The organism is Zobellella taiwanensis (assembly GCF_003012795.1).
Taxonomy (GTDB): Bacteria; Pseudomonadota; Gammaproteobacteria; order Enterobacterales; family Aeromonadaceae; genus Oceanimonas; species Oceanimonas taiwanensis.
This window is the reverse complement of sequence record NZ_PXYH01000007.1, coordinates 1-55,311: the sequence shown is the minus strand read 5'-3', so window position 1 is coordinate 55,311 and position 55,311 is coordinate 1. Positions and strand designations below refer to the sequence as shown.

General features: G+C 64.7%; 59 protein-coding genes, 1 tRNA gene, 1 pseudogene and 1 other annotated feature (1 of these 62 only partly in view). Of the genes and pseudogenes, 52 read left to right on the top strand and 9 right to left on the bottom strand.

Features of this window, described 5'->3' with window-relative positions; all coding sequences use genetic code 11:
- From C7I36_RS06770 to C7I36_RS06565, 42 genes are all read left to right on the top strand, one after another.
- Positions 1–953 carry the 3' portion of a sigma-54 dependent transcriptional regulator gene (locus C7I36_RS06770; protein WP_106452964.1) on the top strand. It extends 490 nt beyond the left edge of the window, so only the last 953 of its 1,443 coding nucleotides appear in the window; the start codon falls outside the window, past its left edge; its stop codon occupies positions 951–953.
- Positions 954–1,057: 104 nt separating this feature from the next.
- Positions 1,058–2,083 carry a sensor histidine kinase gene (locus C7I36_RS06765; RefSeq protein ID WP_106452963.1) on the top strand — a complete coding sequence of 342 codons (1,026 nt, stop codon included), beginning with the start codon at positions 1,058–1,060 and terminating at the stop codon, positions 2,081–2,083.
- The gene (locus C7I36_RS06760; RefSeq protein ID WP_106452962.1) at positions 2,080–3,408 is read left to right on the top strand and encodes a sigma-54-dependent transcriptional regulator; all 1,329 of its coding nucleotides are present in this window, start codon (positions 2,080–2,082) and stop codon (positions 3,406–3,408) included. The genes C7I36_RS06765 and C7I36_RS06760 overlap by 4 nt, the downstream gene beginning before the upstream one ends.
- 79 nt (positions 3,409–3,487) lie before the next feature.
- On the top strand, positions 3,488–3,805 hold the full coding sequence (gene fliE, locus C7I36_RS06755; protein ID WP_106452961.1) for a flagellar hook-basal body complex protein FliE: 318 nt from the start codon (positions 3,488–3,490) through the stop codon (positions 3,803–3,805).
- Positions 3,806–3,813: 8 nt separating this feature from the next.
- A complete protein-coding gene (fliF, locus tag C7I36_RS06750; protein ID WP_106452960.1) occupies positions 3,814–5,514 on the top strand; it encodes a flagellar basal-body MS-ring/collar protein FliF in 1,701 nt (566 codons plus the stop codon).
- A complete protein-coding gene (gene fliG, locus C7I36_RS06745) occupies positions 5,504–6,547 on the top strand; it encodes a flagellar motor switch protein FliG (protein ID WP_106452959.1) in 1,044 nt (347 codons plus the stop codon). The genes fliF and fliG overlap by 11 nt, the downstream gene beginning before the upstream one ends.
- Positions 6,544–7,350, top strand: a complete 807-nt coding sequence (gene fliH, locus C7I36_RS06740; protein WP_106452958.1) for a flagellar assembly protein FliH — start codon at positions 6,544–6,546, stop codon at positions 7,348–7,350. Before fliG ends, fliH begins: the two co-directional genes overlap by 4 nt.
- A complete protein-coding gene (gene fliI, locus C7I36_RS06735) occupies positions 7,337–8,671 on the top strand; it encodes a flagellar protein export ATPase FliI (RefSeq protein ID WP_106452957.1) in 1,335 nt (444 codons plus the stop codon). The genes fliH and fliI overlap by 14 nt, the downstream gene beginning before the upstream one ends.
- A complete protein-coding gene (fliJ, locus tag C7I36_RS06730) occupies positions 8,668–9,111 on the top strand; it encodes a flagellar export protein FliJ (RefSeq protein WP_106452956.1) in 444 nt (147 codons plus the stop codon). The genes fliI and fliJ overlap by 4 nt, the downstream gene beginning before the upstream one ends.
- A 60-nt stretch (positions 9,112–9,171) precedes the next feature.
- Positions 9,172–10,518, top strand: coding sequence for a flagellar hook-length control protein FliK (locus C7I36_RS06725; protein WP_106452955.1), 1,347 nt, complete (start codon positions 9,172–9,174; stop codon positions 10,516–10,518).
- Between the two features lie 55 nt (positions 10,519–10,573).
- On the top strand, positions 10,574–11,038 hold the full coding sequence (locus tag C7I36_RS06720; RefSeq protein WP_245880056.1) for a flagellar basal body-associated FliL family protein: 465 nt from the start codon (positions 10,574–10,576) through the stop codon (positions 11,036–11,038).
- 8 nt (positions 11,039–11,046) lie between these two features.
- Entirely contained in the window at positions 11,047–12,108 is a 1,062-nt protein-coding gene (fliM, locus tag C7I36_RS06715; protein ID WP_106452953.1) for a flagellar motor switch protein FliM, read from the top strand.
- Positions 12,105–12,512: a flagellar motor switch protein FliN gene (gene fliN, locus C7I36_RS06710; protein ID WP_106452952.1), complete on the top strand. Its 408-nt coding sequence runs from the start codon at positions 12,105–12,107 to the stop codon at positions 12,510–12,512. The genes fliM and fliN overlap by 4 nt, the downstream gene beginning before the upstream one ends.
- Before the next feature lie 3 nt (positions 12,513–12,515).
- The gene (gene fliO, locus C7I36_RS06705; protein ID WP_106452951.1) at positions 12,516–12,869 is read left to right on the top strand and encodes a flagellar biosynthetic protein FliO; all 354 of its coding nucleotides are present in this window, start codon (positions 12,516–12,518) and stop codon (positions 12,867–12,869) included.
- Complete coding sequence (gene fliP / locus C7I36_RS06700; RefSeq protein WP_181256312.1) at positions 12,856–13,599, top strand: flagellar type III secretion system pore protein FliP; 744 nt, start codon at positions 12,856–12,858, stop codon at positions 13,597–13,599. Before fliO ends, fliP begins: the two co-directional genes overlap by 14 nt.
- Positions 13,599–13,868 carry a flagellar biosynthesis protein FliQ gene (fliQ, locus tag C7I36_RS06695; protein ID WP_106452949.1) on the top strand — a complete coding sequence of 90 codons (270 nt, stop codon included), beginning with the start codon at positions 13,599–13,601 and terminating at the stop codon, positions 13,866–13,868. Before fliP ends, fliQ begins: the two co-directional genes overlap by 1 nt.
- A gap of 39 nt (positions 13,869–13,907) precedes the next feature.
- Positions 13,908–14,696: a flagellar biosynthetic protein FliR gene (gene fliR, locus C7I36_RS06690; RefSeq protein ID WP_106452948.1), complete on the top strand. Its 789-nt coding sequence runs from the start codon at positions 13,908–13,910 to the stop codon at positions 14,694–14,696.
- Position 14,697: 1 nt separating this feature from the next.
- Positions 14,698–15,831: a flagellar biosynthesis protein FlhB gene (flhB, locus tag C7I36_RS06685; RefSeq protein ID WP_106452947.1), complete on the top strand. Its 1,134-nt coding sequence runs from the start codon at positions 14,698–14,700 to the stop codon at positions 15,829–15,831.
- Positions 15,832–15,903: 72 nt separating this feature from the next.
- Complete coding sequence (gene flhA, locus C7I36_RS06680) at positions 15,904–18,000, top strand: flagellar biosynthesis protein FlhA (RefSeq protein WP_106453054.1); 2,097 nt, start codon at positions 15,904–15,906, stop codon at positions 17,998–18,000.
- 16 nt (positions 18,001–18,016) lie between these two features.
- Positions 18,017–19,402: a flagellar biosynthesis GTPase FlhF gene (flhF, locus tag C7I36_RS06675; RefSeq protein ID WP_106452946.1), complete on the top strand. Its 1,386-nt coding sequence runs from the start codon at positions 18,017–18,019 to the stop codon at positions 19,400–19,402.
- Positions 19,395–20,282 carry a MinD/ParA family protein gene (locus tag C7I36_RS06670; protein WP_106452945.1) on the top strand — a complete coding sequence of 296 codons (888 nt, stop codon included), beginning with the start codon at positions 19,395–19,397 and terminating at the stop codon, positions 20,280–20,282. Before flhF ends, C7I36_RS06670 begins: the two co-directional genes overlap by 8 nt.
- Positions 20,266–20,991: an RNA polymerase sigma factor FliA gene (locus tag C7I36_RS06665; RefSeq protein WP_106452944.1), complete on the top strand. Its 726-nt coding sequence runs from the start codon at positions 20,266–20,268 to the stop codon at positions 20,989–20,991. The genes C7I36_RS06670 and C7I36_RS06665 overlap by 17 nt, the downstream gene beginning before the upstream one ends.
- A 140-nt stretch (positions 20,992–21,131) precedes the next feature.
- Positions 21,132–21,503, top strand: coding sequence for a chemotaxis response regulator CheY (gene cheY / locus C7I36_RS06660; protein ID WP_425445035.1), 372 nt, complete (start codon positions 21,132–21,134; stop codon positions 21,501–21,503).
- 12 nt (positions 21,504–21,515) lie between these two features.
- Entirely contained in the window at positions 21,516–22,265 is a 750-nt protein-coding gene (locus tag C7I36_RS06655) for a protein phosphatase CheZ (protein WP_106452942.1), read from the top strand.
- Positions 22,266–22,274: 9 nt separating this feature from the next.
- Positions 22,275–24,284: a chemotaxis protein CheA gene (locus C7I36_RS06650; protein WP_106452941.1), complete on the top strand. Its 2,010-nt coding sequence runs from the start codon at positions 22,275–22,277 to the stop codon at positions 24,282–24,284.
- 28 nt (positions 24,285–24,312) lie between these two features.
- Positions 24,313–25,446, top strand: a complete 1,134-nt coding sequence (locus C7I36_RS06645; RefSeq protein WP_106452940.1) for a protein-glutamate methylesterase/protein-glutamine glutaminase — start codon at positions 24,313–24,315, stop codon at positions 25,444–25,446.
- Position 25,447: 1 nt separating this feature from the next.
- Entirely contained in the window at positions 25,448–26,191 is a 744-nt protein-coding gene (locus C7I36_RS06640; RefSeq protein ID WP_106452939.1) for a flagellar motor protein, read from the top strand.
- Complete coding sequence (locus C7I36_RS06635; RefSeq protein WP_106452938.1) at positions 26,188–27,054, top strand: OmpA family protein; 867 nt, start codon at positions 26,188–26,190, stop codon at positions 27,052–27,054. The genes C7I36_RS06640 and C7I36_RS06635 overlap by 4 nt, the downstream gene beginning before the upstream one ends.
- Entirely contained in the window at positions 27,051–27,836 is a 786-nt protein-coding gene (locus tag C7I36_RS06630; RefSeq protein WP_106452937.1) for a ParA family protein, read from the top strand. Before C7I36_RS06635 ends, C7I36_RS06630 begins: the two co-directional genes overlap by 4 nt.
- Entirely contained in the window at positions 27,833–28,570 is a 738-nt protein-coding gene (locus C7I36_RS06625) for a chemotaxis protein CheW (protein WP_106452936.1), read from the top strand. The genes C7I36_RS06630 and C7I36_RS06625 overlap by 4 nt, the downstream gene beginning before the upstream one ends.
- Positions 28,571–28,590: 20 nt before the next feature.
- A complete protein-coding gene (locus tag C7I36_RS06620) occupies positions 28,591–29,079 on the top strand; it encodes a chemotaxis protein CheW (protein ID WP_106452935.1) in 489 nt (162 codons plus the stop codon).
- Positions 29,079–29,486 carry a DUF2802 domain-containing protein gene (locus C7I36_RS06615; RefSeq protein WP_106452934.1) on the top strand — a complete coding sequence of 136 codons (408 nt, stop codon included), beginning with the start codon at positions 29,079–29,081 and terminating at the stop codon, positions 29,484–29,486. The genes C7I36_RS06620 and C7I36_RS06615 overlap by 1 nt, the downstream gene beginning before the upstream one ends.
- Before the next feature lie 134 nt (positions 29,487–29,620).
- A complete protein-coding gene (gene ccmA / locus C7I36_RS06610; protein WP_106452933.1) occupies positions 29,621–30,253 on the top strand; it encodes a cytochrome c biogenesis heme-transporting ATPase CcmA in 633 nt (210 codons plus the stop codon).
- Positions 30,250–30,918 carry a heme exporter protein CcmB gene (gene ccmB / locus C7I36_RS06605; RefSeq protein ID WP_106452932.1) on the top strand — a complete coding sequence of 223 codons (669 nt, stop codon included), beginning with the start codon at positions 30,250–30,252 and terminating at the stop codon, positions 30,916–30,918. The genes ccmA and ccmB overlap by 4 nt, the downstream gene beginning before the upstream one ends.
- Positions 30,919–31,005: 87 nt before the next feature.
- Complete coding sequence (locus tag C7I36_RS06600; RefSeq protein WP_106452931.1) at positions 31,006–31,752, top strand: heme ABC transporter permease; 747 nt, start codon at positions 31,006–31,008, stop codon at positions 31,750–31,752.
- Entirely contained in the window at positions 31,742–31,948 is a 207-nt protein-coding gene (gene ccmD / locus C7I36_RS06595; protein WP_106452930.1) for a heme exporter protein CcmD, read from the top strand. Before C7I36_RS06600 ends, ccmD begins: the two co-directional genes overlap by 11 nt.
- Positions 31,945–32,439: a cytochrome c maturation protein CcmE gene (ccmE, locus tag C7I36_RS06590; protein WP_106452929.1), complete on the top strand. Its 495-nt coding sequence runs from the start codon at positions 31,945–31,947 to the stop codon at positions 32,437–32,439. The genes ccmD and ccmE overlap by 4 nt, the downstream gene beginning before the upstream one ends.
- The gene (locus C7I36_RS06585) at positions 32,436–34,394 is read left to right on the top strand and encodes a heme lyase CcmF/NrfE family subunit (RefSeq protein ID WP_106452928.1); all 1,959 of its coding nucleotides are present in this window, start codon (positions 32,436–32,438) and stop codon (positions 34,392–34,394) included. The genes ccmE and C7I36_RS06585 overlap by 4 nt, the downstream gene beginning before the upstream one ends.
- Positions 34,391–34,924 (top strand): DsbE family thiol:disulfide interchange protein, encoded by a 534-nt coding sequence (locus C7I36_RS06580; RefSeq protein ID WP_106452927.1) that lies wholly within the window; start codon positions 34,391–34,393, stop codon positions 34,922–34,924. Before C7I36_RS06585 ends, C7I36_RS06580 begins: the two co-directional genes overlap by 4 nt.
- A 3-nt stretch (positions 34,925–34,927) precedes the next feature.
- Complete coding sequence (locus C7I36_RS06575) at positions 34,928–35,392, top strand: cytochrome c-type biogenesis protein (protein ID WP_425445034.1); 465 nt, start codon at positions 34,928–34,930, stop codon at positions 35,390–35,392.
- 1 nt (position 35,393) lies between these two features.
- Positions 35,394–36,611, top strand: a complete 1,218-nt coding sequence (ccmI, locus tag C7I36_RS06570) for a c-type cytochrome biogenesis protein CcmI (protein WP_106452926.1) — start codon at positions 35,394–35,396, stop codon at positions 36,609–36,611.
- A gap of 75 nt (positions 36,612–36,686) precedes the next feature.
- Positions 36,687–37,475 (top strand): MlaA family lipoprotein, encoded by a 789-nt coding sequence (locus C7I36_RS06565; RefSeq protein WP_281258133.1) that lies wholly within the window; start codon positions 36,687–36,689, stop codon positions 37,473–37,475.
- Positions 37,476–37,538: 63 nt separating this feature from the next.
- On the opposite strand, the gene C7I36_RS06560 is transcribed toward C7I36_RS06565, so the two are convergent.
- Both C7I36_RS06560 and C7I36_RS06555 read right to left on the bottom strand, forming a co-directional pair.
- Positions 37,539–38,135, bottom strand: coding sequence for a DUF502 domain-containing protein (locus tag C7I36_RS06560; protein ID WP_106452924.1), 597 nt, complete (start codon positions 38,133–38,135; stop codon positions 37,539–37,541).
- A 76-nt stretch (positions 38,136–38,211) separates the two neighbouring features.
- Entirely contained in the window at positions 38,212–38,505 is a 294-nt protein-coding gene (locus C7I36_RS06555) for a hypothetical protein (protein ID WP_106452923.1), read from the bottom strand.
- A 238-nt stretch (positions 38,506–38,743) separates the two neighbouring features.
- On the opposite strand from C7I36_RS06555, the gene C7I36_RS06550 reads away from it, so the two are divergent.
- Together C7I36_RS06550 and tyrA are read left to right on the top strand one after the other, a co-directional pair.
- The gene (locus C7I36_RS06550; protein WP_106452922.1) at positions 38,744–39,814 is read left to right on the top strand and encodes a 3-deoxy-7-phosphoheptulonate synthase; all 1,071 of its coding nucleotides are present in this window, start codon (positions 38,744–38,746) and stop codon (positions 39,812–39,814) included.
- Between the two features lie 121 nt (positions 39,815–39,935).
- Complete coding sequence (gene tyrA / locus C7I36_RS06545; protein ID WP_106452921.1) at positions 39,936–41,066, top strand: bifunctional chorismate mutase/prephenate dehydrogenase; 1,131 nt, start codon at positions 39,936–39,938, stop codon at positions 41,064–41,066.
- Between the two features lie 772 nt (positions 41,067–41,838).
- Here the strand turns inward: tyrA and C7I36_RS17725 are convergent.
- Both C7I36_RS17725 and hpf read right to left on the bottom strand, forming a co-directional pair.
- A pseudogene (locus C7I36_RS17725) lies at positions 41,839–43,002 on the bottom strand (chorismate mutase); the annotation flags it as partial.
- A 36-nt stretch (positions 43,003–43,038) separates the two neighbouring features.
- Positions 43,039–43,159: a sequence feature (Phe leader region), on the bottom strand.
- Positions 43,160–43,292: 133 nt separating this feature from the next.
- Positions 43,293–43,622: a ribosome hibernation-promoting factor, HPF/YfiA family gene (hpf, locus tag C7I36_RS06535; RefSeq protein ID WP_106452919.1), complete on the bottom strand. Its 330-nt coding sequence runs from the start codon at positions 43,620–43,622 to the stop codon at positions 43,293–43,295.
- A gap of 313 nt (positions 43,623–43,935) precedes the next feature.
- Here hpf and C7I36_RS06530 point away from each other — a divergent pair, with 313 nt between their 5' ends.
- Both C7I36_RS06530 and C7I36_RS06525 read left to right on the top strand, forming a co-directional pair.
- The gene (locus tag C7I36_RS06530; RefSeq protein ID WP_245880053.1) at positions 43,936–45,843 is read left to right on the top strand and encodes a transglycosylase SLT domain-containing protein; all 1,908 of its coding nucleotides are present in this window, start codon (positions 43,936–43,938) and stop codon (positions 45,841–45,843) included.
- Positions 45,833–46,642, top strand: a complete 810-nt coding sequence (locus C7I36_RS06525; RefSeq protein ID WP_106452918.1) for a Rossmann-fold NAD(P)-binding domain-containing protein — start codon at positions 45,833–45,835, stop codon at positions 46,640–46,642. The genes C7I36_RS06530 and C7I36_RS06525 overlap by 11 nt, the downstream gene beginning before the upstream one ends.
- On the opposite strand, the gene yjjX is transcribed toward C7I36_RS06525, so the two are convergent.
- Positions 46,596–47,147: an inosine/xanthosine triphosphatase gene (gene yjjX, locus C7I36_RS06520; RefSeq protein WP_106452917.1), complete on the bottom strand. Its 552-nt coding sequence runs from the start codon at positions 47,145–47,147 to the stop codon at positions 46,596–46,598. The two genes, C7I36_RS06525 and yjjX, sit on opposite strands and share 47 nt — an antisense overlap.
- An 82-nt stretch (positions 47,148–47,229) precedes the next feature.
- On the opposite strand from yjjX, the gene yciA reads away from it, so the two are divergent.
- Positions 47,230–47,628: an acyl-CoA thioester hydrolase YciA gene (yciA, locus tag C7I36_RS06515; protein WP_106452916.1), complete on the top strand. Its 399-nt coding sequence runs from the start codon at positions 47,230–47,232 to the stop codon at positions 47,626–47,628.
- A complete protein-coding gene (locus C7I36_RS06510; protein ID WP_181256310.1) occupies positions 47,606–48,436 on the top strand; it encodes an endonuclease/exonuclease/phosphatase family protein in 831 nt (276 codons plus the stop codon). Before yciA ends, C7I36_RS06510 begins: the two co-directional genes overlap by 23 nt.
- 61 nt (positions 48,437–48,497) lie before the next feature.
- Here the strand turns inward: C7I36_RS06510 and C7I36_RS06505 are convergent, their stop codons facing one another.
- Together C7I36_RS06505 and gloB are read right to left on the bottom strand one after the other, a co-directional pair.
- Complete coding sequence (locus C7I36_RS06505; protein ID WP_106452914.1) at positions 48,498–49,901, bottom strand: LysM peptidoglycan-binding domain-containing protein; 1,404 nt, start codon at positions 49,899–49,901, stop codon at positions 48,498–48,500.
- A gap of 63 nt (positions 49,902–49,964) precedes the next feature.
- Entirely contained in the window at positions 49,965–50,735 is a 771-nt protein-coding gene (gloB, locus tag C7I36_RS06500; protein WP_106453051.1) for a hydroxyacylglutathione hydrolase, read from the bottom strand.
- 52 nt (positions 50,736–50,787) lie between these two features.
- Here gloB and C7I36_RS06495 point away from each other — a divergent pair, with 52 nt between their 5' ends.
- A complete protein-coding gene (locus C7I36_RS06495; RefSeq protein WP_106452913.1) occupies positions 50,788–51,480 on the top strand; it encodes a class I SAM-dependent methyltransferase in 693 nt (230 codons plus the stop codon).
- On the opposite strand, the gene rnhA is transcribed toward C7I36_RS06495, so the two are convergent.
- Positions 51,468–51,929 (bottom strand): ribonuclease HI, encoded by a 462-nt coding sequence (gene rnhA / locus C7I36_RS06490; protein WP_106452912.1) that lies wholly within the window; start codon positions 51,927–51,929, stop codon positions 51,468–51,470. The genes C7I36_RS06495 and rnhA overlap by 13 nt on opposite strands.
- A gap of 131 nt (positions 51,930–52,060) precedes the next feature.
- Here rnhA and dnaQ point away from each other — a divergent pair, with 131 nt between their 5' ends.
- From dnaQ to C7I36_RS06475, 3 genes are all read left to right on the top strand, one after another.
- On the top strand, positions 52,061–52,798 hold the full coding sequence (gene dnaQ, locus C7I36_RS06485) for a DNA polymerase III subunit epsilon (protein ID WP_106452911.1): 738 nt from the start codon (positions 52,061–52,063) through the stop codon (positions 52,796–52,798).
- Positions 52,783–53,913: a hypothetical protein gene (locus tag C7I36_RS06480; protein WP_106452910.1), complete on the top strand. Its 1,131-nt coding sequence runs from the start codon at positions 52,783–52,785 to the stop codon at positions 53,911–53,913. Before dnaQ ends, C7I36_RS06480 begins: the two co-directional genes overlap by 16 nt.
- A gap of 126 nt (positions 53,914–54,039) precedes the next feature.
- Positions 54,040–54,116, top strand: a tRNA-Asp gene (locus tag C7I36_RS06475).
- A gap of 522 nt (positions 54,117–54,638) precedes the next feature.
- On the opposite strand, the gene C7I36_RS06470 is transcribed toward C7I36_RS06475, so the two are convergent.
- A partial coding sequence (locus C7I36_RS06470) for an ISAs1 family transposase (protein ID WP_146137314.1) occupies positions 54,639–55,311 on the bottom strand: 673 nt, incomplete at its 5' end.

Here is a 55,311-nt window from a genome sequence, read left to right as displayed (position 1 = left end):
TGCTGTCGCAGCAGGCCGAGGGGCCCTTTGTGCCCATCAATTGCGGCGCCATTCCCGCCGAGCTGCTCGAAAGCGAGCTGTTCGGCCACGAAAAGGGCGCCTTTACCGGGGCGGTGTCGAGCCGCAAGGGGCGGTTTGAGCTGGCCGAGGGCGGCACTCTGTTTCTCGATGAAATCGGCGACATGCCGTTGCCCATGCAGGTCAAGCTGCTGCGGGTGCTGCAGGAGCGCACCTTTGAGCGGGTGGGCGGCACCCGGCCCATCCAGGCCAATGTGCGGGTGATTGCCGCCACCCACCGGGACCTGGAACAGATGATCCGCGAGCAGCGTTTTCGGGAAGATCTTTATTACCGGCTCAATGTGTTTCCCATCCAGGTGCCGCCCCTGCGCGAGCGGCGCGAAGACATTCCGCTGCTGCTGGCGGAGCTGGTGCAGCGCCACCGGGAAGGCCAGGGCGCCGACTTGTCGTTTACCCCGGCGGCGGTGGCCTCGCTGCAGCAGTACCCCTGGCCGGGCAATGTGCGCGAGCTGTCCAACCTGGTGGAGCGGATGTTTATTCTGTGCCCCAACCAGCGGGTGGACCTGGCCGACCTGCCGCCCCGCTACCGCTGCCTCAACGGCGAGTGCGAGGCGCCCGCCAGCGAGGAGCAGGACGAGCGCGAAGCCCTGGCCGCCATGTTCGGCGGTGCCGACGACGACGCCTTTGCCGAAGAAAACCGGGTGTTTTTCGAGTTTGGCGACGAGGCCGAAGAGGCGGACGAGCTGCGCCTGCCCCGGCTGACCGCCGAGGGCATCAACCTCAAGGAGATGCTGGCGAGCATCGAGATCGATCTGATCACCCAGGCGCTGGACGCCAGCGACGGCGTGGTGGCGCGGGCGGCGGAGCAACTGGGCATGCGCCGCACTACCCTGGTGGAAAAAATGAAGAAATACGGCATTGGCCGGGACTTCTGAGCCGGCGGTGTTAAATAACGGTGCCGAAGGGGAGGCCAGGGCCGGTCGAGGCAGCCCTATCAGGAACGGTTATTTAATGGCACGGTTTTTGAATAACTGGGTGTATGAATGACACCGAAACCGATGCCCGCTGGCTGTCGCTGCTGGAAGCGGAGCAGCTGGAGCAGCTGATTTTATCGATGCCGAGCGGCCTGTTGTGGCTGGACGGCCACGGCGTGGTGACCCGCGCCAACCCGGCCGCCCGCGCCCTGCTGGGCGAGCCCCTGCAGGGGCGGCCCTGGGTGGAGGTGATCGCCCGCGCCTTTGCGCCCCGCCCCGACGACGGTTTTCAGGTGTCGCTGCACAATGGCCGGCGGGTGCAGCTGGCCATTGCCGACCTGGCCGGCCGGCCGGGGCAGCTGATCCAGCTGACCGACATAACGCCCACCCGCGCCTGGGCCGAGCAGCAGGGCCATGCCCAGCGGCTGGCGGCCCTGGGCAAGATGGCGGCCACCCTGGCCCACCAAATCCGCACTCCCCTGTCGGCGGCCATGCTGTATGGCGCCAACCTGGCCAATCCGGCGCTGGCGCCGCGCCAGCACGCCCATTTTTGCCAGCGGCTGCAGCAGCGGCTGGCGGACATTGAACGTCAAATTAGTGACATCCTGCTGTTCGCCCGCCAACAGCAGGCGCCCCTGGCGGGCCCCCTTTGCCTGGACGAGCTGCTGGCGCGGGTGGTCGACACCGCCCGTGCCCTGCCCGAGGCGGCCGGGGCCGACATTGTGCCGGCCGTGCCGGCCGGGGCGCGTGTGCTGGGCAATGCCAACAGCCTGCAAAGCGCCCTGCTCAACCTGGTGGAAAACGCCCTGCAGGCGGGCGCCGGCCGGGTTGAGCTGGCCGTGGCGGCGGAAGACGCGCACTGGCGGCTTGAGGTGCGGGACAACGGCCCGGGCATGGACCCGGCGTTGCAGGCCCGGGCCTTTGAACCCTTTTTTACCACCCGCGGCCAGGGCACCGGCCTGGGGCTGGCGGCGGTGCAGTCGGTGGTGCAGGCGCACCAGGGGCGGGTGGAGCTGGAATCGGCGCCGGGCCGGGGGTGCTGCTTTCGCCTCTGCCTGCCGATGCTGAACAACAACGAGGCTGACGGATGACGGCAACCCTGCTGATAGTGGAAGACGATCTCGGCCTGCGCCAGGCGCTGGAAGATACCCTGATGCTGGCGGGCTACCATTGCCTGGCCGCGGCCAGCGCCGAACAGGCGATGGCGCTGCTCAACGAACAGGCGGTGCACATGGTGCTGACCGACGTGCAAATGGCGGGCATGGACGGCCTGGCCCTGCTGCGCTGGATCAACGGCCGCTTTCCCGGCCTGCCGGTGCTGGTGATGACCGCCCATGCCCAGGTGGCGGGGGCGGTGAGCGCCATGCGCGAGGGGGCGGTGGATTACCTGGCCAAGCCCTTTGTGCCCGATACCCTGCTGGCCCGGGTGGCCCGCCATGTGGGCGACAGCGCCCGGGACGAGGGCGACCCCGTGGTGGCCGACGCCCGCAGCCTGCAATTGCTGCAACTGGCCGAACGGGTGGCCCGCTCGGCGGCCAGCGTGATGATCACCGGCCCCAGCGGCACCGGCAAGGAGGTGCTGGCGCGCTTTATCCATCGCCGCTCGGGCCGCGCCGACGGGCCCTTTGTGGCCATCAACTGCGCCGCCATTCCCGACAATATGCTGGAGGCGACCCTGTTCGGCTATGAAAAGGGCGCTTTTACCGGCGCCCTGCAGGCCTGCCCGGGCAAGTTCGAGCAGGCCCAGGGCGGCACCCTGCTGCTGGACGAAATCACCGAAATGGAGCTGTCGCTGCAGGCCAAGCTGCTGCGGGTGCTGCAGGAGCGGGAGGTGGAGCGGCTGGGCGGGCGCAAGACCCTCAACCTGGACGTGCGGGTGCTGGCCACCAGCAACCGGGATCTGCGGGCGGCGGTGGCCGAGGGGCGGTTTCGGGAAGATCTTTATTACCGGCTCAATGTGTTTCCGCTGGCCTGGCCGGCCCTGGCCGAGCGGCCCGACGACATACTGCCCCTGGCCCGCTTTTTGCTGGCGCGCCACGGCCAGAGCCTGGGGCGCAGCGGGGTGGAGCTGGGGGAAGACGCCTGCCGGCGGCTGCGCGGCCACTCCTGGCCGGGCAATGTGCGCGAGCTGGACAACGTGATCCAGCGCGCCCTGATTCTGGCGCCGGGCCAGTGCATCGGCGCCGATGACATCCTGCTGGATACGGCCATGGCGCCCGCCCCGGCCCCGGTGGAGGAAGACCTGGGCCGGGAGCTGGAAAGCCAGGAGCACCAGATTATTCTGCAGGCGCTGCGGGCCTGCGCCGGCAGCCGCCAGCAGGTGGCGGAGCGGCTGGGCATCAGCCCGCGCACCCTGCGCTACAAGCTGGCCCGCATGCGCGAGGCGGGCATACAGGTTCCGGGCCAGGGCGTGTAATGATTCGCCCTGGCCTGCTAATTGCCTTATCATCCGCAACGTCAACTTTACGGTTACAACAGCTTCGGGAGCCATGCACATGGACATTAACGCCAGCGGTTTGCTGACAGAAATGCAGTCTCTGCAAGGAGAAATGCGGACTTCCTCCCCCCAGGTACAGGCCGGCGGCCTGCACGAGGATTTTTCGGCCCTGCTCGGCAAGGCCATCAACAACGTCAACGGCCTGCAAAAAAGCACCGATGATCTGCGTACCCGCTTTGAGCTGGGCGACGAGGCGGTGAGCCTGGAGCAGGTGATGCTGGCGGCGCAAAAATCGGGCATTGCCTTCGAGGCCACGGTGCAGGTGCGCAACAAGGTGGTCGACGCCTATAAAACCATCATGAACATGCCGGTGTGAGGTAACAGGTGGCCGATAATCCGCTGGTGGATGCCGACAAAAACGTTCTGGCGAACGGAGACAATGGAACACTGGACGCCGAAGAACAGAAAAGCACGCCCCTTGCCATCCTGAGCCATTCCGACATCCTGCGCCAGATCATGCTGGTGCTGGCGCTGGCCATTGTGCTGGCGATTGCGGTGTTTGTGCTGCTGTGGGGCAAGGAGCCGGAAATGCGGCCGCTCGGCATTTACGACAATGCCGAGCTGATAGAAACCCTGGATTATCTGGACGCCAACAAGCTGGAATACAAGGTGGACGGCAGCACTGTGATGGTGCGCGCCGATCAGTTTGCCGATATCCAGCTCGGCATGCGCCGCTCGGGGCTGAGCGAAAGCCTGCCCCAGGGCGACGCCATTCTGCTGTCGGACCCCGGTTTTGGCATCAGCCAGCGGCTGGAGCGGGAGCGGCTCAACCTGAGCCGCGAGCGCCAGCTGGCGCGGGTGATTGAGCAATACAACAGCGTGGCCCAGGCCCAGGTGCTGCTGGCCATTCCCCGGGAAAACGTCTTTGTGCGCGACCGCCGCCAGCCCAGCGCCACCGTGGTGCTCAACCTGCGCCGGGGCAGCACCCTGCGCCAGGAGGAGGTGGACGCCATTGTCGACACCGTGGCTTCCGCCGTGTCCGACCTGACCCCGGGGCGGGTGACGGTGACCGACCAGAACGGCCGCCTGCTCAACTCCGGCTCCCAGGATCCGCTGGCGGCCCGCACCCGGCGCGAATTTGAACTGCAGCAAAAGCAGGAAGACGACTACCGCCAGAAAATCGACGCCATCCTGAGCCCGGTGCTGGGGCTTGGCAACTATACCGCCGAGGTGGACGTCAGCCTCGACTTCACCCGCCAGGAGCAGACCACCAAGACCTTCAACCCCGACATGCCGGCGGTGCGCTCGGAAATGGTGATGGAAGACAACACCCTGGGCCTGGGCCCGGTGGGCATTCCGGGCGCGCTTACCAACCAGCCGCCGATGGAGTCGGAGATCCCGGAAGAGGCCGAGGGCCTGGCCCAGGAGAAGGCCCGCAACGAGCGCAACCGGCGCGAGGCGACCCGCAACTTCGAGCTGGACACCACCATCAGCCGCACCGAAACGGCGGTGGGCGACATTCGCCGGCTAACGGTGTCGGTGGCGGTGGATTACCAGTCGGTGCCCGACGGCGAGGGCGGCCTGGTGCGCCAGCCCCTCGGTGCCGAGGAGCTGGCCAAGGTGGAGCGCTTGCTGCGCGGCGGCCTGGGCTTTGACGTGAGCCGGGGCGATGCCATCGAGGTGGTGGCGGTGCCCTTTAACCGGCCCGATTTCGACGCCATGGCGGCGGAACCCTTCTATGAGCAGCCCTGGTTCTGGCACCTGATGCGTATTTTGGGCGCCGTGGTGGTGCTGGTGGTGCTGCTGGTGACCCTGGTGCGGCCCATGGTGATGCGGCTGCTGCACGGCGACAAGGTGACGGAGTCCGACCCGGATGCCCAGAACGCCTTTATGGGCTCCGACGAGCTGAGCCTGCTGGCCCAGCAGGCGGAAGACGACCTGTTCCGCATCGAGGACGGCCAGCTCAAGCTGCCCGATCTGCACAAGGAAGAAGATCTGCTGCGCGTTGTGCGGGCGCTGGCGGGCAATGAACCCGACCTGACCGCCCAGGTGATCAAATACTGGATAAAGAGCGATGAGCGCTAACGAAATCGATATTTCCGACGAGCAGCGGGTGCTGCTGAGCCGCATGAGCGGCGTCGAGAAGGCGGCCCTGCTGATGCTGAGCCTGAAGGAGGACGACGCGGCGCAGATTTTCCGCCACCTCGATCCCAAGCATGTGCAGCGGCTGGGGGTGATGATGTCGTCCGCCAGCGATTTCAGCCCCGACAAGGTGGGCGCCGTGCACCGGCTGTTTGTGGAAGATATCCAGCGTTTCACCAATATCGGCGTGGGCGTGCAGGACTTTGTGCGCAATGCGCTGGTGGCGGCGCTGGGCGAGGACAAGGCCAGCCGGCTGGTGGACCAGATTGCCGCCGGTGCCGGTGCCCGCGGCCTGGATTCGCTCAAGTGGATGGATGCCCGCCAGGTGGCGAGCCTGATCCAGAACGAACACCCGCAAATCCAGACCATAGTGCTGGCCTACCTGGAGCCCGAGCAATCGGCGGAAATCCTGCACCAGTTCCCGGAGCCGGTGCGGCTGGATTTGATCATGCGCGTGGCCGAGCTGGAGGAAGTCCAGCCGGCGGCGCTGCAGGAACTGAACGATATCATGGAAAAGCAGTTTGCCGGCCAGAGCGGGGTGCAGTCGGCCAAGATGGGCGGCCTGAAGGCCGCGGCCAGCATCATGAACTACCTGGACACGGCGGTGGAAGGGGCGCTGATGGACGCCATCCGCGATCAGGACGAGGAAATGAGCATGAAGATCCAGGATCTGATGTTTGTGTTCGAAAACCTGATCGACCTGGACGACAAGGGCATCCAGCTGTTGCTGCGCGAGGTCACCAACGATGTGCTGCAGCGCGCCCTCAAGGGGGCCGACGACATGCTGAAGGACAAGTTTTTCCGCAATATGTCCAAGCGTGCCGCCGAAATGCTGCAGGAAGACATGGAGGTCATGGGGCCGGTGCGGGTCAGCGAAGTGGAAGTGGCGCAGAAGGAAATCCTGGCCATTGCCCGGCGCCTGGCGGATGAGGGTGAGCTTTCCCTGTCCAAGGGGCCCGGTGACGATTACGTATGAGCAAGGACAAACTCAGGCAATACCTGCGCCCGGACGGCGAGCCGGTGCGCCACTGGTCCTGGCCGGACATGGGCGAGGCCAAGGCCAGCGCCGAGCCCAGGGGCAATGCCCTGGGCTACCGTTTTCCCGAGCCGGAGCCCGAGCCGGTGGTGGAGCTGGAAGCCGAGCCGGAGCCCGAGCCGCTCACCGCCGAGGCGCTGGAGGCAATCCGCCAGGCCGCCTACGACGAGGGCATTGCCGAGGGCCGCGCCAAGGGCTTTGAGCAGGGCCGGGAGGAAGGCCGGCTCAAGGGCCAGCAGGAAGGCCACGCCGCCGGCCTGGAACAGGGGCTGGAGCAGGGCCTGGCCGAGGGCCGGGAGCGCATTGACGCCCTTTGCGGCCAGTGGCAACAGCTGGTGGATCAGCTGGTTGCCCCGCTGGCCCGGGTCGACCACAGGGTGGAGCAAAGCCTGGTGACCCTGGCCATGGAGCTGGCCCGCAACCTGCTGAAGGCGGAAGCCCGCACTTCGCCCCGGCTGCTGCTGGCCACGGTGCAGGAGGCGGTGGCCGCCCTGCCGGGCCATGAACCCCGCATTACCTTTTTTCTGCATGGCCAGGATCTGACCCTGCTGCGCGAGCAGTTCGACGACGACAGCCTGGCCCGGCGCGGCTGGGAGCTGGTGGAAGATCCCCTGCTCGAACCGGGCCGGCTGCGCCTGAAAACCGCCATGTCGGAGCTGGAAACCGACCTGCACCAGCGTATCGACGCCCTGATGACCAATTTTATGAAGGCCAACTGGAATCGCTTCCATGACCCTGAGTGAACGCCTGCTCGGCTACCAGGCCAGCGGCCTGGCGCCGGCCATGGTGGCCAGCGGCAAGCTGACCCGGGTGGTGGGGCTGACCCTGGAGGCGGTGGGCTGCACCGCGGCGGTGGGCAGCCAGTGCCGTATCCAGACCCTGTTCGGCGAGATGGATGCCGAGGTGGTGGGCTTTTCCGAAGACCGGCTGTATTTGATGCCGAGCGAGTCCCTCAAGGGGGTGATCCCCGGCGCCCGGGTGACGCCGGTCGGCGCCGGGGCCGGGGTGCCGGTGGGCATGGAGCTGCTGGGCCGGGTGATCGACGGCATTGGCCATCCCCTGGACGGCCGGGGCCCGCTGGTGACGGCGGCCACCGCCGACTTTACCGCCCGCCGGCTCAATCCCATGGCGCGCAAGCCCATCGAACAACCGATGGACGTGGGCGTGCGCGCCATCAACTCGGTGCTCACCGTGGGCCAGGGCCAGCGCATGGGGCTGTTTGCCGGCTCGGGAGTGGGCAAGAGCGTGCTGCTCGGCATGATGACCCGGGGCGCCAGGGCCGATGTGGTGGTGGTCGGGCTTATCGGCGAACGGGGCCGGGAAGTGAAGGAATTTATCGACGTTATCCTGGGCGAGGAAGGCCGGGCCCGTTCCGTGGTGGTGGCGGCGCCGGCCGATGCCTCGCCGCTGATGCGGCTCAAGGGGTGCGAGACGGCGCTGACCCTGGCGGAGTATTTCCGCGACCAGGGACTCAATGTGCTGTTGCTGATGGACTCCCTGACCCGCTATGCCCAGGCCCAGCGGGAAATTGCCCTGGCGGTGGGCGAGCCGCCCGCCAGCAAGGGCTATCCGCCTTCGGTGTTTGCCAAGCTGCCGGCGCTGGTGGAGCGGGCCGGCAACGGCGCCGAGGGGCAGGGCAGCATTACCGCCTTTTTTACCGTGCTGACCGAGGGCGACGATCTGCAGGATCCCATCGCCGACGCGGCCCGGGCCATTCTCGACGGCCACATAGTGCTGTCGCGCCAGCTGGCCGACAGCGGCCATTATCCGGCCATCGACATTGAAAAATCGATCAGCCGGGTAATGACGGCGGTGACCACGGAGGCGCACCAGCGCAGCGCCCGGGCGGCCAAGCAGGCCTATGCCCTGTACCAGCAGAACCACGACCTGATCAACCTCGGCGCCTACCAGCAGGGGGCCGATCCCCGGCTGGATCTGGCCATCAATATCCGGCCCCGGCTGGATCGCTTTTTGACCCAGGGCATGAAGGAGGTGATCAACCTGGAGGCCAGCATCAACGAGCTTGAGATCCTGACCCGGCCGCTGATGAGGGCGGGCGCATGAGCTCCCGCGCCCTGCACCTGCTGCTGGACAAGCTCGACGGCGAAGAGCGCCAGGCGGCGGCGTTGCTCAATTCGGCCCAGCGTCAGCTGCAGATGCTGCAGCAGCAGCAGCAGACCCTCAGCCAGTACCAGCGCCACTACAGCCAGGAATTCCATCACCGGGGCCGGGAAGGGCTAAGCTCCCACCAATACGGCCATTTCCAGGGCTTTATCGACAAGCTGGAAGTGGCCCAGCGCCAGCAGCTTGACGGCATCCGCCAGGCCCGGGAGCAGGTGGACAAGGCGAGCCAGTCCTGGATGCAGGTAAAAACCCGCCGCCAGGCCATTGCCCAGCTGCTGGAGCGCGACCGGCAGCGGCAGCAACTGGAGGCGGCCCGCAACGAACAGAAGATGCTCGACAACCTGGCCATCTACCGCTTCCATAAAAAGCAGCCCAGGTAGGCGGCACATAAATTGCATAATTTCGCCGACAAGACGGATTCAGCCGACTGAAGGTACTCCATGAGCATGATGATTCTTCCGGTGGCCCCCGCCGCGCCTGCTGCACCGGCCGGTGCCGGTGCCGGTGGCGCCGCGGCCCGGGGCGGCGGCGAGGGCAACTTTGCCGAGACCCTGCGCCAGAGCACGGCCGGGCGGGACGCGCCCGGCAAGGCGCCGGCAAACGCCGCCGGGGACGGCAAGGCCGCGCCGGAGGAAGAGATGGTCCGCAACGGTGAGGCCGCCTTTGCCGAAACGCCGGAGCAGCCTGAGCTGGACGAGGCGGCCCAGGCTCTGCCGCCGGCACCAGGGGCCGACACTGAGCCCAAGGCAGACGCCTTGCCTGCCACTGCCTTGCCGGCGCACGGCACCCGGGTGCCCGGTGAAAGCGGTGCCTTGCCCCTGTCAGGGGCAGTGGCGACCGAGCCGGCCACCAAGGCCGACGAGCCGGCGCCCAGCGACGAAATCCCGGAGCCGCGGCCCTTCCTGTCGCGGCAGGGACAAACTGAGCGGCCGGTTGCCGCCGGCGAACAGCCGGTGGCGGCCCGGCCCGGCGCCGAGCCGTTGGTTCATGGCTCAGGGGGCGGCGAAGAGGATGCCGAAGCCTGGGCGCCGGGCGCCGACAAACCGGCCCGTGGCCTGGCCATGGCCGCGGTAGCGGCGCAGGCGGACGGGGACAAGCCCGAGTGGCTGGCGCAAATCGAGCTGGGCCAGCGCTGGCGGCCGGAAAAAAACGTCGGCGATACCGGCAAGGTGTTGCCGTCCGCCCTGCAGGCGCAGGCCGCCGGCCATATCGAGGGCGGCGAGCGGGGCGAATTGCCGCCGGCCGAGTCCCCGCAGTCCGGGGCCGAGGGCATGGCCCCGGTTCAGGGCAGCGGCCAGCCCCAGGGAACACAACCGGCGGTGGAGCGGCCCCTGGTGCCGGAGCGCGCCCTCAGCCTGAATGGCTCTGCCGAGCAAAACGCCAAACAGTTGACGCAACAGGTGCAGGTGATGGTCAACCAGAACCTGCAGGAGGCGGATATCCGCCTCAATCCCTCCGAGCTGGGCGGCGTGCGTATCCAGCTGCGGCTGGATCAGGGCGAGGTGAATATCCAGTTTACCGCCCACAATGCCCAGGCCCGGGAACTGCTGGAGCAGGCGATGCCGCGCCTGCGCGACATGCTGGGCCAGCAGGGCCTGGCCATGGGCCAGGGCGAAGTGGGCGGCTCGTCGCCCCAAGAGCGGCAACTGGCGGGCGAGGGCGGTAACGGCGGCGGTTCCGGCTCCGGTGCGGGCCAGGCCGGCGCCGGGGACGACGGCGACTGGCAGGCGGTGGAGCCGGGCCGGGTACTGGATCTGGCCAATGGCCGTATCGATTATTTTGCATAAGGGTTGACGACGGATGGCCTTGGGCGCGAGACGCAAAGACAATAACGAACTGGTGATGCCACGAAAGCCGATGTGGAAACGGCTGTCCACCTGGCTCAGCCTGCTGGGGCTTATCGTGCTGCTGGGCGGGGCCGGCGCCGGCTGGTGGTATTTTGCCGGCCAGCAGCCCCAGGCGCCGGCGGTGGCCGAGGTGGCGGACAACCAGGCCCTCTATGTGGGGATGAGCAAGCCCTTTATTTTCAGCGTGCGCGGCGACAACCGCGACCGGCTGGTGCAGGTGGAAGTGGAGTTGCTGGTGCGGGGCGAGGCCGATGAAGCCGAGGCCAAGCGCCACCTGCCGCTGCTGGAGAGTGCCCTGCTGACGGTGCTCAGCAGCCAGACCGCCGCCAGTTTCCTGACCGCCGATAACAAGAATGTGGTGAGGGAGGAAGCGCGCGATGCCCTCAATCTGGCCCTGACCGACGTGGTCGGCAGGGCGCTGGTGGAACGGGTGCTGTTTACCAGTGTTGTAGTGCAATAGGTGGTGCTGTGAGCGATCTGTTATCTCAGGATGAAATCGATGCCCTGTTGCATGGGGTGGATGAAGTAGAGGAAGAGGACGCGGGCAGCGGCCGCACCGGCATTGCCGCCTTCGATTTTTCTTCCCAGGACCGTATTGTCCGGGGCCGGATGCCGACCCTGGAGATGGTGAACGAGCGTTTTGCCCGGCATATGCGCATCAGCCTGTTCAATATGATGCGCCGCACCGCCGAGGTGTCCATCAACGGGGTGCAGATGATGAAGTTCGGGGAATATGTGCATTCCCTGTTTCTGCCCACCAGCCTCAACATGGTGCGCTTTAGGCCGCTCAAGGGCATTGCCCTGCTCACCATGGAAGCCCGGCTGGTGTTTATCCTGGTGGACAACTTCTTTGGCGGCGACGGCCGCTACGCCAAGATCGAGGGGCGGGAATTCACCCCCACCGAGCGGCGGGTGATCCAGTTGCTGCTCAAGCTGGTGTTCGAGGACTACAAGGACGCCTGGGCCCCGGTGATGGACACCAAGTTCGAATACCTGGACTCGGAGGTGAACCCCACCATGGCCAACATCGTCAGTCCGACCGAGGTGGTGGTGGTCAGCTCCTTCCATATCGAGCTGGACGGCGGCGGCGGCGATTTTCATGTGACCATGCCCTATTCGATGCTGGAGCCCATCCGCGAGCTGCTGGACGCCGGTGTGCAGAGCGACAAGGGCGACAACGATCTGCGCTGGGGCAAGGCGCTGCGCGACGAAATCCTCGACGTCAACGTGGGCATGTCGGTCAAGCTGCTGGACAAGGAGCTGACCCTGAGGGACATCTTCGAGCTCAAGCAGGGCGATATCATCCCGGTGGACATGCCCGAACACCTGCTGGTGTCGGTGGAGGAGCTGCCCACCTTCCGGGCCCAGCTGGGCCGCTCCGGCGAGCAGATGGCGGTGCGGATCACCGAAAAACTCAAGCGGCCCGAGTCGTTCAAGACCGAACTGCACGAAGTCACCCGTCGCGGGGTGCGGATAGACGGCGAGGCCGAGCTGGAAGAACTGGAAAGAACCATTGAGGATGCGCAATGAGCGAGAATGAGCACAACGAGTCTAACGAGCTGGACCAGGCCTGGGCCGAGGCCATGGCGGAGGAAGGCGGCGAGGCGGTGAAAAGGGCCGAGCTTGAAGACTTTTCCAGCGCCGACGGCAACCGGCCGATCAATCAGGAAGAACGGCGCAAGCTGGACACCATCCTCGATATTCCGGTGACCATTTCGATGGAGGTGGGGCGCAGCCAGATCAGCATCCGCAACCTGCTGCAGCTCAACCAGGGCTCGGTGGTGGAGCTGGACCGGGTGGCCGGCGAGCCGCTCGACGTCATGGTCAACGGGGTGCTGATCGCCCACGGCGAGGTGGTGGTGGTGAACGACAAGTTCGGTATCCGCCTGACCGACGTGATCAGCCAGACCGAACGCATCAAGAAGCTGAAGTAAGCCATGCCGCTGCTGTTTGCCCTGCTCTGCCTGCCGTGGCCGCTGCTGGCCCAGGGCCCGGAGATCGACTGGGGTTCCTGGGGCCTGTCGTCGGCGCTGGTGGTGGGCCTGGTGCTGGCCCTGGGCTGGCTGCTGCGCAAGACCCGTTTCGGCAACGGCCTGGGCGGCCACCGCCAGCTGCGGGTGGTGGCCACCCTGGCGCTGGGCAGCCGGGAGCGGCTGCTGGTGGTGCAGGTGGGGGAGGAACAGTGGCTGCTGGGCGTGACTGCCCAGCAGGTCAGCTCCCTCGGCAAGCTCGAACGGCCGCTTTCCCTTCCTTCTTCACATGACGCGACGAAGACTCATGATAAAAGCTAGCTGGCTGTGGCCGCTGCTGCTGCTGGCCGGCCCCCTGGCCGCCCAGGAAGGCATGTCGGCGGTCACGGTGACCACCAATCCGGACGGCAGCCAGGAATACAGCCTGACCCTGCAGGTGCTGGCGCTGATGACGGCGCTGTCCTTCCTGCCGGCCATGGTCATCATGATGACCTCCTTCACCCGCATCATAGTGGTGCTGTCGATACTGCGTCAGGCCCTGGGCCTGCAGCAAAGCCCCTCCAACCAGGTGCTGATCGGCATCAGCCTGTTTTTGTCCTTTTTCATCATGTCGCCGGTGCTCGACCGGGTGAACGGCGAGGCGCTGCAGCCCTACCTGGCGGAGGAGATCGGCTCGCGCGAGGCCCTGGCCCGGGCCGAGCTGCCGGTGCGCGACTTTATGCTGGCCCAGACCCGGGTCAAGGATCTGGATACCTTTTTAACCATTGCCGGTATCGAGGTCGACGGCGAGGAGCAGGTGCCGCTGCGGGTGCTGATCCCCGCCTTTGTCACCAGCGAGCTGAAAACCGCTTTCCAGATCGGCTTTATGCTGTTTTTGCCGTTCCTGGTCATCGATCTGGTGGTGGCCAGTATACTGATGGCGATGGGGATGATGATGCTGTCGCCGATGCTGGTGTCGCTGCCGTTCAAGCTGATGCTGTTCGTGCTGGTCGACGGCTGGAATCTGATTATGGGCACACTGGCCAACAGCTTTGGCCTGGGAGCGGGATAATGAGCCCGGAAACCTTTGTCGACATCTTTCGCAGCGCCCTCTGGCTGGTCACCCTGCTGGTGTCGGCGGTGATACTGCCGAGCCTGGCCATCGGCCTGGTGGTGTCGGTATTCCAGGCGGCGACCTCGATCAACGAACAGACCCTCAGCTTTCTGCCCCGCCTGCTGGTGACCCTGGGCGCGCTGGCGGTGGGCGCCCACTGGGGGCTGGAAATGCTGATGGACTTCTTTTACGAGCTGGTTTACCAGATCCCCCAGGTGATCGGGTAACCCGGGTGTGAAGCCTGAAGCGGTAGCCGGAGTGGAGATGTGAACTACACCACCGAACAAATCCTGCTGTGGCTCGCCTCCTACCTTTGGCCCTTCTGCCGCATCGGCGGCATGATGATGACGGTGGTGATGTTCGGCGCCCAGCTGACGCCGGTACTGGTGCGCCTGCTGCTGGCGCTGGCGGTCACCCTGGCGGTGGCGCCGCTGTTGCCGCCCATGCCCGCCATTGCACTGTTTTCGGTTGAAGGCTTCCTGGTGACCGGCCAGCAGATCCTGATCGGCGCCAGCATGGGGCTGTTGTCCCAGTTCCTGGTGCAGACTTTCGTGACCGCCGGCCAGATTATCGCCATGCAGACCTCCCTGGGGTTCGCCACCATGGTCGACCCGCTCAACGGCCAGTCGGCGCCGGTGGTGGGCCAGTTTTACCTGATGCTGGGCACCTTGCTGTTCCTGGCCCTGGACGGACATCTGCTGATGATCCAGGCCATCGTCTACAGTTTCGATACCCTGCCGGTCTCGGCCGGCGGCTTTTCGGTGGCGGTGTGGGAACGGCTGGCGGGCCTGCTGACGCTGCTGTTCCAGGCGGCGGTATCGATGGCGCTGGCGGCCATAGTGGCGATGCTGCTGATCAACTTCAGTTTCGGGGTCATGACCCGGGCCGCACCCCAGCTCAATATTTTCAGCGTGGGCTTTGCGGTCAGCATGGTCTGCGGTTTGTTCATCATGTGGTTGTCGCTCGGCGGCTTCCTCGGCCATTTCGAAAACCAGTGGCTGCGGTTGCAGGCGGTGATGTGCGACAGCCTGGCGCTGCGCTGCGAGGAGGGCTGACATGGCGGAGTCCGACGGCCAGGAACGCACGGAACAGCCCACGGAGCAGCGATTAAAGCAGGCCCGTGAAAAAGGACAGATAGCCCGTTCCAAGGAGCTGGGCACGGCGGCGGTGCTGCTGGGCGCCATGGCCGGGATGCTGATGCTGAGCGGGGCCATCGGCGATGCCCTGTCGACGGTGTTCAAACGCAATTTCAGCCTGGAACGGCGACAAATCTTCGACACCACCACCATGATGGAGGGGCTCAAGGAGTCCACCCTCAGCCTGCTGCTGCCCATGCTGGCGCTGTTTGCCGTGGTGCTGGTGGCGGCCCTGGTGGGCAACATACTGCTGGGCGGCATCAATTTCAGCTCCGACGCCATGATGCCCAAGTTCAGCCGCATGAGTCCGCTCAAGGGGCTGAAGCGGATGTTCGGGGTGCAGGCGCTGGTGGAGCTGCTGAAGTCGGTGGCCAAGGTGGTGTTTATCGCCACCTTCGCCGTGTTGCTGCTGTGGAGCCAGTTCGACCATATCCTGTCCCTCAGCCAGGAAGTGCTGCCGGTGGCAATGCGCGATGCCCTGGAGCTGCTGCTGTGGATGGGCCTGGTGCTGTGCCTGGCGCTGCTGCCGATCGTGGCCATCGATGTGCCCTTCCAGATCTGGAACCACGGCCGCCAGCTGAAGATGACGCGCCAGGAGATCAAGGACGAGTTCAAGAACACCGAGGGCAAGCCCGAGGTCAAGGCGCGCATCCGCCGGCTGCAGCATGAAATGGCCAACCGCCGGATGATGGGCGAGGTGCCCTCCGCCGACGTGGTGGTGGTCAACCCCAGTCACTATTCGGTGGCGCTGCGCTACGACAAGGACAAGCCGGGCAGCGCCCCCGTGGTGGTGGCCAAGGGGCTGGACGAGATCGCCCTCAAGATCCGCGAAATCGCCCGGGAGTACGAGGTGCCCATTATCTCTTCCCCGGCCCTGGCCCGGGCCATTTACCATTCCACCAAGCTCGACCGGGAGATTCCCGATGGCCTGTTCGTGGCGGTGGCCCAGGTGCTGGCCTATGTGTTCCAGCTCAATGCCTGGCGCAAGGGGCGGGGCCGGCGTCCGGTGCCGCTCAAGGACGACTTGCCGATACCCGACGAGTACCGGGTCTGATGCCAGGGAACTGGCCTTTTGGCTTGATTTTTGCATATTACCGGCATCGATTTTTACGGCAGTCAGTGGGTAATGGAATTCAGGGCTAGGCTTTCTCAGGCAAAACAGTGGTCACGGTTTCACAAGGGCATGGGCACGCCGTTGCTGGTGCTGTCGGCGCTGGCGATGGTGGTGCTGCCGATCCCGCCCCTGCTGCTGGATGTGCTGTTCTCCTTCAATATCTCCCTTGCCCTGGTGGTGCTGCTGGTGGCGGTGTATACCCAGCGGCCGCTCGATTTCGCCGCCTTTCCGACGGTGCTGCTGGTGGCCACCCTGCTGCGGCTGGCGCTGAACGTGGCCTCGACCCGGGTGGTGCTGCTGGAAGGCCACAACGGCGGCAACGCGGCCGGCAACGTGATTGAAGCCTTCGGCTCCGTGGTGATCGGCGGCAACTACGCGGTGGGCCTTATCGTTTTCCTTATCCTGATGATCATCAACTTCGTGGTGGTCACCAAGGGGGCGGGACGGATTTCGGAAGTGAGCGCCCGCTTTACCCTGGATGCCATGCCGGGCAAGCAGATGGCCATCGACGCCGACCTCAACGCTGGCCTTATCAATCAGGAAGAGGCGCGTACCCGCCGGGACGAGGTGACCCGGGAGGCGGATTTCTACGGCTCCATGGACGGTGCCTCCAAGTTTGTCAAAGGCGATGCCATCGCCGGCATCATGATCCTGTTTATCAACATCATCGGCGGTTTTATCATCGGCATGGCCCAGCACGGCCTGCCCTTCGGCGAGGCGGCCCGGGTCTATACCCTGCTGACCATCGGCGATGGCCTGGTGGCGCAAATTCCTTCCCTGCTGCTGTCCATCGCCGCGGCCATTATCGTTACCCGGCAAAACACCCGGGAAGACATGGGCCAGGCCATGCTCGGCCAGTTGTTCGACAATCCCAAGTCACTGACCATTTCCGCCGGTATCCTGATCGCCATGGGCCTGGTGCCCGGCATGCCCCATTTTGCCTTTCTGCTGCTGGGCGGCCTGGCCGCCGCCGGCGCCTGGTGGCTGCACAAGCGGGGCCGCGAGCAGCAGGAGCAGGCGGCGGATCCGGCCCAGCAGCCGGTGCCGGCGCTGGGCCACGAGCAGCGGGATCTGAGCTGGGATGACGTCAGCCAGGTGGACACCATCGGCCTGGAAGTGGGTTACCGGCTGATAAGCCTGGTGGACCAGGCCCAGGGCGGTGAATTGCTGAGCCGGATCAAGGGCGTGCGCAGGAAACTGTCCCAGGAGCTGGGCTTTTTGATCCCCGCCGTGCACATTCGCGACAACCTGGAACTGGGGCCCAACCAGTACCGCATCAGCCTGATGGGGGTCAGCTCGGGGGAGGCGGACATCTATCCGGAGCGGGAGCTGGCCATCAACCCGGGCCAGGTGTTCGGCACCGTTACCGGCATCGACACCCGGGACCCGGCCTTTGGCCTGGAGGCGACCTGGATTGCCAAGGAGCAGATTGAGCAGGCCCAGAGCGTGGGCTACACAGTGGTGGACGCGGCCACCGTGGTGGCGACCCACCTCAGCCAGTTGCTGACCAACAATGCCTCCGTGCTGCTGGGCCATGAGGAAGTGCAGAACCTGATCGACCAGGTCGGCCGCACCCAGCCCAAGCTGGTGGAGGATCTGGTACCCAACACCATAGGGCTGGCGCTGGTGACCAAGGTGCTGCAAAGCCTGCTGCACGAGGGCGTAACCATCCGCGACATGCGCACCATATTGCAGACCCTGACCGAGTACGCGCCCAAGAGCCAGGATCCGGAGGTGCTGACCGCCGCCTGCCGTATCGCGCTGCGCCGATTTATGGTGCAGGAGATTGCCGGTACCGAGCGGGAGCTGCCGGTGATCACCCTGGCACCGGAACTGGAACAAATCTTGCAGAACTCGCTGCAGGCGGGGGGCGCCCAGGGCAGCGGTATCGAGCCGGGCCTGGCCGAGCGGATGCAGCAGTCCCTGGCCCAGGCCGCCGCCAACCAGGAGCTGGAGGGGCAGCCGGCGATTTTGCTGACATCCGGCATGCTCAGAACCACGCTGGCGCGTTTTGTGAAACATACTATTCCCAGTCTGCGGGTGTTGTCCTATCAGGAAGTGCCTGATGACCGTCAAATCCGCATTGTGGCGTCCATAGGCCAACAGTAGCAGGGGGGAGAACCGAATGAAGATTAAGCGTTTTTTTGCCAAGGACATGCGCGCGGCGCTGACCGAGGTGAAAGAAATACTGGGCCCCGACGCCGTCATCATGTCCAACAAAAAGGTCACCGGCGGCATCGAGATTGTGGCGGCGGTGGACGATGAAGATTTGGCGCCGGTGCCCGGCCGGCGCCATTTAACCGAAGACAGTGTCAATATCTCGTCGCATGCCCGCCAGCAGGCCATCCCCCTGGACGGCAAGGCCCAGGCCGAAAGCCTGCAGGCCTTGCTGATGCGCAGCGCTCCCCAGTTTGCCGGCGGCCAGGAAAAAAAGGCCGAGGGCGAACGGGTCGAGCCTTCCCTGGGCCAGCCGTCGCCCCTGTGGAGCCAGGCCGCCGAGGCGCCGGCTCCCGAGCAGTACGTGGGGCGGCGCGACAAACGGCGCGAAGGCCGCGACAAAGAGCGGGAAAAGGACAAGCAACTGGCCGACATGCGCCAGGAAGTGGCCAGCATCCGCCGCCTGCTCGAGCACCAGCTGTCCGGCCTGATGTGGCAGGAAGTGGAGCGCAGCGAGCCGGTACGGGCCATGGTGATCCGCCAGTTGCACGACCTGGGCTTTACCGACGGCCTGGCCGACCAGCTGGCGATGCGGGTCTTGCCCGGCTCGGCACCCTACGAGGCCTGGGAGCAGATTGAAGCGGCCCTGACCGAACAGCTGGTGGCGGGCGAGGACGATATCCTGCGCCAGGGCGGCGCCGTGGCCCTGCTCGGCCCCACCGGGGTGGGCAAGACCACCACCATTGCCAAGCTGGCGGCCCGTTTCGTGGGCCGTTACGGGGCCGAGCAGGTGGCCCTGATCACCACCGATCATTACCGCATCGGGGCCCATGAACAACTGCAGACCTATGGCCGCATCATGGGCGTGGCGGTCAAGCAGGCGCGCACCTACCAGGAGCTGGCCCAGGTACTTTACCAGTTGCGCCATCGCCGGCTGGTACTGATTGACACCGCCGGCATGGGGCAGCGGGACATGCGCCTGAACGAGCAGCTCGATACCCTGGTCGGCGACAACAAAATCAAGATCCGCAATTACCTGGTGCTGCCGGCGACCGCCCAGCGCCGGGTGCTGCAGGAGGCGGTGGATCACTTCCGGCGGATCCCCCTGGCCGGCTGTATTTTGACCAAGCTGGACGAAAGCCTGTCCCTGGGCGATGTGATCGATGTAAGTATTCAGAACAGCCTGCCGGTAAGCTACATCACGGACGGGCAGAGGGTGCCGGAAGACTTGCGATTGGCGGATCCTGCCGGACTGGTACGACAGGCGCTGGGCACCATAGAGCAGCGCCGGGAAGATCCCTATTTCTGGGACACTTTCGAACCGGATCAGGAGGATGCGAATTTTTATGAATAATTGGTATCAGGACCAGGCGAGCGGGCTGCGGCTTATGCATCAATCAGACAATAAAGTGCAGGTTATCGCGGTCACCGGCGGCAAGGGCGGTGTCGGCAAAACCAATATCACCCTCAACATGGCCCTGGCCATGACGGCGCTGGGGAAAAGGGTCATGGTGCTCGACGGCGACCTGGGGCTGGCCAACGTGGACGTGCTGCTCGGCATTCGCGTCAACCGCAACCTGTCCCATGTGCTGCGCGGCGAGTGCAGCCTGGACGAGGTGTTGGTGGAGGGGCCCCAGGGCATCAAGATAGTGCCGGCCACCTCGGGCAACCAGTCGATGACCGAGCTGTCGCCGCTGGAGCACGTCAGCCTGATCCGCGCCTTCAGCGAAATGAAGACGCCGCTCGACGTGCTGCTGGTGGACACCGCCGCCGGTATTTCCGACATGGTGCTCAGTTTCTCCCGGGCGGCCCAGGAGGTGATGATGGTGGTGTGCGACGAGCCGACCTCCATTACCGACGCCTACGCCCTGATCAAGATATTGTCCCGGGACTTCGGGGTGTACCGGTTCAAAATCGTGGCCAACATGGTGCGCAGCCAGCGGGAAGGCCAGGAGCTGTTCGCCAGGCTGACCAAGGTCACCGACCGCTTCCTCGACGCCAACCTGGAGCTGGTGGCCTGCATTCCCTTCGATGGCAATGTCCGCCTGGCGGTGCGCCGCCAGGCGCTGGTGGTCAGCCAGTATCCCCAGTCGCCGGCGTCGGTGGCGATCCGGGCCCTGGCGGCCCGGGCGCTGACCTGGCCGGTGCCCCAGCAGGCCGGTGGCCACCTGCAATTCTTTATCGAAAAACTGTTGAGCCGTCCGATCGTGGAGCAGGATGTCCGGAGTCAATAAAGCCCTGGCCTATGCCAGGCAGCAAGGTCCCCAGGTACTGGTGGAACGGCATGCGGGACTGGTGCGGCGCATTGCCCAGCACCTGCTGGCGCGGCTGCCCGACTGTGTGCTGCTCGACGACCTGGTGCAGTCCGGCATGATCGGGCTGCTGGAGGCGGCGCGCAATTTCGATGCCGGCAAGGGGGCGAGTTTCGAAACCTTTGCCGGTATCCGCATCCGCGGTGCCATGCTCGACGAGATCCGCCGCGGCGACTGGGTGCCCCGTTCGGTGCACCGCAACAGCCGCCAGATCACCGATGCCATGGCGGCGGTGCAGCGGCGCGAGGGACGCCCGGCCACCGACCGGGAAGTGGCCGAGGAAATGGGCGTCGGCATCGAGGAATACCACGCCATGCTGGCCGACGTCAGCAACGGCAAGATCCTCGGCATTGAAGAATTCGAGTCCGGTATCGATGTTCATATCGAGAAGGACCAGCGTCCGGGCAGCCCGTTCGAGGGCATGGTGCGGGAGCGTTTTCAGCGCGCGCTGGCGGCGGGCATCAAGACCCTGCCCGAGCGCGAGGCGCTGGTATTGTCCCTGTACTACGACGAAGAACTCAACCTCAAGGAAATCGGCCAGATCCTCGAGGTTTCCGAGTCCAGGGTCAGCCAGATCCACAGTCAGGCCATGCACCGCCTTAAATCCCGCCTCAGGGATTGGCAAAATTGAGGCCTGACAATAGGTTAATTATCGCGTGATAGTATATCCTGCTCCCTTGCCGGTCGTTTCCGGACCGGCAAGGCGAAGAATACCTGTCATGTTCAGCGGCTGTTGGTTCGGCTTATAGGAGGAAAAGGTTGGACAAGAACATGAAAATCCTCATCGTGGATGATTTTTCCACCATGCGCAGGATTATTAAGAACCTGCTCAGGGATCTGGGCTTCAATAACACTCATGAAGCCGACGATGGCCTTACCGCCCTGCCCATGCTCAAGAATGGCGACTTCGATTTCGTGGTCACCGACTGGAACATGCCGGGGATGCAGGGCATCGACCTGCTGCGGGCCATTCGTGCCGACGACAAACTCAAGCACCTGCCGGTGCTGATGGTTACCGCCGAAGCCAAGCGCGAGCAGATCATCACCGCCGCCCAGGCCGGCGTAAACGGCTATGTGGTCAAGCCCTTTACCGCCGCCACCCTCAAGGAAAAGCTCGAGAAGGTTTTCGAGAGAATCGGATAATAAGGCGTCGTCATGGCAGAACAACAAGGTTTAATCAGCCTGGAGCAGGCCAGAGAGCTGGTTGCCATGCTCGAGCGTGGCGAACAGGAGCAAGCCGATCGTTATCTTGCCGATGTATGCATGCCGCAGGCGCGCAGCCTGCTCGATCAGGTCGGGCAACTGACCCGCCAGCTGCACGATTCCCTGCAGGAATTTCGCAACGATCCCCGCCTGCCCGAGCTGGCGGAAAGCGAAATCCCGGATGCCAAGGAGCGGCTCAATTACGTCATCGACATGACCGACAAGGCCGCCAACCGCACCATGGACGCGGTGGAAGCCAGCCTGCCCATTGCCGACCGGCTCAACGACCGCATCCAGCAGGTGATGCCGGGCTGGCAGGGGCTGATGCAGCGCCAGCTGGAACTGAACAAGTTCAAGGAGCTGTGCTTCCAGCTCAACGACTTCCTGCTTGACTCCGAGCAGGACGCCGAGCGCTTGCGCCAGCTGCTGACCGAGATCCTGATGGCCCAGGACTATCAGGACCTGACCGGCCAGATGATCCGGCGGGTGATCAACCTGGTGCAGGAAGTGGAAGCCAAGCTGGTGGAAATACTGTCGGTCTTCGGCCGGCTGCCGGGGATGGAAGACATCAAGCCGGAGCAGCAAAAGGTCGCCAAATCGGCCATTACCGCCGAGGGGCCGATCATCAATAAAGAACATCGTGACGATGTGGTCTCTGATCAGGACGGGGTCGACGACCTGTTGTCCAGTTTGGGATTCTAAGGAGAGAGCATGGGCTTTGAGGTAGACGAGGATATTCTGCAGGATTTTCTGGTTGAAGCATCGGAGATCCTGGAGCAGCTGTCGGAACAGTTGGTGACCCTGGAAAGGCAGCCCGACGACAAGGACCTGCTCAATGCGATATTTAGGGGGTTCCACACCGTCAAGGGCGGTGCCGGCTTCCTGTCCCTGACGGCGCTGGTGGATACCTGCCACAAAGCCGAAAACGTGTTCGATATCCTGCGTACCGGCCAGCGCCGGGTGACCTCGGAGCTGATGGACGTGATCCTGCGGGCGCTGGATACGGTCAACAGCATGTTCGCCGAGATCCAGAGCCGCCGGGAACCGACCCCGGCGGATCCCCGCCTGCTGGAGGAGCTGGGCTTTTATTGCACGCCCGAGCAGGACGGGGAAGTGGCTCCGGGCGCGGCCGCCGTGCCCGCCGAGGCGGAGCCGGCGAGGGAGGATTCCATCGCCGCCCTCAGCGAGCAGGAATACCGGCAAATGCTCGACGAGCTGGGGCCGGACGCCCCCGCCGATGCCGCCAGCCAGAGCGACGACATTACCGACGACGAATTCGAAGCCCTGCTCGATCAACTGCACGGCGCCGGCAAGCACGGCGGTGTGCCCCAGCAGGAGCCTGAGGCGCAGGCCGGCCCGGTATCGGCCGGCGGCGACGACCTGATTGACGACAGCGAGTTCGAAGCCCTGCTCGACCAGCTGCACGGCGCCGGCAAGGGGCCTTCCGCCGCCGCCCAGGAGCCCTCTCCGGCCCCGGCGCCCGCGCCGGCGGCCCGCCCCGAAGCGCCCGCCGCCGCGCCGGCCCGGCCCAGCGCGCCCCAGCCCGCCCAGGCCGACACCACGGTGCGGGTCGATACCCGCACCCTCGACAGCATCATGAACATGGTCGGCGAGCTGGTGCTGGTGCGCAACCGCCTGTTGAGCCTGCAGTCCGGCCATGAGAACGAGGAAATCACCAAGGCGGTGACCAACCTGGACGCGGTCACCGGCGACCTGCAGGGGGCCGTGATGAAAACCCGGATGCAGCCCATCAAGAAGGTGTTTGGCCGCTTTCCCCGGGTGGTGCGCGATCTGGCGCGCAGCATGAACAAGGAAATCGAGCTGGAAATGTCGGGGGAAGACACGGATCTCGACAAGAACCTGGTGGAAGCCCTGGCCGATCCCCTGGTGCACCTGGTGCGCAATTCCTGTGACCACGGCGTCGAGCCGCCCGCGGTGCGCGAGGCCGCCGGCAAGCCGCGCAAGGGCGTGATCCGCCTGACCGCTTCCCAGGAAGGGGACCATATCCTGCTCGGCATCGAGGACGACGGCGCCGGCATGGATCCGGAAAAACTCAAGGGCATCGCCATCAAGCGGGGCATCCTCGACGCCGACGGCGCCGCCCGCATGAGCGACAACGAAGCCTACAACCTGATTTTTGCCCCCGGCTTTTCCACCAAGACCGAAATCACCGACGTCTCCGGGCGCGGCGTGGGCATGGACGTGGTCAAGACCGGCATCAGTTCGGTCAACGGCTCCATTTTCATCGACTCGGAAAAGGGCAAGGGCACCCGGCTGCAGATCAAGGTGCCGCTGACCCTGGCCATCTTGCCGACCCTGATGGTGCTGGTGGGCGAACAGACCTTCGCCTTGCCGCTGACCAACGTCAACGAGATTTTCCACCTGGACCTGACCCGCACCAGCATGGTCGACGGCCAGCTCACCATAGTGGTGCGCAACCGGGCCATTCCGCTGTTTTACCTGCAGGACTGGCTGCTGCGCGGCTCCAGGCGCCAGCGCAAGGAGCAGGGCCATGTGGTGATCGTCATGATCGGCAACCAGCAGGTGGGCTTTGTGGTGGACGGCCTTATCGGCCAGGAAGAAGTGGTGATCAAGCCCCTCGACCAGCTGCTGCACGGCACCCCGGGCATGGCCGGCGCCACCATTACCAGCGACGGCGGCATTGCCCTGATCCTGGACATCGCCGGCCTGATCAAGGCGTACGCCCGCCGCTACGCCTGAATAACAACAAGGGAGCACGATAATAAAAATGGCTATTCGGGTATTGGTGGTTGACGATTCGAGCTTTTTTCGCCGCCGGGTGAGTGAAATCCTGGAGCAGGATCCCCTGCTGACGGTGGTGGATACCGCCGCCAACGGCCAGGAGGCGGTGGAGAAGGCGAAAACGCTGCGCCCCGACGTCATCACCATGGACATCGAAATGCCGGTGATGGACGGCATTACGGCGGTACGCGCCATCATGAAGGCCACGCCGACTCCGGTGCTGATGTTTTCCTCACTGACCCACGACGGCGCCCGGGCGACCCTGGACGCGCTGGATGCGGGAGCCATGGACTTCCTGCCCAAGCGCTTCGAGGACATTGCCCGCAGCAAGGAAGAGGCGGTGCAACTGCTGCAGCAGCGGGTAAAAGCCATTGCCCGCCGCCGCACCCTGCTGCCCCGCTCGCCGGCCCCGGCAACCTCTGCCGGCGCGTCCCGGCCGCTGTCGTCCCTGCGCGGGCGCAGCCCGCTCGAGTCCCGCACGACCGTGGCCACCCCGGCCCCGGCGGCGCCCGCCGAGCGACGCAGCCTGCCCCGGCGCAGCGGCAAGAGCTACCAGCTGCTGGCCATCGGCACCTCCACCGGCGGACCCGTGGCGCTGCAGACGGTGCTGACCCGGCTGCCGGCCAATTTCCCCCATCCCATTGTGCTGATCCAGCATATGCCGGGTACCTTTACCACCGCCTTCGCGGCCCGGCTCGACGGCCTGTGCCAGATCCGGGTGAAGGAAGCGGAGGACGGCGACGTGCTGCGTCCCGGCCATGCCTACCTGGCGCCCGGCGGCCGGCAGATGATGTTTGAAGGCCGCCCCGGGGCGGCCCGGATCCGCATCCTGGATGGCAACGACAAGGTCAACTACAAGCCCTGTGTCGATATCACCTTTGCCTCCGCCGCCAAGATTTACGGCGGCAATGTGCTGGCGGTGGTGCTGACCGGCATGGGCGCCGATGGCCGGGAAGGGGCCCGCCTGCTCAAGGAGCAGGGGGCCAGTATCTGGGCCCAGGATGAGGAAAGCTGCGTGGTCTACGGCATGCCCCAGGCGGTGGCCAAGGCCGGCATCGCCAGCGAATCCCTGCCGCTGCCGCTGATTGGCGAGGCCATCGTCAACGAAATGGTATCCTGAGATGGCGCTGGCCGGCCTGCTGCTCGCCCTGTTCTGTATCGCCTTGGCCCAGTGGTGGCACGGCGGCAGCCTGTGGGGACTGGTGGACGGGCCGGCCTTTTTGATCGTGGCGGGAGGCACCCTGGGGGCGGTGGCGCTGCAAACGCCCTGGCCCCAGTGCCGGGCCGCCGGGCTGGCACTGGGGCGGTTGTGGCGCGAGCCCGACTGGCCCTTTCATGAGCAGGCCGCCCGCCTGCTGCGCTGGTCCGGCGAGGCCCGCCAGCAGGGCTTTCTCAGCCTGGAAGCCCGGCTCGACGACGACAGCCTCGACACCTTTACCCGCCAGGGCCTGCAATGGCTGGTGGACGGCACCGAGCCCCAGGCGCTGGAGCGGCTGTTCGATCATGAGCTGGACCGGCTGGAAGAGCAGCGCGAGCAGGAAGCCAGGGTATACGAGGCCATGGGCGGCTACAGCCCGACCATCGGCATTATCGGCGCCGTGCTGGGACTGATCCAGGCGATGTCGCACCTGGACGATCCGGCCCGGCTCGGCGCCGGTATCGCGGTGGCCTTTGTCGCCACCCTGTACGGGGTGGGGCTGGCCAACCTGCTGCTGCTGCCGGTGGCCAACCGGCTGCGCGCCCTCCATCGCCGGGAGCTGCGCTACCGGGAGCTGACCTGTGTCGGCCTGCTGGCCATTGCCCGGGGCGAAAACAGCCTGACGGTGAGCCGCCAGCTGGGCCAGTACCGGGAGCCGCACTCATGAGGCGGCGCGGCCTGCCGGCCCCGGCGCGACACGGCGAGCTGGAGCGCTGGCTGGTGTCCTATGCCGACTACATGACCCTGGTGTTCGCCCTGTTCGTGGTGCTGTATGCGCTGCACGTCAGCCGCGGCGAAGGCCGCCAGCAGCTCTCCGAGGGCATGCAGCAGGCGGTGCAGCGGCTGGCGGGGGAGCCGGCGGGCAACCTGGGCCACCAGCAGGGACTGGCGGTGATCGGCCTGGGTGGCGAACCGTCCACGCCGACGCCGGGCCAGCCGGGCGAGGCCCCGCTGGATCCCGAATTTCTTGCCCTGCTGGAGGCCCGGCTGTCGGAACGGCTGCAGCCGCTGGTGGACCAGCGCCTGATCAGCTTTACCCGGGAGGAGGACTGGCTGGTGCTGGAGCTGGACGGCGCCCTGCTGTTCGCCAGCGGCAGTGCCCTGCTGCGCCCGGCCAGCGAGGCGCTGTTGTCGGCCCTGGCGCCGGTGCTGCAACAGGGCAACCACTATATCCGGGTGCGCGGCTACGCCGACACCCTGCCGGTGAGCAACGAGCTGTACCAGTCCAACTGGCAGCTGTCGGCGGAGCGGGCAAGGGCGGTGCTGGAGTGGCTCGGCCACAACGGCATCGAACCGGCCCGGCTGGCGCTGGAAGCCTTCGGCAGCACCCGGCCCCTGGATCTGGGGCGCGGCGAGGCCCGGCGGGCGACCAACCGGCGGGTGGAAATCGCGGTATCCAACCGGGAGTGGCAGGCGCCGGCCGCACTGCCATCCCGCCCCCTGGCCACGGATCAGGACGACGGTGCGCTCGGGGTATTCGAATTGCCTTCCGGGGGCATCCGCATCAGCACAAGGCAGGACGAATCGTGATTGTATGGACGGTAGCAAATCAGAAGGGTGGCGTCGGCAAGACCACAACGGTGGTCTCGCTGGCGGGCCTGTTGGCCCAGCGCAACAAGCGGGTGCTGTTGATCGACACCGATCCGCACGGCTCGCTGACCGCCTACCTGGACTATGACTCGGACACCCTGCCGCACACCCTGTTCGATCTCTTCCTGGCGCCCCGGGTGGGGCGGGCGGAGTTCGAGCAGGTGGCGCTGCAGACCCGGTTCGAGGGTCTCACCCTGTTGCCGGCGTCCATCTCCCTGGCGACCCTGGAGCGCACATCCAGCAGCCGCGAAGGCATGGGGCTGGTGCTCAAACGGCTGCTGGCACAGGTACAGGACGACTTTGACGTGGCCATCATCGACTGCCCGCCGGTGTTGGGGGTGATGATGGTCAATGCCCTGGCGGCCTGCGATCGCATCCTGGTGCCGGTACAGACCGAGTTCCTGGCGCTCAAGGGCCTGGAGCGCATGGTCAGCACCTTCAACCTGATGCACAAGGCGAGAAAGGGCGGTTTTAATTACACCGTGGTGCCGACCATGTATGATCAGCGCACCAAGGCCTCGGTGCAGAGCCTGGAAAGCCTGAAACAGCGTTACGGCGATCATGTGTGGAGTTCGGTGATCCCGGTGGACACCAAGTTCCGCGATGCCAGCCTGCGCCATGAGCCACCTTCTTATTTTGCCAAGGGCTGCCGTGGGGTGTATGCCTACCAGACCCTGCTGCGTTACCTGTGGCGGCTCGAGGGCGTGGAACAACCGCTATGAACAAACGTCAGTTTGACGCGCTGGACGATTATTTCGACGCGCTGCTGGAAGAACAGTCCCCATCGCCGGCCCCCGAACGGGCCGCCCCGGCCTATGCGGATCCGGCCGAGGAAGAACAGCGCCTGGCGCTGGAGATGCTGCTGGCCCGGGTGGCCGAGCTGAAGGAAGAGGAAGCGGCGGCCGAGCCGGCATCGGCACCGGCACCCGAGCCCGTCCCCGAGCCGGTGTGTGAGCCCGATCCGGTATTGCAGACCCCGTCCGGACCGCCGCCCGGCAACTGGCGTAACATGGAAACCGAAAACAGTTTCCAGGCGCTGTTCTTCGAGGTGGCGGGGATGACCTTTGCGGTGCCGCTGACGCACCTGGGGGGGATTTATCAGGTCTCGCGCCTGACCAGCCTGTTCGGCAAGCCGGACTGGTTCGCCGGGGTGATGACCGAGCGCCAGCGCCAGCTCTATGTGGTGGACACCGCCCGCTGGGCCATGCCCGGGCACAGGGCCGAGGAAGAATATCAATACCTGGTGACGCTGGGGGAGAGCAACTGGGGGCTGGCCTGCCACCAGCTCAAGGGCACCGCCCTGCTGCACCGGGATCAGGTAAAGTGGCGCTCCCAGCCGGGCACTCGTCCCTGGCTGGCGGGCATGGTAAAAGAGAAAATGTGTGCCCTGCTGCATGTGGATGCGCTGATTGAGCTGCTGGAGCAGGGCAAGAACATCGACGGACAACAAGTCTGAGTAGACATAAGGGTGGGTCTATGAGTAGTCATCGCAATGTAGCGGAAAATCTGGCCGAGGGGGAAGTGCTGCAATGGGTCACTTTCCGCCTGGATAACGAAACCTACGGCATCAATGTGATGCAGGTGCAGGAAGTGCTGCGTTACAGCGATATCGCACCCGTGCCCGGCGCCCCCGACTATGTGCTGGGTATCATCAACCTGCGCGGGAACGTGGTTACCGTGCTCGACACCCGGCTGCGCTTCGGGCTGCCGCCGGCCGAAGTGACCGACAACACCCGCATCGTGATCATCGAGGCGGAAAAGCAGGTGATCGGCATCCTGGTCGACAGCGTGGCCGAGGTGGTCTACCTCAAGTCCTCGGAAATCGAAAGCGCGCCCAATGTGGGCACCAGTGAAAGTGCCCGCTTCATCCAGGGCGTGTGCAACCGCGAACAGGAGCTGCTGATCCTGGTGGATCTGGACAAGCTGCTGTCGGATGACGAATGGGACGAGCTGGGTCAGCTGTAATGTGGCTCGATCCCGCATTCCTGCTGGCACTGACGGCGCTGGCGCTGGCCATGTTCGCCTTGCTGGTGGCCTGGTCCATGTGGCGGGTCAGCCAGCGCAAGCTGGAGGCCATGAGCCGGCTGATGCGCGAGCTGACCCGCAGCCGGGACAGCTATCGCAAGGAGCTGGAGGAGCTGCAGGCGGGCAGCATCGGCATGGGCAAGAAGCTGACCGAGCTGGCCGCCATCCTGGGCCGGCTGAGCGAGCAGCAGCAGGAGCTGGCGCTCAAGGATCCCCAGAGCAAGCTGTACAGCCGTGCCGCGCGCATGGTGCAGCTGGGCGCCGACATCGAGGAGATCATGGCCGAATGCGAGATGCCGAGGGCGGAGGCGGAATTGATGCTTTCCCTGCATAAAATCAAGGACTAACGCGAGGACGGCCCCGATTGTTGCGCCAGCGCAATAAAGGGCGAGAATTTCCTGTCCCGGCGGGTTAATTTAAGGCCATCATGGGCGCCATGTGCTAGACTGGCGCCCATTTTTCATGGCCTGAACACCGATTTATGCTTGAAGCCCGCGCCCTGACCTGTGTCCGCGAAGAACGCACCCTGTTCAGCGAGTTGTCGTTAACCGTCGCGCCCGGCGATCTGGTGCAGGTGGCCGGTCCCAACGGGGTCGGCAAGACCAGCCTGCTGCGGCTGTTGGCCGGCCTGTCCCGCCCCTATGCCGGCGAGGTACGCTGGTCCGGCGAAAATATCGAGCAGTGCCGGGACAGCTACCATCAGCAACTGTTCTACCTGGGGCACCAGGCGGGCATCAAACACGAACTGACCGCCTTTGAAAACCTCGCCTTTTTCCGCCGCATGCACCATGCGGGCAGCAAGGCCAACCTGTGGCAGGTGCTGGCCCGGGTCGGCCTGGCCGGGCTGGAAGATCAGCCCGCTGGGCAGTTGTCGGCGGGCCAGAAGCGGCGGGTGGCCCTGGCCCGGCTGTGGCTGGGCGGGCCCGCCCTGTGGATCCTCGACGAACCTTTCACCGCCATCGACAAGCACGGGGTCAAGGTGCTGGAGCGGCTGCTGCTGGAGCACACCGACGCCGGCGGCATGGTGCTGATCACCACCCACCAGGACCTCAACCTGTGCGCGGACCGGGCGCGCACCCTGCATTTGACCCCTGGCGCGGAGGAGACCCCATGATCAGCATGTTTGGCGGCGTGGTCCGCCGCGAACTGGTGTCGGCCCTGCGCCGGCGCGCCGATATCCTCAATCCCCTGTGGTTTTTCGTGATTGTCATCACCCTGTTTCCCCTCGGCGTGGGTCCCGAGCCGGCCCTGCTGGCGCGTATCGCCCCCGGTATCGTGTGGGTGGCGGCGCTGCTGTCGTCGCTGCTGGCGCTGGAGCGGCTGTTCCGGGACGATTATATCGACGGTACCCTGGAACAATTAATGCTTATGCCCTGTCCTTTGGGGGTACTGGTGCTGGCCAAGGTGCTGGCCCACTGGCTGCTGACCGGCCTGCCGCTGTTGCTGCTGTCGCCGCTGGTGGCGGTGCTGTTGAGCCTGGACCTGGCCGGATTCTGGGGCATGTTCTGGACCCTGTTGCTGGGTACGCCCATCCTCAGCCTGCTGGGGGCCATAGGGGTGGCGCTGACGGTGGGCATCGGCAAGGGCGGCGTGCTGCTCAGCCTGCTGACCCTGCCGCTGTATATTCCGGTGCTGATTTTCGCCACCTCGGCAATAGAGGCCGCCACCCTGAGCGTGCCCTACAACGGCCAGCTGGCGATACTGGGCGCCATGCTGGCGGGCAGCGTGACCCTGGCGCCCTTTGCCATTGCGGCGGCGCTCAGGGTGAGCGTGAACTAGGCCGGGCAAAGGTTTTTCGGGCGGCGGATTTGGGGTATCTTAGGTCCGCCTAACTCATCCGTAGTATAAAAAAGGTCTGTGAGCAAGATGTGGAAATGGTTACACCCTTATGCCAAGCCTGAGCAGGCTTACCGGCTGGCCGGGCTCTGGTTGCCCTGGTTCGCGGTTTTCAGCGTGGTTTCCTTCGCCGTCGGCCTGGTGTGGGGCCTGGCCTTCGCCCCCGCCGATTATCAGCAGGGCGATGCCTTTCGCATCATCTATATCCACGTGCCCTCCGCCATCATGTCCATGGGCGCCTATTCCTCTATGGCGGTGGCTGCCTTTATCGGCCTGGTGTGGCAGATCAAGACCGCCGACATGGCGGTGGCCGCCATTGCGCCGGTGGGCGCGGTGTTTACCTTTATTGCGCTTTTTACCGGCGCCGCCTGGGGCAAGCCCATGTGGGGCGCCTGGTGGGTGTGGGACGCCCGCCTGACCTCGGAGCTGATCCTGCTGTTTCTCTACCTGGGCGTGATTGCCCTGTACAACGCCATTTCCGACAAGGTGCTGGCGGGGCGTGCCGCCGGCATACTGGCGCTGGTGGGGGTCATCAACCTGCCCATCATCCACTACTCGGTGGAGTGGTGGAACACCCTGCACCAGGGCGCCACCATCACCAAGTTCGCCAAGCCGTCCATTTCCAACGACATGCTCTGGCCTTTGCTTGTCATGATTTTTGCCTTCATCTGTTTCCTGGGCGCGGTCACCCTGATGCGGCTGCGCAATGAGTTGATCCGGCGCGAATCGCACCGGCCCTGGGTTCTGAACATGGCGGAGAAACAGGATGAAATTTGATAGCTGGTCTGCATTCTGGGCCATGGGCGGTTACGGCTTTTATGTCTGGCTGTCCTTTGCCGTGACCCTGCTGGCCCTGATCGGGCTGGTGGTGGCCACCATAACAACGAAGAAACGCTTGCTGCGCGAGGTCAAACAGAAACAAGCCAGGGCCGCCCGTCGCAAGGCCGCCCAACAGTTGGAGAACACCTTATGAACCCAAGACGTAAGAAGCGAATGACCTTGCTGATCGCCGTTGTGGTGGGCCTGTCGGTGATGACCGGCCTGGTACTTTACGCCCTGCAGCAGAATATCGACCTGTTCTACACCCCCACCGAGCTGGTACAGGGCAAGGGCAAGGACAAGATCAAGCCCGAGGTGGGCCAGCGCCTGCGCATCGGCGGCCTGGTGGTGCCGGGCTCGGTGTCGCGGGATCAGCAGAGCCTCAGGGTGAGCTTCGATCTGGTGGACGCGGGCGGCGAGAAGGTGACCGTACAGTTTGAGGGCATATTGCCGGATCTGTTCCGGGAAGGGCAGGGCATAGTGGCCCAGGGTACCCTGGAGAACGCCCGCACCATCAATGCCTTCGAAGTGCTCGCCAAGCACGACGAGGAATACATGCCGCCGGAGGTGGCGGAAGCGCTCAAGGGGATGGAGCACTTCAAGCCCGAGTACACGGAAGAGCAACTGAAAGGGAGCCGTTCATGATCCCCGAGATAGGCCAATTTACCCTGATCCTGGCCCTGGCGGCGACCGTGGTGCTCAGCATCTATCCGCTGCTCGGCGCCGCCCGGGGCAATGTGCGGATGATGCTGCTGGCCCGGCCCCTGGCCTATGCCCAGTTCGGTTTTTTGCTGGTGTCCTTCCTTTGCCTGACCTGGGCCTTTATCGATCACGATTTCACCGTGCTTTATGTGGCCTCCAACTCCAACAGCCTGCTGCCCCTGGAATACCGGATTTCGGCGGTGTGGGGCGCCCATGAGGGTTCGCTGCTGCTGTGGGTGTTGATCCTGGCGGGCTGGACCGCCGCCGTGGCCCGCTTCAGCCGCGCCCTGCCGCTGGATGCGGTGGCCCGGGTGCTGAGCGTGATGGGCATGGTGGGTATCGGCTTTCTGCTGTTCGTACTGCTGACTTCCAACCCCTTTGAACGCACCTTGCCCTATTTTCCGGTGGACGGCCGCGACCTCAACCCGCTGCTGCAGGATCCGGGGCTGATTTTCCATCCGCCCATGCTGTACATGGGTTATGTAGGTTTTTCCGTGGCCTTCGCCTTCGCCATCGCCTCGCTGATGACCGGCAAGCTGGATGCCGCCTGGGCCCGCTGGTCCCGTCCCTGGACCATGGCTGCCTGGATCTTCCTGACCTTGGGCATAGCCTTGGGTTCCTGGTGGGCCTACTATGAGCTCGGCTGGGGCGGCTGGTGGTTCTGGGATCCGGTGGAAAACGCCTCCTTTATGCCCTGGCTGGCGGGCACGGCACTGATCCACTCCCTGGCGGTGACCGAAAAGCGCGCCACCTTCAAGGCCTGGACCGTACTGCTGGCCATACTGGCCTTCTCCCTCAGCCTGCTCGGCACCTTCCTGGTGCGCTCCGGGGTGCTGGTATCGGTGCATGCCTTTGCTTCCGATCCTACCCGCGGGCTCTTTATCCTGGTGTTCCTGCTGCTGGTGGTGGGCTCTTCACTGCTGCTCTATGCCATCAAGGGCGCCGAGGTCAAAAGCCACGGCAAACATGAGCTGGCCAGCCGGGAGAGCCTGTTGCTCGGCAACAACATCGTGCTGATGGCCGGCCTGCTGGTGGTGCTGATTGGCACCTTGTTGCCCCTGGTGCACAAGGAGCTGGGCCTGGGCAGCATCAGCATAGGCGCGCCCTTCTTCAACAGCCTTTATGCCTGGCTGATCATTCCCTTTGCCCTGCTGCTGGGGGCCGGTCCCCTGTTCCGCTGGCGCCGCCAGCAGATGAAAGAGATCAATGGCAAGCTGCTGTTCGCCCTGCTGGCGAGCGTGGCCCTCGGGGTGCTGCTGCCCTGGTGGTTTGCCGAGCGTTTTGAGATTTGGGCGGCCGTGGGCATCGGCCTGGGGATATTCATCACCATCACCAGCCTGCAGGAAACCTGGATCCGGGCCACCCACCGCCATGGTTTCCTGACCGGGGTGCGCAAGCTCGGCAACAGCCACTGGGCCATGATCCTCGGCCATATCGGCCTGGCGGTGTCCATCATCGGCATTGCCTGCACCCAGATTTACAGCATCGAGCGCGACGTGCGCATGGCCAAGGGCGACAGCGTCACCTTCGCCGATTACACCTTCACCTTCGAGGGCATCCGCGAGGCGGACGGCGCCAACTATGAAGGCTTCAAGGGAGTGATCAGCGTGGCCAGGAACGGCCGGCCGCTGACCGAGCTGCGTGCCGAAAAGCGGATGTATGTGGTGCAGCGCATGCCCATGACCGAAGCGGCCATCGACGCGGGCTTCACCCGGGATCTCTATGCCGCCCTCGGCGAGGAGCTGGACGACGGCGCCTGGGCCATCCGTCTTTATTACAAACCCTTTGTGCGCTGGATCTGGTTCGGGGCCCTGCTGATGTCCATCGGCGGCGCCATCGCCATCGTCGACAAACGCTACCGTTTCGGCCGTCGCCAGGCCGGGGAGGAGACCGCATGAACCGCCGCATCCTGATCCTGTCCATTCCGCTGCTGCTGTTTTTGGGCGCCAGCGTCTTTCTGTACAAGGGGCTGTTCTCGGATCCCACCAAACTGGAATCGGTGCTGATCGACCAGCCGATCCCCGAGTTCACCCTGCAGGATCTGCACGATCTCGACAAGCAGCACAGCAAGGACATTTTCACCGGCCAGCCCATGCTGCTCAACGTCTGGGCCACCTGGTGCCCGACCTGCTATGCCGAACATGAGTACCTGAACGAGCTGAAGGCGAAGGAAGGTATCTACATCATCGGCATGAACTACAAGGACGAACGGGACAAGGCCCTGCGCTGGCTGAAGAACCTGGGCAATCCCTATGCCATCGATCTGTACGATCCGCGCGGCATGCTGGGGCTGGATCTCGGGGTGTACGGGGCGCCGGAAACCTTCCTGATCGACAGCCGGGGTGTGATCCGCTATCGCCACGTGGGCGACGTCAACGACCAGGTGTGGCAGCAGACCCTCAAGCCCATCTTCGAGCGGATGGAGTAAACCATGCTGATGCGAATCATGATGCTGGCCGCCGCCCTCTGGCTGGCGCCGGCCCAGGCGGCCATTGATGTTTACGAGTTCGAGGATCCGGCGCAGGAACAGGCGTTTCGCGAACTGGTGCGGGAGCTGCGTTGCCCCAAGTGCCAGAACCAGGACATCTCCGACTCCAATGCGGAGCTGGCCAAGGATCTGCGCGATAAAACCTATGACATGCTGGTCGCCGGCAGCAGCAAGCAGGAAGTCATCGAATACATGGTGGCCCGCTACGGCAATTTCATCCTTTACAAGCCGCCGCTGATGGCTTCCACCCTGATCCTCTGGATCGGCCCGGTGCTGGTGATCCTGATTGGCCTGGCGGTGGTGCTGGTGCGAACCCGCAAGCGCTCCGGTGCCGGGAGCGGGGAGGAACTCAGCGATGAAGAACGTGCCCGTCTGGCCCGCCTGCTGAACAAAGACAAAGAGAACTGACATGACCTTATTCTGGATCTTCAGTGCCGCCCTGACGGCCCTGCTGGCACTGGTTATAGTGCTGCCCCTGATCCGCGGCCGGGCCGAGTCGACCCAAAGCCGCAACGATCTCAACACCCGCCTGTACCGGCAGCGGCTGCGCGAACTGGCCCAGGACAGCGAGCTCGGCCTGCTGGAGGACGATGAATCGCTGCAGCGGGAGCTGCAGAAAAGCCTGCTCGACGACGTGGTGCCCGAAGCGCGCCAGGCGCGGGATGCCGGTGCCGGCCCCCTGGTCTGGCTGTCGGCGGTGGTGCTGGTGGTGCTGCTCAGCTACGGCGCCTACTGGCAGCTGGGTGCCCACCGCCAGGTCGCCGAATGGCAGCAGGTATCCGGCCAACTGGCGGATTTGTCCCGCCGGGTGCTGGTGGAGCCGGACGACAGCGTGACCGACCAGGACGTGCGCGAGCTGATGCTGGCGCTGCGTACCCGGCTGCACCAGGACGGGGACGATTATCGCGGCTGGCTGCTGCTGGGGCGGCTGGCGCTGGAAATGCGCGACGGGGAAACCGCCCGGGATGCCCTCGACAAGGCGCTCAAGCTGACCGACGATCCGGGCGCCGTGCTGGTGCCCTACGCCGAAGCGCTGGCCATGACCGGCGAAAGCCTGCGTGCCGAGCAGATAGTGCGCGATGTGCTGCGGGATCATCCGGACAACCTCGAGGCCTGGTCGGTGTACGCCTTTATGGCGCTGCAGCAGGATGACTACGCCCTGGCCATGGCCCGCTGGCAGCAAATGCTGGAGCGGATGGCACCGGACAATCCCCGCTACGCCATGATAGAGCGCTCCATCGCCTTTGCCGAGCAACAGCTCTCCGTGGCCGAGGTGACGCCGGTGTCCGGGCCGCGCTACGAGGTGGAAATCAATACCTCCAGCTCGGTGCCCTATCATCCGGGCGCGGTACTGTTCGTGTTCGCGGTGGACGCGGCCGGCGGGGAAATGCCGTTGGTGGCCCGGCGCATCGAGCAGCCGGCCTTTCCGCTGACCATTACCCTGTCCAACGCCGACGCCATGGTACCGGACAACAACATGAGCAGCCGAGAAGCGGTGATCATCAAGGCCCGCATTGCCCCGAGCGGCAATGTGGCGGACTCGACCAACGCCTGGGAAGGCCGCAGCGGCGTACTCAGCACGGATGAGGACAGCCGTATCCGGGTCATGATAGATACCCCGTTGTGACGATTTCCGGTGGCCGCTCCGGCCGGCCGCCGGTACACTGGATAGAAACGATAACAACGAGCAGGGCAAGATATGATGTGGCAGCGCATGCTGATACCCGCCGCCGGTCTCTTTCTGACCGGGTGCGCGGCGCACCAGGGGGTGGATGTCCCCCCCAACCAGGATCCCTTTACTACCACCAAGCCGGCGGATTATGCCCGCGCTACCGCCGCCGATCCCCGGGATCCCTTCGAGCCGGTCAACCGGGCCGCCTGGATCATCAACTATGACGTGCTGGAGCCCTATGCGGTCAGGCCGGTGGTGCATGCCTACGCCGACTATGTGGCGGACCCCCTGAAGGACGGCGTACAGAACATGATGCTCAACCTGGAAGAGCCGGCCAGTTTCGTCAATCACCTGATCACCGGCGACCTGCCGGGGGCGGGGACCAACCTGGCCCGTTTTGGGGTCAACAGTACAGTGGGGATACTGGGCTTTTTCGATGTGGCCGAAAAAATGTCACTCTCACCCCAGCCCAAGGATTTCAGCCAGGTGATGGGGCAAATCGGCATCTCGGACGGCCCCTATCTGATGGTGCCCTTTGCCGGCCCTTACACGCTGCGCCAGTTGTCCGGTGACGTAGTGGACAGTCTCTATTTCCCCTATGACGTCATGAGTCTCGCCATGCGGGCCGGCAAGTGGGCTTTGATGGGGCTCTACGATCGCAGCCAGTTGATCGACCGCGAAGCCATCATCGACAACGCCCTCGATCCTTATGGCCTGACCAAGGACTTTTATCTGCAGTACCAGGCCACCAAGGTGGGCCGGGAAGCAGAGAGGCCGGACGAGGATCTGAGCGATTTTATGGATGAGATTGACGGCTAACCAATGACCGGAAGCCGGAAGAGAGCGCAAACTCCTTCCAGCTTCCAGCTTCCAGCTTCCAGCTTACGTCTTCGCCCCCGTTACCCCGCCGCTGACGATAAAGGTGGTGACGGCGCCGGCGGGCACATCCAGCGGTCGCACCTTGTCGCCGTCCACCAGCAACAGGTTGCCGGCAAAGTTGTAGGACTGGGGCAGGTAGACCGCCACCTTGCCCTTGAGCCCGAACTCGGCCATATCTTCCCGGGTAATAAACCCCAGCACCATGACCTCGCCCCCCATCAGGCTGACCACCACCGGCTGGTCGAACCGTTTGTTGTCACCCAGCAGGGCGTTGAACAGATCCTTCAGCGAATGGTACAGCAGTTTGACCAGGGGGATCCTGGCCAGCACCCGGTCGAACAGCGACAGCATGAAACGGCCCAGGTAAAAGGAGGCGAACATGCCGGTGAGGATGATCACCACCAGGGTGACCAGGCCCCCGGCCAGATCCGAAATCCAGCCGGCTTCCAGCGCCGGGAACACTATCCGCAGCAGGGAACCCAGGGCCGAAAACAGGGTTTCGTTGAGCATGGTGAAGATCAGGTACACCAGGTAGACGGTCAGCACTACCGGCAGCAGGATCAGCAGGCCCTGGAAGAAAAAGCGGATCAATCGTTGCATTGCGGGTGTCCTCGGATGGGGAGTCGCCATCATGGCAGACTGGCGCCCGAATCATAGCCCGGCCCGCCGGTCTGTGTCAGCGGTGGTCGCAGGGCCAGCCCAGCCGGCGCAGCCAGCGGGCGTACCAGGGCGGGCTGAACCGCCGGCTCTGCTCGGCGGCAAACAGCGCCTTTTGCAGCAACCGCGGACTGGGGCGGTAGCCATAGTGGCGGTGCCAGCTGCGAGCCATCTCATCGAGGATCAACCGGCACTGATGATCGTAGAGGGTATCGTTGTTGTAGGAGGGCGGGCTGCGGCGGTAATCGACCCCGTAGTGATCCAGTATCCGCCTCAATCCCGCCACCAGTTGCCGGTATTCCCGTTCGTCCATTGCCTGTTCCTCCTTCGCCTCAGTATATGCCGTGGCCGCCGGCCCTGGCTTTTTTCTGCGCACTCGGCGGCCCGGGAGCAAAATAAGCGGCTTTTGCGCTATCCCGGGCTTTGCAAGCCCGGCCAGCCTTGGTATGGTGAAGACGGTTGCGTAAAAGAGAAATTATCATATGTCAAATAAGTGATGATTTTTCTTTAAATTTGGTTGTAATGATTAGTTTACATGTGAGGATGTCATCATGCAGAAAGACACACTGAATAATATCCATATCCAGTCCGAAAAGGTGATGATCACCCCGGCGGAACTCAAGGCCAAGCTGCCCATCTCCGACCGGGCGCTGGCCTTCATCGGCCAGGCCCGGCAGACCATTTCCGATATTATTCATCGCAAGGATCACCGCCTGCTGGTGATCTGCGGTCCCTGCTCCATCCACGATATCGACGCAGCCAAAGAGTACGCAACCCGCCTCAAAAAACTGCATGATGACTACCGTGACAGCCTTTATATCGTGATGCGCGTCTATTTTGAAAAGCCGCGCACCACCGTCGGATGGAAAGGCTTTATCAACGATCCTCACCTGGACGGCAGCTTCGACATTGAACTCGGCCTGCACAAGGCCCGCGAGCTGTTGTGCTGGCTGGCGGAGCTGGAGCTGCCTCTGGCCACCGAAGCGCTGGATCCCATCAGCCCCCAGTACCTGGCGGAGCTGTTTTCCTGGTCCGCCATCGGTGCCCGCACCACCGAATCCCAGACCCACAGGGAGATGGCCTCGGGCCTGTCCATGCCGGTCGGCTTCAAGAACGGCACCGACGGCAACCTGGGCACCGCCATCAACGCCATGAAGGCGGCGGCCGAGCCCCATGCCTTTATGGGTATCAACCAGGAAGGCCAGGTGGCCCTGCTGGTGACCCAGGGCAACCCGGACGGCCACGTCATTCTGCGTGGGGGCAAGCAGCCCAACTACGACTCGGTCAATATCGCCCTGGCGGAAAAGGCCATGACCGCCGCCGGGCTGAGCCCCCGGCTGGTGGTGGACTGCAGCCACGGCAACTCCAACAAGGACTACAGCCTGCAGCCGCTGGTGGCGGAAAACGTGGTGCACCAGATACAGGAAGGCAATAGCTCCATTCTCGGTATCATGCTGGAGTCGCACCTGAACGAGGGCAACCAGTCCAGCGAGCAGCCCAAGAGCGAGATGCGTCCCGGGGTGTCGATCACCGACGCCTGCATCGGCTGGGACACCACCGCCGAGCTGCTGGCAAAATGCCACCAGCAACTGCTTGCACCGCTCAAGGCCAGGATCGCCTGAACCCCGGGACGGACATCAAAGGGCCCCGGGCGTAGACGCTGACTGTCGTCGCCGGCCGATAGCGGGCATAATAGAGCACCGTGTCCGGGAAGGGCCGGTGCTTTTGTAATTGGGGAAACCAATGGTAGATGAATTGCAGGTCCTGCGGGATCAGATTGACGAGGTCGACCAGCAGCTGGTCGACCTGTTTGCCCGCCGGTTGAAACTGGTGGCGGGCGTGGGTGAAGTAAAAAGCCGCCAGGGCGTGCCCATTTATGCCCCCGACCGGGAGGCCGCCATGCTGGCCCGGCGCCGGGCGGAAGCCGAGGCGAAGGGGGTTCCCCCTGACCTGATTGAAGATGTGCTGCGCCGGGCCATGCGCGAGTCCTACGCCAGCGAAAAAGACACCGGCTTCAAGTGCATCAAGCCGGAGCTGTCCAAGGCGGTGGTGATCGGCGGCGCCGGCCAGCTCGGCGGCCTGTTCGCCCACCTGCTGCACCTGTCCGGCTACCCGGTCGAGATCCTGGAAAAGGACGACTGGAACGATGCCGACGCCCTGCTGGGCGACGCGGGCCTGGTGGTGATTGCCGTCCCCATCGACCAGACGGTGGCGGTGATCGAGCGTCTGCCGGCGCTGCCCGCCGACTGCCTGCTGGTGGACCTGACCAGCGTCAAGAGCGAGCCGCTGGCGGCCATGCAGAAGGCCCACACCGGCCCCGTGCTGGGGCTGCACCCCATGTTCGGCCCCGATGTGTCCAGCCTGGCCAAACAGGTGATCATCTACAGCGACGGCCGCGGCGCCGACCAGTACGAGTGGCTGCTGGCCCAGATGCGGATCTGGGGTGCCCGGTTGCAGGCGGTGCCCGCCGAGGAGCACGACCAGGCCATGAGCCTGGTGCAGGCCCTGCGCCATTTCACCAGTTTTGCCTACGGCGCCCACCTGTGCGCCGAGCAGGCGGACCTGGCCCAGCTGCTGCGCCTGAGTTCGCCCATCTATCGGCTGGAGCTGGCCATGGTGGGCCGGTTGTTCGCCCAGGATCCGGCGCTGTACGCGGACATCATTTTGTCCTCGCCCCGTAACCTGGAGATGATCAGGCGCTATCACCGCCGCTTCGGCGAGCTGCTGGCGCAGCTGGAAGACGGCGGGCGGGAGGCTTTTATCGGGCAGTTCGAAACGGTGAGCGCCTTCTTCGGCGATTATGCCGACACCTTCCTCAAGGAAAGCCGGCTGCTGCTGGCCCAGGCCAACGACAGCCGCCACCACGCGGACTGACGCGACCAAAAAAGGCCCGGTTTCCCGGGCCTTTTTACTCTTTTTATTGTCTGCGTTATCCCCGGTACAGCCGTTGGGCGAGGGGGGCCAGGGTATCTGCCGGGCTGTCTTCGGCCAGGGCAACGCAAAAGCCCTGCAGGCCGGCTTCCCGCAAGGCGTGGGCCAGCTCGGGCGCGAGTCCGGCGTCCGCCAGCCGGCCGAACAGGGGCAGGTGGGTCTGCTGCTGCAGGGTCAGCAGCCGCTCCAGGGACAGGCCCTCTTCGTCGAGCAGGGCCAGTTGCTGGTTGCCTTCGCCGAGGATAAGTTCGACCTCGGCCAGGGTGGCCCGGGGATCGCTGCCCAGTGGCAGCAGCAGCGGACGGGTGCAACGGCCGGCGGCGGTCAGCAGTTCGCTGCGCTGGGCCGGCTCCGGACGCAACAGCAACAAATCCAGGCATTCCGCCGCCCGGGCCAGCTCCTCCGCCGAACCGACCCTCGTCATGGCCGCCAGATCAAAACGGGCCGCTGTCTCGCGCAGTTGCTGCAGGCGCTGGCCAGCCTGCTGGCTGTCGCCGCCGAAGCAGGATACGGCCAGCACCTGGCCACCGCTTTCCTTGAGCCGGCGGGCGGCTTCCTGCAGCTGCGGCTCGCCCGGCCAGGCGGCCAGCTCGGCAATCAGCAAGGGCTCCTGTCGGGTGGGGATGAAGCGGCCCACCTGCAGGCGGGTGTCGTCCTGCTTGTAGGCCCGGCTGTGGCGCGGCTGACTGGCCTGCGCCACCGCTGTTTGGCGCCGCCCAAGGGCCGCCGAGGGAATGCGGGTGGGCGCCACTTCGGCGCTGGGATAGCAGCCCAGCACCTTGATAAAGCGGGTGATGCGGCCCAGCTCCTTCAGCGCCGACTGCATCTCGGGGCTGTTGACGTTGGCGGCCACGTCCACGTAGAACATCTCTTCCCAGGGATTGCCGATGATGGGGCGTGACTCCAGCTTGGTCATGGTGATGTCATGGCCGCGCAGTACCAGCAGGGCTTCCACCAGGGCGCCGCTCTGCTGGCCGGTGGACATGATAAAGCTGGTTTTGGCCGGGATCTGCTCGGCCACCTCGATGGGCTTGCGCGCCACCACGATAAAGCGGGTCATGTTCTGCTTCTGGTTGGCCAGGCCGCGCACCAGCGGTTTGAGGCCGTGCAGCTCGCCGCCGTCGGCGCTGCCCATGGCGCCCACGTCCGGGCGCTTGAGGCCGGCCACCAGCTCCATGGCGTTGGAAGAGGCGGCGCAGAACTCCACCTTGACCCCGGGCAGCGTCTTCAGGTACTGGGAGCACTGCTGGTACACCTGGGGGTGGGTGTAGAGGGTTTTCAACTGGCCGACATTGGTGTCCACCGCCACCAGCAGGCAGTGCTCTATGGGCTGGGTCAGCTCGCCGACGATGGACAGGCTGGTGTGCTGCATCAGGTCGAAGACGTCGTTGATGGAGCCAGAGCTGGTGTTTTCGATGGGCAGTATGCCGTACTGGGCCTGGCCCGATTCCACGGTGTCGAAAATCTGCTGGAAGGTTTCGCAGTTGTGTTCGATAAGCGGCGCCTGAAAGCGGGACAGGTACTTGCGCGCCGCCAGGTTGGAGTAGGATCCCTTGAGCCCGAGGAAGGCCACGCTGATGGCCGGCACCTGATCCCGGGGGTTGAGCAGGTCCTGCAGCAGCGCCTGCTGGGACAGCACCGAGTCCTCGATGATGATGTGGAAGAGGCGGGTCACATAGTGGGCATCCAGGCCGAGCTGGCGGCCCTGTTCGATGAGCGCGACCAGCAGGGCCTGCTCCCGCTCCTGATCCCGGATCGGGCGCGGGTTTTCCAGCTTGGAACGGGCCACGTCCAGGCTCAGCGCCTTGCGCCTGGCCAGCAGGGCCAGCAGTTCCCGATCGAGGCGGCTGATGTTGCTTCTGATCTCATCCAGATTCATGAATAGGGCTTCCTTCAACGCCAGAGTCTGCACATAAATAAAAAAGCCTCCCGGCGGGAGGCTTGGCTGTTCGTCTTTCGCTTGTTTCTTGCCAGACAGCTGCCTCCCGGTTCAGGATGCAAAAAAGAAGCGAAAGAAAAACAGGGATAGGGGCATCTCGGATTCACAACGGTAATCATGACAGCCATAGGAATACTGAAAAGCACCGGCGCTGGCAAGCCTTTTCCCGGATTTCTTGGCCGGGGGCATGAAAAAAGCGGCCGCAGCCGCTTGTTGCAGTAAATCCCGCTTCAGTCCTCGTCTTCCTCGACCACCGGCTGGGCCACCTGGGCACGCTGGGAGAGGGGCTTGTCGGCGTAGCGGCCAAGCTGGCGCTCGAGCTTCTGGCCCAGTTCATTGATGGCGGCATAGAGATCCTCGTGCTCCGCCTGGGCGAACAGGGTATCGTTCGGCACTCCCGCCTTGGCTTCGACCAGGTAATTCAGGCCTTCCTTCTGGATCACTACATGGGGATTGATGAGTACTATCTGGCGCCGATTGAGCTTTTCGAAGCGACTTTCAATCCGTTCACGAATGGAGGGAGAGATGTCGATAACATGGCTGGTAATCGCAATGGACATAAAGACCCCCTGGGTTGCGGCTTCGTGGTTCACGCTGTCAGGTTACCCCGGCGGTAAATTAATTTTGTGATGAATATCACGTTGTGGCCGGGTCCCGCATCGCGGGGGCGAGAACTGTGAGCCGGCCGATGCTACCGCCAAAAACTGCTTGCCAGGACAGGGGAGAGAGAGCCAGACTCGAACGGATTAGCCTTTTATCGCCGTCCCTGCGACGTGCGCCGTCCGGCGCGCCAGGAGAATTTCTCCGGCCCCATTGGCAGCCCTGGCCCTATTCCTTAGGATATCCCCATCGCAGATGCAAAGGGGTTGAAGAGTGAAAAACTGGGTCGGAATCGGATTGCTGTTGCTGAGCCTGGGCATCAGCGCTCGCGCGGAGCCGCTGCACGCGCGTTACCAGCAGGCGGAACGGGCCCTGGAGCAGAACAAGGTGGCCGATTACCAGCGCCTGCGCCAGGGGCTGGATGACTACCCTCTCACCATTTACCTCGACTATCGCTACCTGACCGACCGGCTGCGCCATGTGGACCAGGGCCAGATACGCCGCTTCATCCGCCAGTATCCCGATTCCCTGCTGGCCGACCGGCTGGAGCGCCAGTACCTGTTCCGGCTGGCGCGGGATCAGCGCTGGGACGACTTCCTCGACTTCTATCCCGAGCTGCCCAACAGTACCGAACTGCAATGCGCCCATTACCGGGCCAAGTGGTCCCGGGGCGACAGGGCCAGCGCCATCGCCGGGGCCGAGCGGCTGTGGCTGAGTGGCCATTCCCTGCCCGATGCCTGCGATCCCCTGTTTTCCGCCTGGAAAAATGCCGGCGGGCGCACCGACGAGCACATCTGGCAGCGCATGCTGCTGGCCTACGAGGCCGGCCAGAGCCGGCTGCTCGGCTACCTGGCCGGCCTGCTCGGGCCGTCCGCCCGCGTCGCCGGCGAGCGTCTGGTGGCGCTGGACGGCGCGCCCGAACGGCTGGCGCAGCCGGCCGCCTTCACCGCCCGTGACGAGCGTGCCCGGGCGGCGGTGGCCGCCGGCCTGGCACGGCTGGCGGACCGGGATCCCGGTCTGGTGATGAACCTGTATCCCCAGTACCGGCGCCAGCTCGGCCTGTCCGACCCGCAGGTAGCCGCCATAGAGCGCAGCCTGGCCCAGCGGCTGATGTTCAACCGTACCCGGGAGCATCGCGCCTGGCTCGACAGCCGGTTGCCGGAAATCGGCACCGAAGCCCTGTTTGAGCTGCGTGCCCGGCTGGCCATCTGGGAGCAGGACTGGCGCCATCTCGGCGACTGGATCGATCGCCTGCCCGAGGCGGCGCGCGAGGACAGCCGCTGGCTGTACTGGCAGGGACGGGCGCTGGCGGCCCGCAATCAGGGTCCGGCGGCGGACCAGGCCTGGGCCCGGGCGGCCCGCGAACGGGATTATTATGGCTTTCTGGCGGCCCAGCGCAGTGGCCGGCCCTTTGCCCTCAACAAGCAGCCGCTGGTGCCGGCGCCGCACTGGGACGAGGCGCGCCAGCGCTGGCCGGCCCTGGCCCGGGTGGCGGAATGGCTGCGCCTGGGCGACAAGGCGGCGGCCCGCAGCGAGTGGTATCACCTGCTGGGCAAGGTAGACGACAACAGCCGCCTGGCGCTGGGTACCCTGGCCCTGAACCGGGGCTGGTTCGACAAGTCCATCCTGGCCAGCATCCGGGCCCAGGCCTGGGATCAGCTGGATTTGCGTTTCCCTGTGGTCTACCGGGACATTTTCCGTCGCCAGGCACAGCGGCTCAACCTGGAAGAGTCCACCCTGTTTGCCATTGCCCGCCAGGAAAGCGCCTTCTACGAGCAGGCCCGCTCGCCGGTGGGCGCCGGCGGCCTGATGCAGCTGATGCCGGCCACCGCCAAGGAAACCGCGCGCAAGCACGGCATTACCCAGTTCCGCCAGCCGGCCGATGTCTATCGCCCCGAGGTCAATGTGCAACTGGGATCCAGCTATTTCAAGGAGCTGCTGGAACGCTACCAGGGCAACCGGATCCCGGCCATTGCCGCCTACAATGCCGGCCCGAGCCGGATTAACCGCTGGCTGAGCGAGAGCGGCAGCCGGCCGCTGGACGTTTGGGTCGAAAACATTCCCTATCGGGAAACCCGTGGCTATGTACAGAATGTGCTGGCCTTTTCGGTCATCTACCAGGACATGCTGGGCCAGCCCAAGATGTTCCTCAAACCGGCGGAGCTGAATCATGCCTACTGACAACAGCGTGGCCATCCTCGGCCTGGGCTGGCTGGGGGAGCCTCTGGCCCGGACCCTGCAAGCCGGCGGCACCCGGGTTTGCGGCACGACCACCGGGGCCGACAAGGCCGGATGGCTGAATGAAAGCGGTATTGCGGCCCTGGTATGGGACTTTAACGAGCCCTTGCCGCCCTGCTGGCCGGCGGCACTGGCGGCGGATACCCTGCTCCTCTGTGTTCCGCCGGGCAAGGTGGCGGATTATGCGGCCACCCTGGGCGGCCTGGCCCGGCTGGCGGTGGCGGGAGGCGTGCGGCGGATACTGTTTACCAGCGCCACCTCGGTCTACGGCGGCAGCGGCGTGAAGCGCGAGCCGGATGCCGCTGCCGACTCGGCCCGGGGCGAGCGCATGCTGGCCGCCGAGCAGGCGGTGCGCGACAGCGGTGCCCGGGTGCTGGTGCTGCGCCTGTCGGGGCTGGTGGGCGGCAGCCGCGATCCGGGCCGTTTTTTGGCCGGGCGCCGCTTCGAGGGAGGGGATGAGCCGGTCAACCTGGTGGCGCTGGAGGATTTGCTGGGCTTTATTCCCGCCATACTGGCGCGGGAGGACTGGCCGGACACCCTCAACGTCAGTGCCCCCCATCATCCCTCCCGGCGGGATTTTTACCAGCGGGCGGCCCGGTTGCGCGGCCTGCCGCCGCCCGAGTTTGACGGCGGCGGCGAGGGCAAAACCATCGACGGCAATGCCCTGTGCCGCTGGCTGGGCATGGACTACGGAGTCAGCGACTGGTTTGCGTGGCTGGCAGCGCGTAGACCGCTGGACTGATCAGCGGCGCCAGCGCCAGCAGCAGGGTATCGCGGTAGACGCTGCGCCGATCCAGCAGGTTGCCGGTGAGCACCCCGATGGCGCCTCCCTGCTGCTTGCAGTTGGTCAGCCGGAACAGCCGGTCCATGGCATCGCCGAGTTCCTCGCCCCGGGCCAGGGCTTCGGCCACCACGGCCGGCAGGGTGAGGCTGGCGCTGCGGGCGGCGTTGTCCAGCCCCGGTCCCAGTACCTGCAGCCAGGCAAAGGTCAGGGTGCGACCGGCCACCCGGTCGATACCGCCCTCCATGCCAATCCACACATCCGCTCCCGGTGCTTGCCGTTGCGCCGCCAGGGCCCGGTTGCGGGCGCCGCGGCGGGTTTCCTCGTCGCTCATCGGTTGGGCTGCCACCCCAGAGGGTACCGCCATGCCGGCGATGTCGGGCGGGTATTCGGGAAAGAGCAGGGCCAGGGCCTGGCGGGCGGCGTCCAGCTTGGCTGGATTGAGGGAAGCGACGATCACCTTCATGGGTTTTTGGATACCAAATTGCGGCCATGGATAAGGCTGATTATTATGCCACTTTCATTGCCGATGGGAGAATCTCGTAAACATGTCTGAACAACCTAGCCCCCGGGGCGATTTGCTGCTGCGCACCATGGCCATGCCGGCCGACACCAATGCCAACGGCGATATTTTTGGCGGCTGGATCATGTCGCAGATGGATCTGGGCGGCAGCCTGCTGGCCAATGAAATCGCCCTGGGCCGGGTGTGCACCGTGGCGGTGGACGAAATGGTGTTTTCCCGCCCGGTACAGGTGGGCGATGTGGTTTGCTGCTATGGCGAACGGGTGCGGGTCGGGCGCAGCTCTATCACCATCCAGGTCGAGGTCTGGGTCAAGCCGGTACTGATGCCGGAAAACGGGCCGCGCTATTGCGTGGCCCGGGGCCGCTTTGTGTATGTGGCCATCGATCAGGACGGACGCCCCCGTGCGGTCCAGCACCGGGACTAGGGCAACGGCGCTGGCGGCGGCGCTGTTGCTGGCCGGCTGCATCGAGGTGCCTGCCGGCCTGCTGCACAGCGATCGTTTCGCGCCGTCGGCCGGCGAGTGCCTGTATCCGGGGCTGAATGACTTCCGGGCCCTGCCGGCGCGGTTTTCCCTGCTGAGCTGGAATATCTACAAGCAGCAGGGAGACTGGCAGGCGGAACTGGCGCGCTGGGCCGAAGAGACCGAGCTGCTGTTGCTGCAGGAAGCCAGCGGCGAGCCGGCCCTGTACCAGTGGCTGTCCGAGCGGGATCTGCACTGGTTCCAGGTGGCGGCCTTCAGCTGGCGCGAACGTCCCAACGGGGTGCTGACCGCGGCCCCGGGCGACGTGACCCAGGTGTGTGCCCAGCGGGTGGCGGAGCCGGCAACCCGGGTTCCCAAGTCGCTGCTGTTCAGCCGCTATCCCCTGGAGGGCGCGGCCGAGCAGTTGCTGGTGGTGAACCTGCATGCAGTGAATTTTTCCCTGCGCGGGCGGACCTACCAGGCGCAGCTGGACCGGATTGGCAAGGAAGTGGCCGAGCACGGCGGCCCGGTGATCGTGGCGGGGGACTTCAACCGCTGGAATGCCCGCCGCAACCGCATGCTCAACGACTGGGCCCGGGCCCAGGGGCTGACCGAGGCGGTGCCCGAGCCGGATGTGCGCACCCGCTTTCTGGGCTATGCCCTCGACGGCATCTTTTATCGCGGGCTGGAGCTGGAATGGGTGGACAGCGCCCGTTCCGAGGCCTCGGATCACGGCCCCCTGCGGGCCGGTTTCCGGATGCCCGGCCACTGAGGGGAGAACACAAAAAGGGAGCCTGACGGCTCCCTTTTTGTGTGCGTCAGGCCCGCTGGCCTCAGCCGGAATTGACCGAAACGATCAGCTTCTGGCCGGCGCGCAGGCTGTGCTGGTCGGACAGCCGGTTCCAGCGCAGCAGGTCGGAAATGGTGACGCTGAAGCGGCTGGCGATGGCAGACAGGGAATCCCCGGCCTGCACCAGGTAAACACCGTCTTCTGCCGTGGCCGGTGCCGGCCGGGCGGCGTTGGGCACCATCAGCGTCTGGCCCACCCTTATGGTGGTGCCGCGCAGGTTGTTGGCCTGGCGGATGGCGTCGACGCTGGTGCCGTGACGGCGGGCGATCAGCCCCAGGTTGTCGCCGCCGCGCACCTGATAGCGCTGGAACGACTTGCGATCCTGCTCGGGCAGGTCGGCCATGGCCAGCTCAAAGCTCTGGGCATGGCGTACCGGCACCAGGATTTCGGCGTTGCGCGCCGGCGAGGTGGCGGTGCGCTTGAAGGCGGGGTTGAGTGCCCGCAACTGGCCCCGGTTCACACCTGCCAGATCGGCCGCCATGTTGAGATCCACCTGGCCTTCCACCTCGACCACCGCCAATTGCGGCCGGTTGGGGATTTCGGGCACGTCCATGCCGTAATGGCCGGGATGCTTGAGGATATCCGCCAGGGCCAGCAGCTTGGGCAGGTAGTTCTGGGTTTCCTTGGGCAGCGACAGCGACCAGTAGTCGGTCGGCTTGCCCTGGCGACGGTTGGCCTTGATCGCCTTTTGTACCCGGCCTTCTCCCGAATTGTAGGCGGCCAGGGCATGGCTCCAGTCGCCGTCGAAGAAGTCGTGCAGGTATTCAAGGTAATCGAGCGCCGCCCGGGTCGAGGCCATGATGTCGTAACGGCCGTCGTACCAGCTGTCGTAATGCAGGCCAAAGTTCCTGCCGGTGCCCTGCAGCATCTGCCACAGGCCGGCGGCGTGGCCGCGGGAATAGGCCTTGGGATCGAAGGTGCTCTCGACCACCGGCAACAGTACCAGTTCCATCGGCATGTTCCGTTTCTCTATCTCTTCCTTGATGAGATAGAGAAACGGTCTGGCGCGTTCGGATACGGAACGCATATAGGCCGGGTGTTTCAGGTACCAGTTGCGCTGGGCAACCACCCTGGGATGATCCAGGGGAACATCGAGCTGCATCTGATCGGCCAGCGCCAGCCACAGATTGGGCTGCGCCGCCTCGGCGTGCTGCGGGTTTCGCCGGTTATCCGACGAGTGCGGTACTTTGCTGTAGTAACGGCCGCCGTCGGCTGCCTTGCTGTGTACCTTGAGCGACGAATAGGCCGCTGCTTTCGGGTAGAGCTGGCTGTGCGCCTGCCCTCCACCTGTTTCCTGATGGCCATAGGGATGCCGCGCCGAATCGGCCGGCATCGCCTGGCAGCCCGCCAGGAGCAAGGCACTGGATAAAATACAGAGTCTTCTCATGGTGTCTGCGTCTCACAAAAACGGCGGCCAGTGTATGCTTTGTGAGCAGCTTAATCAAGTTCGTTAAAAATCGTCCTTCCAGCGGCGAAGTGCCGCGAACACCTCGTGGTCTTCATTTAACTCCATCATCGCCTGCAGCTGCGCCCGGGCCCGGACCCCCGCCAGATGGGCGCGCAGGAAGACATTGACCGCCTTTTCCTGGTCGATGGAAGTCGGCAGGCTGGGGATACCCTGCTGGCGCAGTTTGGCTACCTTTTGCATGTATTTTTTCAGCTCCGGGTTGTCCGGCTCCACCGCATGGCAAAACGCCAGGTTGGCCTGAGTATACTCATGGGCGCAATAGACCCGGGTATGGCCGGGCAGGGCGGCGAGCCGCGCCAGGGATTGGTGCATCTGCACCGGGGTGCCTTCGAACAGCCGGCCGCAGCCGCCGGAAAACATGGTATCGCCGCAAAACAGCATGTCCTGGCCGTGGTAGGCCAGGTGGCCCAGGGTGTGGCCGGGCACGGCCAGGACGGCCAGCTCCAGTCCGATACCGGGCAAGACCAGGGGCTCGCCATCGGCGAGCGACCGCGCCCCGGGGACCGGCAGGGGTTCGGCGGCGGGCGCGAACACCTGTGCCTGCGGCCAGTCCGCCAGCAGGGGCGCGATCCCGCCGGTGTGATCCCGGTGATGATGGGTGATCAGGATGGCAGTCAGTTCCAGGCCGCGTTCGGCCAGGGCGGTCCGCACCGGAGCGGCATCGCCCGGATCGACGACGGCGGCCTGGCGGCCATTGCTAATCAGCCAGATATAGTTATCGTTAAAGGCGCTGAGGGGACTAACGTTAAGCATCATCAAGATGTCCTGCGTAAAACGGATTTTGCCAAAGCTTACCAGAGGCGCCATGAACACAGCCAGTACAGCGCCCGACGGCTGGCGCAGCCTGCCGCGGGGCGAATTCATCGCAACCCGGATACAGCAGCGCCTGGATGACTGGGCTCCCGGCCTGTTCGGGTTCAACCTGCTCAAGGTGGATGCCCTGAGTGCGGCCTTGTCGCTTGAGCGCAGCCGCATCCGCCAGGCGGTGGTCATGGCCCAGCAGCCGGCGGCGGGCATGGACGTGCTGGGGGATGCTACCGCCATGCCCTTCGCCCCCGGCAGCCTCGATGCCTGCCTGCTGGCCCATGTGCTCGACTACAGCCTCCATCCCCATGCGGTATTGCGCGAAACCGAAGTGGTGTTGCGGGACGACGGCTGGCTGCTGCTGACCGGTTTTAATCCCTGGGGCAGCGCCGGCCTGGCCCGGCTGTGGCCGGGCTGGCGCCGCCGACTGCCGCCCTGGCGCCAGATGCTGGCGCCGGGGCGGGTGGAGGACTGGCTGAAATTGCTGGGATTTGAGGTGATCGAGCGAGACTATATCGGGTTTAGCGGCCGGTGGCCCGGCTGGGACCACCGGCCGCACCAGCTGTGCCCCTCACCGGCGGCGGTATATGTGCTGCTGGCGCGCAAACGCCGCTTCCCGCTCACCCCGGTGCGCGAACGCCGGCCGGTGGCCAATACCCTCGTTCAGCCGGAGATGGCCCGTCAGCGCGAATAACCACTGTCGTCCCGGTCGCAGTCGTGCAGGGCGGCTTGCCGCGCCAGCTCGTCGCAGCGTTCGTTTTCCGGATGGCCGGAATGTCCCTTGACCCAGTGCCAGTGGACCTGGTGCTGCTGGCAGGCGGTATCGAGCCGCTGCCACAGGTCCGCGTTCTTGACCGGGGTTTTGGCGGCGGTTTTCCAGTTGTTTCGCTTCCAGCCGTTGATCCACTGGGTGATGCCCTGGCGGACGTACTGGCTGTCGGTGGTCAGATCCACCACGCAGCCGTGGCTCAGGGCTTCCAGTCCCCTGATGGCGGCCATCAGTTCCATGCGGTTGTTGGTGGTCAGGCGGTAGCCGCCGCTCAGCTCCTTGCGGTGCTGGCGGTAAATCAGCACGGCGCCATAGCCGCCGGGGCCCGGGTTGCCGAGGCAGGAACCGTCGGTATAAAGCTGAACCTGTTTCATGTGTATCCGTTTTTCATCTGCGTCGTGGCGCAAGTCTGCCACAGGGGCGGGGGAGGGACCAGCCCGCCGCCGCTATGGCCCTGGGCGGATCAGTTATTTATACTGGCGACCACTGTGCACAGGAGACAGCGATGATCGAGTCGAGCCATCAGCGGCAAATTGTACTGGATACCGAAACCACCGGCATGAACATGGACACCGGGCCCCACTACCTGGGCCACCGGGTGATTGAAATCGGCTGTGTTGAAGTGATCAACCGCCGCCTGACCGGCAGGCACTTCCACGTTTATCTCAAGCCCGATCGCAAGGTGGACGAGGAAGCCATCCAGGTTCACGGCATTACCGACGATTTCCTCGCCGACAAGCCGTCCTTTACCGACAAGGTCGATGAATTCCTGCATTTTATCGAAGGCGCCGAGCTGGTTGCCCACAACGCGCCCTTCGACGTCGGCTTCCTCGACTATGAAATGCAGCTGATGGGGCGCCCGGAGCGGATGGCCGCGCTGTGCCGGATCACCGACACCCTGGCCCTGGCCCGGCGTCTGTTTCCGGGCAAGCGCAACAACCTGGATGTGCTCTGCGACCGCTACGGCATAGACAACAGCCACCGCAGCCTGCACGGGGCCTTGCTCGATGCCGAGATCCTGGCCGACGTCTACCTGATGATGACCGGTGGCCAGACCAAGCTGAACCTGCAAACCGACACCGGCCAGCAGGACGGCGGCAACGGCGGCGAGTTGCGCCGGCTGGCCGCCGGCCGACCGCCGTTGCGGGTGATCCGCGCCGGCGAGGCGGAACTGCAGGCCCACGAAGGACGGCTCGATTTGGTGCAGAAAAAGGGGGGCAACTGCCTATGGCGCGCGCAATAAGCCGGCTGCTGGCCCTTGCCGTGCTGGCCGCTGCTCCGGCCCTGGCCCAGGAGCAGCACGCCCGCTGGCTCGACAATACCTTCCGCATCGATCCCTCTATCCGCGAGATTACCCTGTTTATCGAGCGGGAAACGCCGAGTGCCCCTGTGGTCCTGATCCGCCCCGACGGCAGCAAGTACTACCAGCAGCGCCATCCGGACAACATCAGCTGGGTGTCCACCCCCTCGCGCGACATCATCACCCTGTGGCGGCCCACGCCCGGCCCCTGGCAGGCTACCGGCAAAGTCAACGCAGAGCGGGGTATTTCCCTGCTCAGCCTGTTCCGGCTGGAGCTGGAGCCGTTGCCCCCGGTGCTGTTCCAGAACGAAGTGGTCAAGCTGGGTGCCTGGCTCAAGCACGATGACACCGTGGTGGACGCGGCCTACTACCTGGACGGACTGTCACTCGATGCCCGCTTGCTGAGCCCCGCCGCCGGCGCGCCCGAGCCGGAGCAGCGCTTTGAGCAGGCGCCAATCCACATCGGCGCCTTTGCCGACGACGGTACCGGGCTGGACGAATACCCGGGCGACGGCAAGCTGACCGCCGAAGTGGTGGTCGACGCCCTCCCGGGCAATTACCTGTTCCAGGCCCAGGCCACCAACCGGGTACTGGCACGGGCCTATGAGCAGGAAGTGCTGATCCATCCCATGCCCCTGAGCCTGTCGTTCAGCACTCCCAGCGACGAACGCCAGTGGCGCATCGATTTGGCCCTCGACAGCAACCTGGAGCCGGACAGCCTGGAGATTATCGGCCAGCTGTTCAATCCCCTGGAGCAAAGGGCCGACGTGACCGGGCGGGGCAAGAGCATCACCCTGCCGCCCGCCATCCAGCCCGGTAACTACCGCTTTCAGGGACGGGCCTTCGCCACCACGGTGACCGGCCGAGAAATCCAGATAGCCCTGCCCGAGCAGGTGGTGCGGGTGGCCGCGCCGGCGGTGGCCAGAAAGACCCCGGCGGCGGTGCAGCCCTGGTGGAAAAACCCCATTATCCAGCTGGGTACAGGGATGGCGGCGGCCCTGCTGCTGGCGGTGGCGGCCTTCCTGTGGTGGCGCCGGCGGCGGTCCGGAAAAGGATAAAGCATGCTTTTTAGTCGCTTGAGGCTAAAAAATATCCGGACGGTTCAAAAGGCGGTTGTTTACCCTTGACCCCATGGCCGGCCCGGCTTACTATCCACATCGCTCAAAGGCAATGTGCCGAGCACCGGAGCGGTAGTTCAGTTGGTTAGAATACCGGCCTGTCACGCCGGGGGTCGCGGGTTCGAGCCCCGTCCGCTCCGCCACATTTAAGAAGCCCTTAGCTGATTGATAGCTAAGGGCTTTTTGCTTTTCTGCCTTTAGTAAAATCCCCCTTGCTCAACCTGTCAAATCACCCCTCGTGACCACACCGTGACCATTTCGTGACCCAGACCCTGTTTTGACCGGGGGTCAAAGTAGCAGATAACGTGTTTTTGTGTATGCACAAAACAACGGGGCCGATATGACCTACATTGACAACTTGGCCTCTGACCACTTCAGCTCTTGGCATGGTCGAGCAACTGAGTGCTCGGCTTGGAAAGTTACAGAAACTACAGAGTCCGAGCATGGGCATCCCCTGATGAGCCACTCTGCAACCACTTTCTCCAACGGTCACAGCGGCCCAACCAAATAGATTACGGAAAAACATGCCCAAGGTGGCTGAACTGGTGTGCTGCCGTACTCTGGAGCACAAGTAGTAAACGGTCGGTATATTCCACTACTCTGCAGTCCTACTTAACGAAACCCGGTCGCTGCGGGCCAGGGCGGGAGCACACTTTGCTGTAAATTTAACCAAAGAATAATTGGGCCCGATAATCGTCGTTCCAACTGGCTCGCTTCAGCTTGTTGCGCTGGCTCGGTGAGCCACATTCGCTCTGCCTGAGGATGTTCATCACGAAGCGCCGGAACAACGCCATGTTTTCGACCGCGTCACCAGTGGCAATCCGGGAGGCGTCTTCGTTGAACACCACATCCAGAACGTAATGTTGACTGTTTTCTATCCGCCAGTGCTGGCGGATGTAGTGCCCCAGCAGCTTATGTTTGGGCGACATGGAGCTGACATAGTAAGAGGTATCCACCGTCCCTTTGCCATCGATGGTGCGGTGCCGTTCAACGGCGATAATACTGCGGATAGTCGGCCATTTTTCTGCCAGCTCTGCAGGTAGTTTTGCTTTTAATTGAAAGACATAGCGCTCTTCCTTACGACCATGACCGGTTTCCTTGTGCTCAACGACCACTTTCTCTTTGCGGGCGTCGAAGACCGTCTGGAACTGAGACTGGACGGCTTTGCGTAGCGTGGGCTGATTGTGTTTAACCTGCACCACGACATGGGCTTTTTTGTCCTGGATTTTTTCCAGGGTCTCCCGCTGACAGTGCAGCGCATCCAGGGTCACCACGGCGCCGTTGAGGTTGAGCATATCCAGCATGTCCCGGACCGTCGCGATTTCTCCCTTCTTGGAC

Coding starts and splice junctions, on each gene's coding strand:
- C7I36_RS06765 (WP_106452963.1), top strand. CDS start 1,058: ATGAATGACACCGAAACCGATGCCCGCTGGCTGTCGCTGCTGGAAGCG.
- C7I36_RS06760 (WP_106452962.1), top strand. CDS start 2,080: ATGACGGCAACCCTGCTGATAGTGGAAGACGATCTCGGCCTGCGCCAG.
- fliE (WP_106452961.1), top strand. CDS start 3,488: ATGGACATTAACGCCAGCGGTTTGCTGACAGAAATGCAGTCTCTGCAA.
- fliG (WP_106452959.1), top strand. CDS start 5,504: ATGAGCGCTAACGAAATCGATATTTCCGACGAGCAGCGGGTGCTGCTG.
- fliH (WP_106452958.1), top strand. CDS start 6,544: ATGAGCAAGGACAAACTCAGGCAATACCTGCGCCCGGACGGCGAGCCG.
- fliI (WP_106452957.1), top strand. CDS start 7,337: ATGACCCTGAGTGAACGCCTGCTCGGCTACCAGGCCAGCGGCCTGGCG.
- fliJ (WP_106452956.1), top strand. CDS start 8,668: ATGAGCTCCCGCGCCCTGCACCTGCTGCTGGACAAGCTCGACGGCGAA.
- C7I36_RS06725 (WP_106452955.1), top strand. CDS start 9,172: ATGAGCATGATGATTCTTCCGGTGGCCCCCGCCGCGCCTGCTGCACCG.
- C7I36_RS06720 (WP_245880056.1), top strand. CDS start 10,574: ATGCCACGAAAGCCGATGTGGAAACGGCTGTCCACCTGGCTCAGCCTG.
- fliN (WP_106452952.1), top strand. CDS start 12,105: ATGAGCGAGAATGAGCACAACGAGTCTAACGAGCTGGACCAGGCCTGG.
- fliO (WP_106452951.1), top strand. CDS start 12,516: ATGCCGCTGCTGTTTGCCCTGCTCTGCCTGCCGTGGCCGCTGCTGGCC.
- fliP (WP_181256312.1), top strand. CDS start 12,856: ATGATAAAAGCTAGCTGGCTGTGGCCGCTGCTGCTGCTGGCCGGCCCC.
- fliQ (WP_106452949.1), top strand. CDS start 13,599: ATGAGCCCGGAAACCTTTGTCGACATCTTTCGCAGCGCCCTCTGGCTG.
- flhB (WP_106452947.1), top strand. CDS start 14,698: ATGGCGGAGTCCGACGGCCAGGAACGCACGGAACAGCCCACGGAGCAG.
- flhA (WP_106453054.1), top strand. CDS start 15,904: ATGGAATTCAGGGCTAGGCTTTCTCAGGCAAAACAGTGGTCACGGTTT.
- flhF (WP_106452946.1), top strand. CDS start 18,017: ATGAAGATTAAGCGTTTTTTTGCCAAGGACATGCGCGCGGCGCTGACC.
- C7I36_RS06670 (WP_106452945.1), top strand. CDS start 19,395: ATGAATAATTGGTATCAGGACCAGGCGAGCGGGCTGCGGCTTATGCAT.
- C7I36_RS06665 (WP_106452944.1), top strand. CDS start 20,266: ATGTCCGGAGTCAATAAAGCCCTGGCCTATGCCAGGCAGCAAGGTCCC.
- cheY (WP_425445035.1), top strand. CDS start 21,132: ATGAAAATCCTCATCGTGGATGATTTTTCCACCATGCGCAGGATTATT.
- C7I36_RS06655 (WP_106452942.1), top strand. CDS start 21,516: ATGGCAGAACAACAAGGTTTAATCAGCCTGGAGCAGGCCAGAGAGCTG.
- C7I36_RS06650 (WP_106452941.1), top strand. CDS start 22,275: ATGGGCTTTGAGGTAGACGAGGATATTCTGCAGGATTTTCTGGTTGAA.
- C7I36_RS06645 (WP_106452940.1), top strand. CDS start 24,313: ATGGCTATTCGGGTATTGGTGGTTGACGATTCGAGCTTTTTTCGCCGC.
- C7I36_RS06640 (WP_106452939.1), top strand. CDS start 25,448: ATGGCGCTGGCCGGCCTGCTGCTCGCCCTGTTCTGTATCGCCTTGGCC.
- C7I36_RS06635 (WP_106452938.1), top strand. CDS start 26,188: ATGAGGCGGCGCGGCCTGCCGGCCCCGGCGCGACACGGCGAGCTGGAG.
- C7I36_RS06625 (WP_106452936.1), top strand. CDS start 27,833: ATGAACAAACGTCAGTTTGACGCGCTGGACGATTATTTCGACGCGCTG.
- C7I36_RS06620 (WP_106452935.1), top strand. CDS start 28,591: ATGAGTAGTCATCGCAATGTAGCGGAAAATCTGGCCGAGGGGGAAGTG.
- C7I36_RS06615 (WP_106452934.1), top strand. CDS start 29,079: ATGTGGCTCGATCCCGCATTCCTGCTGGCACTGACGGCGCTGGCGCTG.
- ccmA (WP_106452933.1), top strand. CDS start 29,621: ATGCTTGAAGCCCGCGCCCTGACCTGTGTCCGCGAAGAACGCACCCTG.
- ccmB (WP_106452932.1), top strand. CDS start 30,250: ATGATCAGCATGTTTGGCGGCGTGGTCCGCCGCGAACTGGTGTCGGCC.
- C7I36_RS06600 (WP_106452931.1), top strand. CDS start 31,006: ATGTGGAAATGGTTACACCCTTATGCCAAGCCTGAGCAGGCTTACCGG.
- ccmD (WP_106452930.1), top strand. CDS start 31,742: ATGAAATTTGATAGCTGGTCTGCATTCTGGGCCATGGGCGGTTACGGC.
- ccmE (WP_106452929.1), top strand. CDS start 31,945: ATGAACCCAAGACGTAAGAAGCGAATGACCTTGCTGATCGCCGTTGTG.
- C7I36_RS06585 (WP_106452928.1), top strand. CDS start 32,436: ATGATCCCCGAGATAGGCCAATTTACCCTGATCCTGGCCCTGGCGGCG.
- C7I36_RS06580 (WP_106452927.1), top strand. CDS start 34,391: ATGAACCGCCGCATCCTGATCCTGTCCATTCCGCTGCTGCTGTTTTTG.
- C7I36_RS06575 (WP_425445034.1), top strand. CDS start 34,928: ATGCTGATGCGAATCATGATGCTGGCCGCCGCCCTCTGGCTGGCGCCG.
- ccmI (WP_106452926.1), top strand. CDS start 35,394: ATGACCTTATTCTGGATCTTCAGTGCCGCCCTGACGGCCCTGCTGGCA.
- C7I36_RS06565 (WP_281258133.1), top strand. CDS start 36,687: ATGTGGCAGCGCATGCTGATACCCGCCGCCGGTCTCTTTCTGACCGGG.
- C7I36_RS06560 (WP_106452924.1), bottom strand. CDS start 38,135: ATGCAACGATTGATCCGCTTTTTCTTCCAGGGCCTGCTGATCCTGCTG.
- C7I36_RS06555 (WP_106452923.1), bottom strand. CDS start 38,505: ATGGACGAACGGGAATACCGGCAACTGGTGGCGGGATTGAGGCGGATA.
- C7I36_RS06550 (WP_106452922.1), top strand. CDS start 38,744: ATGCAGAAAGACACACTGAATAATATCCATATCCAGTCCGAAAAGGTG.
- tyrA (WP_106452921.1), top strand. CDS start 39,936: ATGGTAGATGAATTGCAGGTCCTGCGGGATCAGATTGACGAGGTCGAC.
- hpf (WP_106452919.1), bottom strand. CDS start 43,622: ATGTCCATTGCGATTACCAGCCATGTTATCGACATCTCTCCCTCCATT.
- C7I36_RS06525 (WP_106452918.1), top strand. CDS start 45,833: ATGCCTACTGACAACAGCGTGGCCATCCTCGGCCTGGGCTGGCTGGGG.
- yjjX (WP_106452917.1), bottom strand. CDS start 47,147: ATGAAGGTGATCGTCGCTTCCCTCAATCCAGCCAAGCTGGACGCCGCC.
- yciA (WP_106452916.1), top strand. CDS start 47,230: ATGTCTGAACAACCTAGCCCCCGGGGCGATTTGCTGCTGCGCACCATG.
- C7I36_RS06505 (WP_106452914.1), bottom strand. CDS start 49,901: ATGAGAAGACTCTGTATTTTATCCAGTGCCTTGCTCCTGGCGGGCTGC.
- gloB (WP_106453051.1), bottom strand. CDS start 50,735: ATGCTTAACGTTAGTCCCCTCAGCGCCTTTAACGATAACTATATCTGG.
- C7I36_RS06495 (WP_106452913.1), top strand. CDS start 50,788: ATGAACACAGCCAGTACAGCGCCCGACGGCTGGCGCAGCCTGCCGCGG.
- rnhA (WP_106452912.1), bottom strand. CDS start 51,929: ATGAAACAGGTTCAGCTTTATACCGACGGTTCCTGCCTCGGCAACCCG.
- dnaQ (WP_106452911.1), top strand. CDS start 52,061: ATGATCGAGTCGAGCCATCAGCGGCAAATTGTACTGGATACCGAAACC.
- C7I36_RS06480 (WP_106452910.1), top strand. CDS start 52,783: ATGGCGCGCGCAATAAGCCGGCTGCTGGCCCTTGCCGTGCTGGCCGCT.